The organism is Candidatus Rhodoblastus alkanivorans, from assembly GCF_022760755.1.
Taxonomy (GTDB): Bacteria; Pseudomonadota; Alphaproteobacteria; order Rhizobiales; family Beijerinckiaceae; genus Rhodoblastus; species Rhodoblastus alkanivorans.
Genome location: NZ_JAIVFP010000001.1, coordinates 2,524,043 through 2,581,713, shown reverse-complemented (window position 1 = coordinate 2,581,713; position 57,671 = coordinate 2,524,043). Strand labels below are relative to the sequence as shown.

The 57,671-nt window shown below is 64.2% G+C and carries 46 protein-coding genes (1 of these 46 cut by a window edge); 29 read left to right on the top strand and 17 right to left on the bottom strand.

Annotation, left to right across the window (positions count from 1 at the left end; translation table 11 throughout):
• Both ftsH and K2U94_RS11945 read left to right on the top strand, forming a co-directional pair.
• Positions 1-1,385, top strand: partial view of an ATP-dependent zinc metalloprotease FtsH gene (gene ftsH, locus K2U94_RS11950; RefSeq protein WP_243067425.1) — the 3' portion only. 457 nt of this gene lie to the left of the window's left edge; the window shows 1,385 of its 1,842 coding nt (coding positions 458-1,842); its start codon lies beyond the left edge, outside the window; it ends in the stop codon at positions 1,383-1,385.
• Positions 1,386-1,395: 10 nt separating this feature from the next.
• Complete coding sequence (locus K2U94_RS11945; RefSeq protein WP_243067424.1) at positions 1,396-2,082, top strand: site-2 protease family protein; 687 nt, start codon at positions 1,396-1,398, stop codon at positions 2,080-2,082.
• A gap of 37 nt (positions 2,083-2,119) precedes the next feature.
• Here K2U94_RS11945 and K2U94_RS11940 read toward each other — a convergent pair whose 3' ends face one another.
• The 3 genes from K2U94_RS11940 to K2U94_RS11930 all read right to left on the bottom strand — a co-directional run bounded on the left by K2U94_RS11940 (position 2,120) and on the right by K2U94_RS11930 (position 6,560).
• Positions 2,120-2,485 carry a SpoIIAA family protein gene (locus tag K2U94_RS11940; RefSeq protein WP_243067423.1) on the bottom strand — a complete coding sequence of 122 codons (366 nt, stop codon included), beginning with the start codon at positions 2,483-2,485 and terminating at the stop codon, positions 2,120-2,122.
• Positions 2,486-2,722: 237 nt separating this feature from the next.
• A complete protein-coding gene (locus tag K2U94_RS11935; protein ID WP_243067422.1) occupies positions 2,723-3,841 on the bottom strand; it encodes an alpha/beta fold hydrolase in 1,119 nt (372 codons plus the stop codon).
• Positions 3,842-3,923: 82 nt separating this feature from the next.
• Positions 3,924-6,560 carry a cation-translocating P-type ATPase gene (locus K2U94_RS11930; protein ID WP_243067421.1) on the bottom strand — a complete coding sequence of 879 codons (2,637 nt, stop codon included), beginning with the start codon at positions 6,558-6,560 and terminating at the stop codon, positions 3,924-3,926.
• Between the two features lie 152 nt (positions 6,561-6,712).
• On the opposite strand from K2U94_RS11930, the gene K2U94_RS11925 reads away from it, so the two are divergent.
• From K2U94_RS11925 to K2U94_RS11915, 3 genes are all read left to right on the top strand, one after another.
• Positions 6,713-7,159, top strand: a complete 447-nt coding sequence (locus K2U94_RS11925; protein WP_243067420.1) for a DUF2946 family protein — start codon at positions 6,713-6,715, stop codon at positions 7,157-7,159.
• A gap of 108 nt (positions 7,160-7,267) precedes the next feature.
• The gene (locus K2U94_RS11920; RefSeq protein ID WP_243067419.1) at positions 7,268-7,963 is read left to right on the top strand and encodes a Crp/Fnr family transcriptional regulator; all 696 of its coding nucleotides are present in this window, start codon (positions 7,268-7,270) and stop codon (positions 7,961-7,963) included.
• 51 nt (positions 7,964-8,014) lie between these two features.
• Complete coding sequence (locus K2U94_RS11915) at positions 8,015-8,494, top strand: copper chaperone PCu(A)C (protein ID WP_243067418.1); 480 nt, start codon at positions 8,015-8,017, stop codon at positions 8,492-8,494.
• A gap of 75 nt (positions 8,495-8,569) precedes the next feature.
• Here K2U94_RS11915 and K2U94_RS11910 read toward each other — a convergent pair whose 3' ends face one another.
• Positions 8,570-10,018 carry an exopolysaccharide biosynthesis polyprenyl glycosylphosphotransferase gene (locus tag K2U94_RS11910; protein WP_243067417.1) on the bottom strand — a complete coding sequence of 483 codons (1,449 nt, stop codon included), beginning with the start codon at positions 10,016-10,018 and terminating at the stop codon, positions 8,570-8,572.
• Between the two features lie 478 nt (positions 10,019-10,496).
• On the opposite strand from K2U94_RS11910, the gene K2U94_RS11905 reads away from it, so the two are divergent.
• Genes K2U94_RS11905 through K2U94_RS11890 form a run of 4 tightly spaced genes read left to right on the top strand, consistent with a single transcriptional unit; the run spans position 10,497 to position 12,964 of the window.
• Positions 10,497-11,234, top strand: coding sequence for a metallophosphoesterase family protein (locus K2U94_RS11905; RefSeq protein ID WP_243067416.1), 738 nt, complete (start codon positions 10,497-10,499; stop codon positions 11,232-11,234).
• Entirely contained in the window at positions 11,231-12,175 is a 945-nt protein-coding gene (gene fcl, locus K2U94_RS11900) for a GDP-L-fucose synthase (RefSeq protein WP_243067415.1), read from the top strand. Before K2U94_RS11905 ends, fcl begins: the two co-directional genes overlap by 4 nt.
• A 40-nt stretch (positions 12,176-12,215) precedes the next feature.
• Positions 12,216-12,548 (top strand): hypothetical protein, encoded by a 333-nt coding sequence (locus K2U94_RS11895; RefSeq protein ID WP_243067414.1) that lies wholly within the window; start codon positions 12,216-12,218, stop codon positions 12,546-12,548.
• On the top strand, positions 12,545-12,964 hold the full coding sequence (locus tag K2U94_RS11890) for a hypothetical protein (RefSeq protein ID WP_243067413.1): 420 nt from the start codon (positions 12,545-12,547) through the stop codon (positions 12,962-12,964). The genes K2U94_RS11895 and K2U94_RS11890 overlap by 4 nt, the downstream gene beginning before the upstream one ends.
• Here K2U94_RS11890 and rsmA read toward each other — a convergent pair.
• The 6 genes from rsmA to lptF form a co-directional block, all read right to left on the bottom strand.
• A complete protein-coding gene (rsmA, locus tag K2U94_RS11885) occupies positions 12,961-13,836 on the bottom strand; it encodes a 16S rRNA (adenine(1518)-N(6)/adenine(1519)-N(6))-dimethyltransferase RsmA (protein WP_243067412.1) in 876 nt (291 codons plus the stop codon). The two genes, K2U94_RS11890 and rsmA, sit on opposite strands and share 4 nt — an antisense overlap.
• Complete coding sequence (gene pdxA, locus K2U94_RS11880; RefSeq protein ID WP_243067411.1) at positions 13,833-14,843, bottom strand: 4-hydroxythreonine-4-phosphate dehydrogenase PdxA; 1,011 nt, start codon at positions 14,841-14,843, stop codon at positions 13,833-13,835. The genes rsmA and pdxA overlap by 4 nt, the downstream gene beginning before the upstream one ends.
• Positions 14,840-15,760: a peptidylprolyl isomerase gene (locus tag K2U94_RS11875; protein ID WP_243067410.1), complete on the bottom strand. Its 921-nt coding sequence runs from the start codon at positions 15,758-15,760 to the stop codon at positions 14,840-14,842. Before K2U94_RS11875 ends, pdxA begins: the two co-directional genes overlap by 4 nt.
• Positions 15,761-15,921: 161 nt before the next feature.
• A complete protein-coding gene (locus tag K2U94_RS11870; protein ID WP_243067409.1) occupies positions 15,922-18,519 on the bottom strand; it encodes an LPS-assembly protein LptD in 2,598 nt (865 codons plus the stop codon).
• Positions 18,519-19,601, bottom strand: a complete 1,083-nt coding sequence (gene lptG, locus K2U94_RS11865; protein ID WP_243067408.1) for an LPS export ABC transporter permease LptG — start codon at positions 19,599-19,601, stop codon at positions 18,519-18,521. The genes K2U94_RS11870 and lptG overlap by 1 nt, the downstream gene beginning before the upstream one ends.
• Positions 19,602-20,729, bottom strand: coding sequence for an LPS export ABC transporter permease LptF (lptF, locus tag K2U94_RS11860; protein ID WP_243067407.1), 1,128 nt, complete (start codon positions 20,727-20,729; stop codon positions 19,602-19,604). It lies immediately after the preceding gene.
• 397 nt (positions 20,730-21,126) lie between these two features.
• Here lptF and K2U94_RS11855 point away from each other — a divergent pair, with 397 nt between their 5' ends.
• The 7 genes from K2U94_RS11855 (at position 21,127) to tgt (ending at position 28,644) form a co-directional block, all read left to right on the top strand.
• Complete coding sequence (locus K2U94_RS11855; RefSeq protein WP_243067406.1) at positions 21,127-22,644, top strand: leucyl aminopeptidase; 1,518 nt, start codon at positions 21,127-21,129, stop codon at positions 22,642-22,644.
• A 2-nt stretch (positions 22,645-22,646) separates the two neighbouring features.
• Positions 22,647-23,099, top strand: a complete 453-nt coding sequence (locus K2U94_RS11850; protein WP_336606160.1) for a DNA polymerase III subunit chi — start codon at positions 22,647-22,649, stop codon at positions 23,097-23,099.
• Positions 23,100-23,370: 271 nt separating this feature from the next.
• Entirely contained in the window at positions 23,371-24,348 is a 978-nt protein-coding gene (locus tag K2U94_RS11845; protein ID WP_243067405.1) for a septal ring lytic transglycosylase RlpA family protein, read from the top strand.
• A 44-nt stretch (positions 24,349-24,392) separates the two neighbouring features.
• Positions 24,393-25,697: a D-alanyl-D-alanine carboxypeptidase family protein gene (locus tag K2U94_RS11840; RefSeq protein WP_243067404.1), complete on the top strand. Its 1,305-nt coding sequence runs from the start codon at positions 24,393-24,395 to the stop codon at positions 25,695-25,697.
• 61 nt (positions 25,698-25,758) lie between these two features.
• The gene (gene tmk / locus K2U94_RS11835; RefSeq protein ID WP_243067403.1) at positions 25,759-26,421 is read left to right on the top strand and encodes a dTMP kinase; all 663 of its coding nucleotides are present in this window, start codon (positions 25,759-25,761) and stop codon (positions 26,419-26,421) included.
• Positions 26,412-27,503, top strand: coding sequence for a DNA polymerase III subunit delta' (locus K2U94_RS11830; RefSeq protein WP_243067402.1), 1,092 nt, complete (start codon positions 26,412-26,414; stop codon positions 27,501-27,503). The genes tmk and K2U94_RS11830 overlap by 10 nt, the downstream gene beginning before the upstream one ends.
• Before the next feature lie 7 nt (positions 27,504-27,510).
• Positions 27,511-28,644 (top strand): tRNA guanosine(34) transglycosylase Tgt, encoded by a 1,134-nt coding sequence (tgt, locus tag K2U94_RS11825; RefSeq protein WP_243067401.1) that lies wholly within the window; start codon positions 27,511-27,513, stop codon positions 28,642-28,644.
• On the opposite strand, the gene K2U94_RS11820 is transcribed toward tgt, so the two are convergent.
• Positions 28,596-30,266, bottom strand: coding sequence for a glycosyltransferase (locus K2U94_RS11820; protein ID WP_243067400.1), 1,671 nt, complete (start codon positions 30,264-30,266; stop codon positions 28,596-28,598). The genes tgt and K2U94_RS11820 overlap by 49 nt on opposite strands.
• Before the next feature lie 424 nt (positions 30,267-30,690).
• Here K2U94_RS11820 and guaA point away from each other — a divergent pair, with 424 nt between their 5' ends.
• Positions 30,691-32,283 carry a glutamine-hydrolyzing GMP synthase gene (gene guaA, locus K2U94_RS11815; RefSeq protein ID WP_243067399.1) on the top strand — a complete coding sequence of 531 codons (1,593 nt, stop codon included), beginning with the start codon at positions 30,691-30,693 and terminating at the stop codon, positions 32,281-32,283.
• A 220-nt stretch (positions 32,284-32,503) separates the two neighbouring features.
• Positions 32,504-33,853: a tyrosine-type recombinase/integrase gene (locus tag K2U94_RS11810; RefSeq protein WP_243067398.1), complete on the top strand. Its 1,350-nt coding sequence runs from the start codon at positions 32,504-32,506 to the stop codon at positions 33,851-33,853.
• A gap of 1 nt (position 33,854) precedes the next feature.
• On the opposite strand, the gene K2U94_RS11805 is transcribed toward K2U94_RS11810, so the two are convergent.
• Together K2U94_RS11805 and traA are read right to left on the bottom strand one after the other, a co-directional pair.
• A complete protein-coding gene (locus K2U94_RS11805; RefSeq protein WP_243067397.1) occupies positions 33,855-34,103 on the bottom strand; it encodes a helix-turn-helix transcriptional regulator in 249 nt (82 codons plus the stop codon).
• Positions 34,104-34,232: 129 nt separating this feature from the next.
• Positions 34,233-37,160, bottom strand: a complete 2,928-nt coding sequence (traA, locus tag K2U94_RS11800) for a Ti-type conjugative transfer relaxase TraA (protein WP_243067396.1) — start codon at positions 37,158-37,160, stop codon at positions 34,233-34,235.
• A 170-nt stretch (positions 37,161-37,330) separates the two neighbouring features.
• Between traA and K2U94_RS11795 the strand changes: the two genes are divergently transcribed.
• Positions 37,331-37,657, top strand: a complete 327-nt coding sequence (locus K2U94_RS11795; RefSeq protein ID WP_243068859.1) for a conjugal transfer protein TraD — start codon at positions 37,331-37,333, stop codon at positions 37,655-37,657.
• Position 37,658: 1 nt separating this feature from the next.
• A complete protein-coding gene (locus K2U94_RS11790; protein WP_243067395.1) occupies positions 37,659-37,877 on the top strand; it encodes a conjugal transfer protein TraD in 219 nt (72 codons plus the stop codon).
• Here K2U94_RS11790 and K2U94_RS11785 read toward each other — a convergent pair.
• Both K2U94_RS11785 and K2U94_RS11780 read right to left on the bottom strand, forming a co-directional pair.
• Positions 37,874-38,734: a nucleotidyl transferase AbiEii/AbiGii toxin family protein gene (locus K2U94_RS11785; RefSeq protein ID WP_243067394.1), complete on the bottom strand. Its 861-nt coding sequence runs from the start codon at positions 38,732-38,734 to the stop codon at positions 37,874-37,876. The genes K2U94_RS11790 and K2U94_RS11785 overlap by 4 nt on opposite strands.
• Positions 38,731-39,558: a type IV toxin-antitoxin system AbiEi family antitoxin domain-containing protein gene (locus K2U94_RS11780; RefSeq protein ID WP_243067393.1), complete on the bottom strand. Its 828-nt coding sequence runs from the start codon at positions 39,556-39,558 to the stop codon at positions 38,731-38,733. The genes K2U94_RS11785 and K2U94_RS11780 overlap by 4 nt, the downstream gene beginning before the upstream one ends.
• 240 nt (positions 39,559-39,798) lie before the next feature.
• Between K2U94_RS11780 and K2U94_RS11775 the strand changes: the two genes are divergently transcribed.
• From K2U94_RS11775 to K2U94_RS11760, 4 genes are all read left to right on the top strand, one after another.
• The gene (locus tag K2U94_RS11775) at positions 39,799-40,035 is read left to right on the top strand and encodes a type II toxin-antitoxin system prevent-host-death family antitoxin (RefSeq protein WP_243067392.1); all 237 of its coding nucleotides are present in this window, start codon (positions 39,799-39,801) and stop codon (positions 40,033-40,035) included.
• 144 nt (positions 40,036-40,179) lie between these two features.
• Positions 40,180-43,632, top strand: a complete 3,453-nt coding sequence (locus K2U94_RS11770; protein WP_243067391.1) for an STY4851/ECs_5259 family protein — start codon at positions 40,180-40,182, stop codon at positions 43,630-43,632.
• 11 nt (positions 43,633-43,643) lie between these two features.
• Positions 43,644-49,697, top strand: a complete 6,054-nt coding sequence (locus K2U94_RS11765) for a DEAD/DEAH box helicase (protein WP_243067390.1) — start codon at positions 43,644-43,646, stop codon at positions 49,695-49,697.
• Between the two features lie 962 nt (positions 49,698-50,659).
• Positions 50,660-50,881: a zinc ribbon domain-containing protein gene (locus K2U94_RS11760; protein WP_243067389.1), complete on the top strand. Its 222-nt coding sequence runs from the start codon at positions 50,660-50,662 to the stop codon at positions 50,879-50,881.
• Between the two features lie 162 nt (positions 50,882-51,043).
• On the opposite strand, the gene K2U94_RS11755 is transcribed toward K2U94_RS11760, so the two are convergent.
• Complete coding sequence (locus K2U94_RS11755; RefSeq protein WP_243067388.1) at positions 51,044-52,414, bottom strand: alpha,alpha-trehalose-phosphate synthase (UDP-forming); 1,371 nt, start codon at positions 52,412-52,414, stop codon at positions 51,044-51,046.
• Between the two features lie 443 nt (positions 52,415-52,857).
• On the opposite strand from K2U94_RS11755, the gene K2U94_RS11750 reads away from it, so the two are divergent.
• The 4 genes from K2U94_RS11750 to K2U94_RS11735 all read left to right on the top strand — a co-directional run bounded on the left by K2U94_RS11750 (position 52,858) and on the right by K2U94_RS11735 (position 56,571).
• On the top strand, positions 52,858-53,121 hold the full coding sequence (locus K2U94_RS11750; RefSeq protein ID WP_243067387.1) for a hypothetical protein: 264 nt from the start codon (positions 52,858-52,860) through the stop codon (positions 53,119-53,121).
• Complete coding sequence (locus K2U94_RS11745) at positions 53,118-53,450, top strand: hypothetical protein (RefSeq protein ID WP_243067386.1); 333 nt, start codon at positions 53,118-53,120, stop codon at positions 53,448-53,450. Before K2U94_RS11750 ends, K2U94_RS11745 begins: the two co-directional genes overlap by 4 nt.
• A 482-nt stretch (positions 53,451-53,932) precedes the next feature.
• Positions 53,933-55,276 (top strand): Na+/H+ antiporter NhaA, encoded by a 1,344-nt coding sequence (gene nhaA, locus K2U94_RS11740; RefSeq protein ID WP_243067385.1) that lies wholly within the window; start codon positions 53,933-53,935, stop codon positions 55,274-55,276.
• Between the two features lie 170 nt (positions 55,277-55,446).
• On the top strand, positions 55,447-56,571 hold the full coding sequence (locus tag K2U94_RS11735) for an FAD-dependent oxidoreductase (protein ID WP_243067384.1): 1,125 nt from the start codon (positions 55,447-55,449) through the stop codon (positions 56,569-56,571).
• Positions 56,572-56,673: 102 nt separating this feature from the next.
• Here the strand turns inward: K2U94_RS11735 and K2U94_RS11730 are convergent, their stop codons facing one another.
• Positions 56,674-57,060: a DUF302 domain-containing protein gene (locus K2U94_RS11730; RefSeq protein WP_243067383.1), complete on the bottom strand. Its 387-nt coding sequence runs from the start codon at positions 57,058-57,060 to the stop codon at positions 56,674-56,676.
• Between the two features lie 362 nt (positions 57,061-57,422).
• On the opposite strand from K2U94_RS11730, the gene K2U94_RS11725 reads away from it, so the two are divergent.
• A complete protein-coding gene (locus K2U94_RS11725) occupies positions 57,423-57,614 on the top strand; it encodes a hypothetical protein (protein ID WP_243067382.1) in 192 nt (63 codons plus the stop codon).
• Positions 57,615-57,671 lie beyond the last annotated feature (57 nt).

Below are 57,671 nucleotides of genomic sequence, written 5' to 3'. Positions count from 1 at the left end.
CCAAGACGACCTTCAAGGATGTCGCGGGCGCCGACGAAGCCAAGGCCGAACTCGAAGAAATCGTGGATTTCCTCAAAAATCCCAAGGAATACGGCCGGCTCGGCGCACGTATGCCCAAAGGCGTGCTGCTGATCGGGCCGCCGGGAACCGGCAAGACGCTGCTCGGCCGGGCGGTCGCCGGCGAGGCGGGCGTGCCGTTCTTCTCGATCAACGGCTCCGAATTCGTCGAAATGTTCGTGGGCGTCGGCGCGGCGCGGGTGCGCGACCTGTTCGAACAGGCCAGCCAGAAGGCGCCGGCGATCATTTTCATCGACGAGCTTGACGCGCTCGGCCGCGCCCGCGGCGCCTATCCCTATATGGGGCATGACGAGAAGGAGCAGACGCTCAACCAGCTCCTGGTCGAACTCGACGGCTTCGACTCGCGCAGCGGCTTGGTGCTGCTCGCCGCGACCAACCGCCCGGAAATCCTTGATCCCGCGCTTTTGCGCGCGGGCCGTTTCGACCGCCAGGTGCTGGTCGACCGGCCGGACAAAGGCGGCCGGATCGAAATCGTCAACCTCTATCTCAAGGGCCACAAGCTCGGCCCCGACGTTTCCGCCGAAAAGATCGCAAGCCTGACGCCCGGCTTCACCGGCGCGGACCTCGCCAATCTGGTCAATGAGGCCGCCCTTGTCGCCACGCGCCGCGACGCCGAGGAAATCGCGATGAGCGATTTCACCGAGGGCGTCGAACGCATGGTCGCGGGCCTCGAAAAGAAGAAGCGTGTGCTGAGCCCGAAAGAGCGGGAGTTCGTCGCCTATCATGAAATGGGCCATGCGCTCGTGGCCATGTCGCTGCCCAGGGCCGACGTGGTGCATAAAGTGTCGATCATTCCGCGTGGAATCGGCGCGCTGGGCTATACGATCCAGCGCCCGACCGAGGACCGCTATGTGATCACGCAGGATGAACTGCTGGACAAAATGACGGTTCTTCTCGGCGGGCGCGCCGCCGAATGGACGGTGTTCCATCATCTGTCGACCGGCGCGGCCGACGATCTCGCCAAGGTGACCGACATCGCCCGCGACATGGTCACGCGCTTCGGCATGGAAAGTCGGCTCGGGCCGGTCTCCTACGAGAGCGCGCCGTCGCCCTTCCTGAATGCTCCGCCCGGTTTCGACGGCTTTCATCAGAGGCGCTACAGCGACGAAACCGCGCACGCCATCGACGAGGCCGTTCAAAAAATCGTCGCCGGCGCTTTCGACCGCACGGTCGCCATTCTCGCCGGCAGCCGCGCCACGCTCGAACGTGGCGCGAAACTGCTGCTCGAACGCGAAACCCTTGACGAAGCCGCGCTGAAGCCTTTACGCGACGAGATGCGCGCGGCAGGCGCGGTGGCGGCGCAATAGGATCGATCTCTTGTCTCACACGACGGCGGCGCTGCTCTATCAGATTTCGGTGTGGGTGGCGCCCCTGGTGCTCGCCATCACCTTGCACGAGGCGGCGCATGGCTATGTCGCGCGCCTGTTCGGCGACAATACCGCCGAGCGGCTGGGCAGGGTCACCCTCAATCCGTTCAAACATGTCGACCCGTTCGGCACCGTTCTGCTGCCGGCGCTGCTGATGCTGACGCGCGCGCCGTTCCTGTTCGGCTACGCCAAGCCCGTTCCGGTCGATTTCAGCGCGCTGCGCAGCCCCAAGCGCGATTCCATCTTCGTCGCCGCGGCCGGGCCGGCGATGAATTTCTTCCTGGCTCTGGTCAGCGCCCTGTTGTTCCGGCTTCTCTTCATTCTGCCGCAGGGCGTCGCGGACTGGGTCGCCGACAACCTCAAGAACGCTTTGCTCATTAATGCATTGCTCGCGGTGTTCAATCTACTGCCGATTCCGCCGCTCGACGGCGGGCGCATTCTGGTCGGGCTCCTGCCGGGCGCGCTGTCGCGCGCGCTGGCGTCGCTCGAACCCTTCGGCATGATGATCCTCATCACGGCTTTGCTGTTCCTGCCCTGGCTCGGCGCGCAGACCGGACTCGATCTCAACTTCGTCTGGCATGGCGTCGCCGAACTCACCGACCGGATCGTCCACGCCATCCTCTGGATCGCGGGCTGAGGCCAGGACGGCTCTTGCATTTATTCCGTCGGCGCGTTCACGCCGCCGCCCACGCAAAGGCGAGGCTGATGTTGGTCTCGTCGGCCGGAAAGAACCGGAGCAGGCCGCCATAGGAGAGCGCCAGCATTTCGCGCGCGAAGGGCGAAAAACTCCCGTCGGCGACGACGGCGATGCGCTCGAAGCGGCGTTTCGGCGCCGCGAAATGAGACAGTGCATGTACGATTTCGGCATCATAGCCGTCAAAATCGTGTTCTACTTCGAGAACGAGGCGATCATGGCCGACATGGTCCTCATGCTCGTCCAGCCACGCGCCGACGATCGTTTCGATATCGCGTTCGATCACGGTTCCGCCCACCAACAGCGCTAATAAATTGTCTGGCGATCCGCTCAGCATCCTGATCATGGCCCGCCTCCCTTCGAGGATGTGCCGACCGGGATCGGCAAGACGCGTGCCGGAAATTGACCCGTGGATTCCGCATGGTTAAGGCGGACGCCGCGCGAGACGGTTGAAACGAACCGGCGATGGTCGGGCAAAATCGGTCCATCGCGCAGGTCGGGCGAATTTCATCGGCCCGCATTCCGGATGCGGCGGCGTAGCTCTCAGCGCGCAAGCCGTCGCTCCAATCCGTTCGCCTCCCGCTCAGGCGGATTGCGCCGCGATCCAGCGGCCGATGTCCGGCCAATAGTCCTTCAGCGTCCCTGCGCCCATGAACAGGCCGATGTGCCCGCCCGGCGCGGTTTTCGAGACGATCTTTTCAGGCGCCGTCCCGAGTTTTTTGGCGGCGGCGAGCACCTGTTCCGGGGGCGTAATGTCGTCGGACGCTCCGGCGAGCAGATAGGTCGGGCAGGTAATGTCGCGCAGATCGAGCCTGCGGCCGAGCCCGACGAACTCGCCCTTGAAGAAGCGGTTTTCCTTGAACAATTGGGTGATCGCCTGGAGATACCAGCGCCCGGGAAGGTCGAGCGGATTTTCGTACCAGCTTTCGAAGGCCTCTTTCTTGGCGAGATAAGCGGGATCGTCCATGTGCTCGTAAAGGTCGATATGCTCCCGAAAATAATGTTCGGTGGGATGCATGTTCTTCCAGCCCTGCAACATGAACTTGCCACGCATCAGCCCGCCGCCGAGCGCCACCAGCTCCTCGTAAAAGGACGTCGGCGATTCGTGGGCCATGCGTATGATCGGCCCGTCGTCGGCGTCCGCGTCGATCGGGGCGCCGGCGAGCACCAGCGCGGCGACCTTGTCGGGAAAGCGCGCGGCGACCATCGCCGCCATCCAGCCGCCCTGACACAGGCCGACCAGATTGACCCTGCCGCCGAGGTCGTCGATGGCGACGACCATGTCCGCGAGGTAATTGTCGATTTCGAGATCCTTCATATCCTCGGTCGCCGACTTCCAGTCGGTCAGCACGACATGGCCGAGGCCGTTGGCGAGCAGAGTCTCGATGAGGCTTTGGCCCTTATGGTAGTCGGCGATCATCGAGGTGTGGCCGGCATAGGGCGCATCCACCAAAGTGGGGACGCCGCCGGCTTTGCCGTAATCGCGGAGTTTCATGCTGCGCAGATCGAGTCGCACCTTGTTCGGCGTCGCGAGCTTAGGCCGCAACTCGCTGTTGATTTTGACCTCTTCCTCGATGAAGCGGAGGTTTTTCGCAAAGAGCTCCAGGCCCTCTTCACCGAGTTGCACCGCCAGCGCCATCGGCCAGAAGGCCGGCACACCCATGGGACCGAGTTCGGATTTCTTGACGGAAGTCCTTTTCATGGCGGGCTCCTGCGGTGGGGGGTCGCAATCATCTTCTGATTGTCCCGTTTTCGCGGCGTTTTTGCGAAAAAGCGGCGGCGCTTCATCGCGAGATGACGCCGCGCCGCGCGAGCCATTTTTCGATCTCGAACATCATGAAGGTCGGAGTCGAAAGGGCCACGCAGGCGGCGAGTTCGCGCGCTGTCAGAGGCGAGGTGTGGAACAAGGCGTTCAGGGTCGGGGCATAGATCGCGGCAAGTTGCAGGAAGATCGTCAGCACGACCGCGCCGAGAAGCGGCGGATTGGAAAACAGGCCCTGCCGGAAAAGGGAATCGCGCTCGGAGCGAATCGCCAGCACATTTCCCATCTGCGACAGGGTGAGGACGGTGAAGACCATGGTCTGCCAATGGTCGACGCCAAGCCGCAGCGCGCCGGCCTGGGTGATGAGGGCCATGGCGCCCATCGCCACCCCGCCCCAGAGGATTCTCCATGCCGTGCCGCGGGCGAAAATGCTTTCGTCGGCCGGTCGCGGCGGGCGCCGCATGATGTCGCGCTCGGCCGGTTCCGCGGCCAGCGCCATGCCGGGCAGGCCGTCGGTGACGAGATTGATCCAGAGAATTTGAATCGGCAGCAGGGGGATGGGCAGACCGAAAAAGGGCGCGAGCAAAATCGTCCAGATTTCGCCGGCGTTGCAGGTCAGAATATAGCTGATGAATTTGCGGATATTGTCATAGATGCGCCGGCCTTCGGCGATGGCCGCGACGATGGTGGCGAAATTGTCGTCGAGCAGCACCAGAGCCGAGGCCTCGCGCGCGACATCCGTGCCCGATTTCCCCATGGCGACGCCGATATCGGCGCGCAGCAGCGCCGGGGCGTCATTGACGCCGTCTCCGGTCATGGCGACGAAAGCGCCGCGCGCCTGCACCGCCTCGACGATCCTGAGCTTCTGCTCCGGATCGACCCGGGCGAAGATTCTGGTCCGCTCCATCCGCGCCGCCAGTTCGGCGTCGGACAGAAGGCGTAATTCCGGCCCGGTCATCACCTCGTCGCCGGGCGCCAGCATCCCCAGCGCGGCGGCGATGGCGCGCGCGGTGACCGGGTGGTCGCCTGTGATCATCACCGTCGTGATCCCGGCGGCGCGGCATTGCGCCGCCGCCGCTTTCGCTTCGGGACGCGGCGGGTCCTGGAGGCCGACGAAGCCGAGAAAGGTCAAGCCACATTCGAGCGCCGCAGGGTCCGCGGTCGCGGGCAGGGCGTCCCAGGCGCGGGCGGCGACGGCGAGGACGCGCAGCCCGTCCGCGGCCATGTCTTCCGCAATCGCAAGCAGGCGCGCGCGCTCGGGCGCGAAATCGTCGTCGCCGCAGAGCGGGACGAGGGTTTCCGGCGCGCCCTTGGTGAAGGCGACAAAGCGGTCGCCGTCGCGATGAAAGGTCGTCATCCGCTTGCGATCGGAGTCGAACGGCAGCTCCTTGATCCGCGGCGCGTCTTTCTCAAGGCGCTCCTTGGCGCGTCCTTTTTCGGCCGCGATGCGCCACAGCGCGACCTCCATCGGATCGCCGACGCCCTCTCCCGCCTCGCCGGCCGCGGCATCGTTGCAGAGCGCCAGGGCGTCGATGAAGCGGCGAATGGTTTCGTCGCCCGCGTCCAGCGCGGCGGCGGCAAGACGCCTGCCGGCGACGAAAGCCTCGACGACCCGCATTTGATTGAGGGTCAGCGTGCCGGTCTTGTCGGCGCCGATGAAACTGACCGATCCGAGCGTTTCGATCGCCGGGAGGCGCCGCGCCAAAGCGTTGCGGCGCGCCATGGCCTGGGCGCCGAGCGCCAACATCACGGTCACGACCGCCGGCAGCGCCTCGGGAATGGCGGCGACCGCGAGGCTTACCGCCGTCATCAGCATCAGAAGGGGCGGCGCGCCGCGCAAGAGGCCCAGCGCGAAGACCAGCGCGCAGATCGCCAGCAGGGCCAAGGCGAGGCGGCGGCCGAAATGGGAAAGGCGGCGCTGAAGCGGCGTCGGCGCTGGCGGAATCGCCTGCATCAGGGCGGCGATCCGGCCCAGTTCGGTGGCCATGCCGGTCGCCACGACCACGCCGCGTCCGTGGCCGTAAGTCGCCGTCGAGCCCTTGAAGGCCATGTTGACGCGGTCGCCGAGGGCGAGGGCCGCATCGGCCAGCGCCCGCGGCTGTTTGAGGACCGGCGTCGATTCGCCGGTCAGCGCCGCTTCCGCCATTTTGAGCCCGGGCGCCTCGATGAGCCGCAGATCGGCGGGCGCGGCGGCGCCGGCCTCGAGCAGAGCTATGTCGCCCCGGACCGCCTCGGCGGCGGGAATCGTATGGAGCCGCCCGTCGCGCAGCACGACGGCCTTCAGCGCGGCGAGCCGCTTCAGTTCGACGATCGCGCGTTCGGCGCGGTAATCCTGCACCAGACCGATGATCGCATTGAGCACGACGATGGCGAGGATCACCAGCATATCGCTGACTTCGCCGGCGAGGCCGGCGACGCCGGCCGCTGCGATCAGGACGAGAATGGTGAAATCCTTGAACTGGTCGGCCAGCATGGCCAACAGGCCGCGCGCGGCCTTTTCGCGGATTTCATTGGGGCCGTCGCGCGCCAGCCGCCGCGCCGCCTCTTCCGCGGTCAGGCCGTTGTCGAGGTCGGCCCCGAGGCGCGCCGCGACGTCCGCGGCGCCAAGCGTATGCCACGGCGGCGCGTCGTCCTTCGATGATGCCGTCCTGTCGTCCACCCGGGTCGCCTCCTGGTCGTTGCGCCATCACGCCACGTAATTATGACGAAAACTTCATGATCCGGTCGGATCGAGAACCCTTGCCGCCCAACGGCGCGGTTTGTAATGTCAGGCGCAACCTTGTCCCTTCATTCGAACGGGCGCCATTGAAAATGAGCCGACGCGCCAGGACCTACGACCTTGCGATCGATCGCGCCCGCGGGCGCGTGCGGTGCGACGTCGCGGCCGTCGCCAGCGCCCTCGTCGTCCTCTTCAACATTCTCGCGGCAGGGCTTCTCGGCGCCGAGGCGCAGGCCGCCGGATCGCCGCTGCTCACGGACCTGTCCGGCGACGGCGTCGTCATCTGCACCGGCGCCGGCATGATCGTGGTCGATCGCAACGGCAAGCCGATCGACGATCCGAGCGGCGCGCCCCACAGGACGCTCTGTCCGTTCTGCCTGCCGCTGATGCAGGGCCACGCCAAGGCTCCTGACCCGGTCGCCGCCGCGCCGGCGCCGGTTTCCCGGCAGGTCGCGGCCTCCCGCCCGCGTTTCAATGCGCGCCCGGCGGCGCTCCAATATGCCAGCGCCGCGCAACCGCGCGCGCCTCCCATCGTCTGATCCATCCGTCGACGACAAGGTTTCCCTAAGCGTCGCGAGACCGCCGGCCCGCCGATGACGCGCGGGCCCGCGCTCGCGTCCGTCCGCTCCCCGATTTCGGATCATTCGATGAACAGCAGCTTCGCACATCCCACATCCCTGCCTTTCGCGCCGCCGCCCGTCGTTGTCGACGGCGGGCGCGCCAGAAAAGGCAAACCCTTCGCTCCGCTCACAGCCGACCCGTTCCGGATCGCGCCGGGCCAGCGCCTGTTCGCGGCAGGGGAGCCGGCCGCCGGGCCCTTCCGTCTGATCGAAGGGGCGATCATGGTGCTGCGCACCCTTCCCGGCGACAGGCGCCAGATTCTCGATATCGCCGGGCCGGGCCGGACGATTGGCTTCACCGCCGGCCGGCGCCACGACTGCGACGCGGTCGCTCTGTCGCCGGCGACGATCGTCCGGCTCGACGCCGGCGCCATGGATCAGAGCGTGGCCATGCTCGCTGAGATCGCGCGCCTGCGCGATCTCGCCACATTGCTCGGCCGCAAGACCGCGATCGAGCGGCTCGCGACTTTCCTGCTCCAGATGATGGGCGACGATTTCGAGGACGGCCAGCGGCTCGAAATGCCAATCTCCCGGCAGGATATCGCGGATCATCTCGGCGTCGTCATCGAGACCGTCTCCCGCAATTTCGTCGCCTTGAAACGGCTCGGCGCCTTAAAGCGCGCCGGCCGCGAGGATGTCGTCATCCTCGACGCCGCGCTGTTGCGGCGGATCGCCGACGGGCACGAAACGCACAGCGCTGTCGCGACGTCCGAAAGCGCATGAACCAGCATTGAACGACCTGCCGGACCAATGCAGGAGCGAATGGAGAGGAACATGAAGGTTTTGCAGAAATGCGCTGTCGCGGCCCTGTTGGCCACCGCCGCCGCCGCCCCCGCCTTCGCGCAGGGCGGGGCGGTAACGATCGCACAGCCGTGGTCGCGCGCCACGCCGGGCGGCGCGACCACCGGAGCCGTCTATATGACCATTGAAAACAAATCCGCCGCCGAGGATCGCCTGACCGGCGCGTCGTCCGACGTCGCCGCCAAGACTGAAATCCATGAGATGAAGATGGTCAACGGGGTCATGGAAATGCGGGGAATCTCCGGCGGGCTCGCCGTTCCCGCCCATGGCTCGGTCGCCTTCAAGCCGGGCGGCTATCATGTCATGCTGATCGGCCTGAAAAAGCCGTTGAAAGCCGGCGAGACCGTGCCGCTGACGCTGGATTTCGCCAAGGCCGGCAAGATCGAAATTTCGGCGCGGGTCCAGGCCATGACGTCGCCCCCGCCGAAAATGAATCATATGAAGATGCATTGATCGACGCAGAAGCGCGGCCACGTTCCGCGCTTCTCCCCCGGCCGCCGTTCGGCAATCGACTTTGGAAGCCGCGGTTCAATAGGCCGCGCGGTCGAAGAACAGGAGAAGGGCGGTGCGCAGTATGATTTTGCAATCGAGCCAGGTCGACCAGTTTTCAATATAGTTGATGTCGAAATCGACCCGTGTGACGACCTTTTCGCAATTGTCGAGTTCGCCGCGGCAGCCGTTGACCTGGGCGAGGCCCGTGAGTCCAGGCCTGACGCGGTGACGCGCGGCATATCGATCGGCGATCTGGCGCAGATCGAGGCCGTTGGTTCGGGTCTGCAAGGCGTGGGGGCGCGGGCCCACGACCGACATCTCGCCGCGCAACACGTTGAAGAACTGCGGCAATTCATCGAGGCTGGCGCGGCGAATGAAACGGCCGACCTTCGTCACCCGCGCATCGTCGCGCGATGTCTGCCGGCTGGCGTGGGCGTCGGCGGCATGAGCGTACATGGATCGGAATTTGAGCAGTTCGAACGGACGGCCATTGAATCCGGCGCGCTTCTGCCTGAACAGGACCGGCCCCGGACTGTCGAGCTTGATCGCCGCGGCGATCAGCAGCATGACCGGCGCGACGAAAAGCAGCGCGGCGGAGGCGACGACGATGTCCTGCATCCGCTTGGCCAGTCGGTCCCAGCCATTGATCGGGCGTTCGCCCGCCCGCAGGGCGACGCGATCGTGGATCACGCCCACGCCCAATTGATGGGCGCGAATGCTGGCGTCGTCCGGCACGACGAAAATCTCGGCTGAAAACTGGCGAAGCCGGCGAAGCCGCAGAAATGTCGCCGGCGCATGGGCCCAGGGCGTGACGACATAGATCTGGTCGATCTCCTCGCGGGCGATCCAGTCGGCCAGGCCTTCCAGGTCCTCCAGGTCGGCAAGCGCCATTATATGGGCGACCTGCGCCATGCCGCCGCTCGCGGCGTCGAGTTCGGCAATGGACAAAGGTTGCGCAAAAACCCCTACGGACAGCGCGCGAAAGACGAAATCGCCCTGTGCAAGGCGCCGGCGCGCGGCCGCGAGCAGGCCGAGCCGGACAGTCGGCGCGAGCGAGCAGGCGAGGGCGAACCACGAAAAAAACCAGATTCGCGAAAAATTTTGCGTCGTTTTGGTTGCGGCGCCAATGACAAGCAGGGCGATGAAGGTGAGCGCAAGCGCGGCCATGAGCCGATTGAGGGACGTCCTCCGGTTCAGGATTTGCCCCGTTCGATGGGCGCCGATCGCACGCGAAATGAGCAGATAGAGCAGGGCGCTCAACCCGACGATGACCGCCCGGTCGTCGAATCGGCCAAAGGTGAGCCGCCCGTATTGCGAGAGGAAAAGGGAAGCGGCCAAACCGCAGCCGAGCAAAGCCAGAACGTCGATCGCAACGACGAAAACGACGAAATTTTCGAGGGAAATGCGGTTGCCGGGCGCGGATGCCCACGTTTTTTCGACTCGATCGCCGTAAACGGCGGCGCCTCGGAACGCCACATCGGCCATGACGACGCCTTTCGGAGCAGATCAAAGAGTCGCTCCACAATTAGCTTAAGTTTAATCTATTGGCAAATGTATTGAAAAAAACATTCTTATTTCATCTATCAAATATTGCACGTGAAAAGTTGTATTGCGACATATACAATATTCCATATAATGAATGCGGTCGTAGATGTCGGTGATAATATCGCGCTCCGCCAATTAATACGAAAATGGCGTTGTCTTTAATAAATTATTAGCAAAACGGTCAGGCGGAGGCCGCGCAAAACCAATGCTTTGCCTGCGACGCCGACAGGCGCGTCCGTTCTATCCTGGGTTGCCTCCCGATTCTGGAGAATCGGAGCGAAGGGATTTGCGCGCGCTCGGCCTGAAGCGGCGCCCGTCCTGCTTGATGAGACCGGTCCCGTCGCCCATTTCGCTCTTCAGAGTGCTTGATCCGAGACGGGAGAGCCGCGAAAAACAATCTGCGGAGTGAGATTTCCTGATGATCCTCAAATTTCGGCGCAACCAACCGGCGGTGACTCCAAGGATTCCGCCAGGGCTGCGCGTCTATGCAATCGGCGACATTCACGGCCGCGCCGATCTGCTTGAAGCGGCGGCGGGTAAGATCGCGCGCGATTCGCGTGATGCGCCGCGGACGCTGACCATTTTCCTCGGCGACTATATCGACCGTGGACGTGATTCCGCCGCCGTGCTCGAACGGCTGAGCAAAAGGGATTTTCCGACGGATTTCGTCGCCCTGCGCGGCAATCACGAGCAAACCATGCTCGACGCGCTCGACGATCCGCGCATTTTCGAGTTCTGGCGCAGATATGGAGCGGTTGAAACGCTCGCGTCCTATGGCGTCGATGTGGCGGATGTGATGCGCGGCGCCGGCTTCGTGGAGGCCCGGGACGAACTGAGGCGGAAGGCGCCGCCGGAACATATCGCGTTCCTGAAAGCGCTGCCCCTGTCCCATGAGATCGGCGATTATTTTTTCTGCCACGCCGGCGTGAAGCCGGGCCGTCCCTTATCGGCCCAGGAGCCGCGCGACCTGATGTTCATTCGACGGGAATTCCTTGATTCCGCCGAATGGCGCAGCAAAGTGATCGTGCACGGCCACACGCCCGTCGAGGCGCCGGAGTTCCGGGCCAACCGCATCAATCTCGACACGGGCGCCTATGCGACCAATCGTTTGACCTGCCTGGCTCTGGAGGAGGACCGGCAATGGATCCTCGAATGAAGCCTCCCGCGGCGCCGCGCATCTGGGTCGCCGGACACAGGGGCATGGTCGGCTCGGCGATCCTGCGCCAGTTGCGGGCGCGCGGCGGCGGCGAAATCCTCACCGCCGACCGCGCCGAACTCGACCTGACGGAGCAGGCCGCCGTGCGCCGCTGGCTGGCCGACCGGCGCCCGGACATCGTCATTCTCGCGGCGGCCAAGGTCGGCGGCATTCTCGCCAACGATTCCTTCCCGGTCGATTTTCTCTATCAGAACCTCGCCATCGCAACCAATGTCATCGAGGCCGCGCATGGCGCCGGGGTGGACCGGCTTGTTTTCCTTGGCTCGTCCTGCATTTATCCGAAAATGGCGCCGCAGCCGATCGCGGAGGAATCCCTGCTGACCGGCCCGCTGGAGCCGACCAATGAATGGTACGCCATCGCCAAGATCGCGGGGATCAAACTTTGCCAGGCCTATCGCAGGCAGTTCGGGCGCCGCTACATTTCGGTCATGCCGAGCAATCTCTATGGCCCCAACGACAATTTCGACCTTGAGACCAGCCATGTCCTTCCGGCGCTGATCCGCAAGTTTCATGAGGCCAGGGCAAGCGGCGCCGGCGCCGTCACGATCTGGGGAACCGGCGCGCCGCGGCGCGAGTTCCTGCATGTAGACGATCTCGCGCGCGGCGTTCTATTCTGCATGGATCATTATGACGATCCCGAACCGATCAATTGCGGCGCGGGCGATGACGTCACCATCCGGGAACTCGCCGAAATCGTCGCGAAAGCGGTCGGTTTTCGGGGAGAACTCATGTTTGACCCGGCGAGGCCGGACGGGACGCAGCGAAAGCTGATGGATTCGAGCCGGATCGCCGCGCTGGGCTTCCGACCCTCGATTGCCCTGGAGGAGGGGATCGCCGGAGTCTATCGCTGGTTTCTGGACCATTGTTCGGCCGCCGCGTGACCCTCGCCCGGCGGCGGCGAAACTTTATTTGAGAGGCCATATGACAACCGAACAGCCGAAAGATCCCGAAGAAGCCCTGCAGCAGGGGGAAGCCGCCTCCTCTGCCGCCGTGACCCACGCCATGCAGGCCGTGCAGAAGGCCATGGAAGAGCTTGCGGCTCTTCTGGGCGCGGAATCCACCGCGACGATGGACGCCTTGAAGCAGGTGAAACAGGCGGCCTCCGAAAATCTCGCGGACGCCCGCGAAATGGGGCGCGCCGGCGTCTCCGAAATCAGCGAATCGGTGCGCCGCAATCCGCTCGCCTGGCTGGCGGGAGCGGTCGGCGTGGGGCTTATTGTCGGACTCTGGCGCAACCGGGCTCATCGGCCATGAGCAGCTTTTTCCCGCTGGAAACGGCGCTTCTGTCGCGCCGCTTCCGGCTTTTCGCGATCGCCGCGCTCATAGGCGCAATTTTCCTTATTTTTGCCGTCGCCTTTTTCGCCTTCGCCGCCTATCTCGCGCTGCTGGCCAATCTTCCGCCGTGGCAGGCGGCGCTTTGCGTCGGCGGCGGCGCTCTCGTGCTGGGCGCGATATTGCTTGTGGTCGCGGTCCAGGCGCTCGGACGCGCGACGACGCAGGTTCGCGTTGCTGTCAATGCGGTCAAAGGCAACGCCCTCGTGCGGGCGGCGCCTCTGGCGGTTGGGCTCGCGGCCAGAAATCCGCGATTGGTCGCCGCAATCGCCGCCGCCTTGACCGCGATCTTCGCGCTCATGCGCGCCGGCAAAAGCGAGCGGCCGAAGAAGTCCTAACCCGTCCGTCGCGAAAAGGCGCGGGCGAGCGCGCAGAAGCCCGCTATGTCGATTTCTTCGGCGCGCCGCGTCGGCTCAATTCCGGCTTCTTCAAGCAAGAGCGCCGGATCGCCTATTCCCGGCAGGCTTTTCAGCGCCTGCCGCAGCATTTTGCGCCTTTGCCCGAAGGCGGCGAGCGTCACCTTTTCGAGAGCCCGAACCCCGCAGGGGAGCGGATCGGCGCGCGGACGCAGCTCGACCACGCTTGAGGTGACTTTCGGTGGCGGGGTGAAGGCTGAAGGCGGCACGTCGAACAGGATGCGCGTTTCGCAGCGCCAGTTGGCGAGCACGCCGAGGCGGCCGTAATCGGCTCTTTCGCGCGGGGTCGCCACGATCCGCTCGGCGACCTCGCGCTGGAACATCAGCACCAGCCGGTCAAAAAACGATGGCCAGGGATCGAGCGCGAGCCATGTCGTAAGCAATTGCGTGCCGATATTATAGGGCAGGTTGGCGCAGATGCGGATCGGCGGCTCCGCGCCGCGCGCGGCCAGGAAGGCCGGATAATCGAGGGCGAGCGCGTCGCCGGGAAAAATGTCGAGACGGCCGGGAAAGGCCGCCGCGATTTCCTCCAGCGCCGCGAGGCAGCGCTCGTCGCGCTCCACCGCGATCACTTTTTTCGCGCCATTGCTCAGCAAGGCGCGGGTCAGCCCGCCGGGCCCCGGGCCGATCTCCAGAATGGTTGCCTCTTCGAGCGGCCCCGCGGCGCGCGCGATTTTTCCGGTGAGATTGAGGTCGAACAAAAAATTCTGGCCGAGCGATTTTTTCGCCATGAGCCCATGCCGGGCGACGACGTCGCGCAGCGGCGGAAGACCGGGCGGCGGATCGCCGGTCATGCGCGCGCTCGCGCCATTCTTGCCGCGAGCGCTGTCGCCTCCGCCAGGCTCGTGTCCCGCGCGGCCCCGGTCCCGGCGATGGCGAAGGCGGTTCCATGATCGGGCGAGGTGCGGATGAAGGGCAGGCCGAGGGTGACATTGACCCCGCTGTCGAAGGCCAGGGTCTTGATCGGAATCAGCGCCTGGTCGTGATAGGCGCAGATCGCGACGTCATAGGTTTCGCGCGCCGCGGCGTGGAACATGGTGTCGGCGGGCAGGGGGCCGCGAACGTCGTGACCCCGCGCCGCGAGCCGCGCGACGGCTGGGGCGATGATCTCGATGTCCTCGCGGCCGATCGCGCCGTCCTCGCCGGCATGGGGATTGAGGCCAGCGAAGACCAGCCGCGGCCGGGCGATGCCGAAATCGCGGCGGAACGCCTCGGCGACGATCTCGCCGATCTCGACCAGGTCCTCGGTCGTGAGTAGGGCGGGAACCTGCGCCAGCGGGACATGGATGGTCGCCGGAACCACCGCGAGCTCCCGCGACCACAGCAGCATGACTGGACGCACGGCGCGTCCATAAAGTTTGCGCGCGAGTTCGCCGAGATATTCGGTATGGCCGGGATGGGCGAATCCGGCGCGGTAGAGCACGGATTTGGCGATCGGATTAGTGACGACGGCGCAGGCCCGGCCGGCATGGACGAGTTCGACGGCGCGCGCAATCGATTCGATCGTCGCCGGCGCGTCGGCCGGATCGGGCTGCCCCGGCTCGCCGGCGACGCGCGCTTTCAGCGCCAGCACCGGCAAAGCGGAAGGAAAAACTTCCGCCGCCTGTTCGGGCTCGGCCTCGACAACCTCGACCGGGAGACCGAGCCGTTCCGCGCGGCGGCGCAGCAGGCCGGGATCGGCCAGGACGAGGAAGGGTTCGCCGTCGTCGCGGCTTCGGCTGTAAAGCGTGAGCGTAATGTCCGGTCCGACGCCTGACGGATCGCCTTGCGTCAGGCAAAGGGGCGGACGGGACGCGGTCATTTTCCTGTCTTGACGATCACGGCGCGGGCGCGAAGATCGGCGTAAAGCGCATCGGCCTGTTTCTCGACGATCCGCTGCAGGACCTTGTCCTGCGCCAGTTTGCGTTCGGCGTCCGATCCCGCCGCCTTGCGCTCGCAGACCGCCACGGCGGCGATGCCCGTCGAATCCCGGTTCGGGCCGCTCAGGTGGCCGAGCGGCGTCTTGTCGAGAAGCGCGGTCAACTGGTCGCCAAGCTGCGACGAGGTGCGGGTGATCGGGTCGCGCACCACGAAATCACCCATTTCGGTGGCGATTTTCACGCCGGTTTCGCAATTGGTGAAGCGCGCGCGCAAAGCCGCCATCTTCTTGACCGCGGCCTGAAGGCCCGCAGCCCCGGCGGAGGGCGGCACGATGAGGACCACCTGGCGCAGGGTGTAGGTCTTTTCCTTCGAGATCGACTTGTCGCGCGCGATTTCGGCGTCGACCGCCTCGCGGCTCACCTCGACGGCGCGGTTGCGGGCGCGGGCGTAAAGCACGAAGGCCTGGTGGATGGCGAAGAAATTCTCGACGTGTTTCGGATCGATATGGGCCGCTGCAACCCTTTGCTGGAGCTGTGCGTCCGACATATGGCCCTTTTCGGCGAAATAATGGATCGTCGGACCGAATTGGCTCGCCGAGATGTGGATTTGGTATTTGTTGATTTCGGTGGCCTTCACCCGCGATTCGATCAGGCTTTCGAGCGCCGCCGAGGAGGAGGAGGGCTGGCCGATGGCGCGCAGCAGCCTGGCGCGCTGGGCTATGTCATAAGTGGTGATGGCGTCGCCATTGACGGTGGCGACGACGGACTGGGCGCGAGCGCCCGCCGCGGGCCAACACGCCGCCAGAGCCATAAGGACGAGCGCGAAAAGTCGCGCCGATCCACCGAAATTCCCTTTCATTCCGAATGCCATGCCCATTTTCCGTTACAGCCGCTTGCTCGACGCCATCCGCCGCCGTCCATCCCATTTCGGAAAATTGCGGCGGCAATCGGGTCGGGACGTTAGCCGCATAAGGGTTTGTGGGGCAAGACGCCAGATGACCATATACGGCAGCCGCGCCGTCAATTGTAACGCACGCCGTCCTGAATCTGGCCGGGGGAGACCATGATCGGCGCCTTGATGTCGCCAAGCGTGCGCAGGTCGAGCGTCAGCAGCAGAGTCTGGTTGCGCACATAGGCGGGCGGATTGCCGAAATTGTCGGAAATGGCGTTGGTGTAATTGATCGAAAAATTGGTGCAATCGTCGGTATAGCCGGCGCCGATGCCCCAGGCGGCGATCGAGAACGTGGGCTGCGGGGTCGGCAGGTAATCCGGATAGTAATAGTGGCGGCTGAGGTCGAAATTGATGTTGCCGGAGACGAAATAATGCTCCAGCACGTTATATTTCGAGCTGAACTGAAGTCCTTCGCGCCGATAGATATAGCCGATCATCGGCTGCTGCTCGTAATCGGCGAACTGGCCACTGAATTCGATCGGCCCATAATGGGCGCGCGCGGTGACGTCGAGATGCGCGAGAGCCCATGTCGCCTCGTTGAACCGCGCCTTGGCGATGAAGCTGTAATTGCTGTTGGGCGTGTAGGTGACGCGCGTAATATAATCGGACATCGGCGTATTGAGGCCGGATTCGAGACCGACATTGGCGGCGTCCGGCGTGTTGTATGAGTTCACCCCGGCGACCTGGGCGGACTGGCCGAACATGGCGTTGACATAGCCGTGCTTGTCCATGTCGAGGGTGAACTGGGCGCCGTAATTGGCCCGCACGCCCGTCTCGAACCGGTCGTAGCCGGAATATTTGTCCCATTCGAACAGGTTCGAATCGTCGAACACCAGGCTTTGCGCGTCCAGATTGACGATCGTATTCGAGATCTGGCTGTTCGGCCGCGCGATGATCTGGGCGATCGGCTCAATCACCAGCGATCCGATGGGGGTGCGCGCCAGCAGAGGATAGCGCCATTCAAGACCCACGCCCGGCGTCATCGTGCCCTGGAACTGGTTGTTATCCCCGAAGTAATTGCTCTGATAGGCGTTGGCGATGGTGTCCGAGCCGAAGGTCGCTGAGCCCGAAGTTGAATAGTTCAGGTAATTACCGTTGGCGCGCAGGAAGGCGAAGGGGGTGAAGACTTCGCCGAGCGGATCGATGATCTTGCGCTTCCACGACAATTCGACCGTGCCGCTCGTATAGTTGCCGCCGATGCCACGGAGTATGCAGGCGCCCGGGGTGTAATCGGGCTTGCCGGTGACGGGATTGTTGCAGACCGGATGCAGGCCGTAAAGGTTGTCGATCTCGATCGCGCCGACCTGCTGATAGGAGGCGAGCGCCGCCGAGGAGCTGGTCAGATTGGCGTCGATTTCGAGCTGGCCGCCAATGCCGTGGGTCTTCTCAGGCGCGAGGTCGATCGTCTTGTTATAGTCCCACATCGGCCAGACGGCGGCGAGCTGCGGCTGGTAGTCGAAGTTGGACAGGCCCTGGAACGAATAGCCGCGCAGGTCGAAATAGCCGCGGTCGCCCTGACCGTTCAGATAGACCGACGATGAGGTCTCGCTGTAGAAATTTCCGTTCAGCACGGGATTGGGCAGCCCGTAATCGTTGACGTACCATTTATCGGAAACGCGCATCACGTCCCAGCCGAACTTCCACTTCTGGCTCAGCCAGATCGTGCCCTGGGTGGTGACCGCGCCGCGGTTGGTCTGGTCGCCCGAGCCCCAGGGCTGCGGGGCGAAGGCGCTGTCCGCCTGCTGATGGATGCCGTTGATGTCGATGTAATAATAGCCATTGTCGAGCCGATGGCGGAACTCGACGTCTCCCCACAGGCCCTGGCGCATGAGGTACATCGGCGTGACCGTCAGGTCCATGTTCGGCGCTATCGCCCAGAAATAGGGCGTGCCCAAGCCATAGCCGGTGGTGGACCTGTAGGCGATGCGGGGGGCCAGGAAGCCGGATTGACGCTTCACGCTCGGGTCCGCCGTCGAGAAGAACGGAAAATAAGCGATCGGATAGCCGTAGAGTTCGAAGGTCGCATCTTCGAAATAGAGCATCTGCTCGTTGTTTTTATGGATGATCTTTTTGGCGCGCAGGCGCCACAGCGGCGGGCGCTCTGGATGTTCGGCGCAGCTCGGGCAGGCGGTATAGGTTCCCCTGTAAAAGACGGTGGTGTCGGCGTCCACCTTGTCCGAGCGGGTCGCGCTCACATGGGTGCGCTCCTTGGTGTCCGCGCGCACCGTGTCCACGAAACCCTGTTTGAAATCGCCGGACAATTCCATCTTGTCGGCATGGGTCACCGAGCCGTCGGGATCGGTGAGCTTGACCGAGCCTTCCGCCAGCACCCGCCCGGTGTCCTTGAAATAAGTGACCCGGTCGGCTTCGAGGACCTTGCCCTCGTAATAGATCTGGGCGTCGCCCTCCGCCGTCACCGAATGGGCCTTGTCGTCGTAGACGACTTCATTGGCCTCGACCACCATCGGGCCCTTCTGGCCGCTGGCTGCGCCGGAGATGCGGTCGCCCAATGTCTGGGCCGCGGCATCGCGGACGGGGCCGGGGACGCCGACGAAAAGAACCAGTCCCGCCGAGAAAAGGCTGAATGCGCCCAGACGGAGGGCGCGCCCCGACCCTCGGCGGCGCGCCGCGCGGCGAGTCCGGCGATTGGGAAGACCCTTCGCCATCAGCCGTCCTCGCGATTGAGAAGAGTGAGCGCGCCCAACATATTCGCCACGATTGCCGGCGACCACGCGGCCACGGGCGTGCTCAGCACCCCCGCGTTGCCAAGGTCGGATACGAGTTTCGTGGCGACATAAAGCACGAAGCCCGCTCCGACGCCACCCAGAACCAGAACCCCGACGCCGCCCATACGGGACAGTTTCAGCGAAAATGAGGCTGCAATCAACACCATGGCCGCCAGGAGCGCCGGCAAGGCGAGGAGGGACTGGAAACGCAAACGATACCCCACTGCGTCGAGACCGGCTTCTTCGGTGTCTTCCACAAAGCGTGGCAGAGACCAGAATGGAACCGATTCAGGCGATACGAAACTCTGCACGACCTGGTTGGGCCGCAGATTAGTCGCGAGATGGTAAACATCTACTCTCCGTGGCGCGACCCCTGGCGCAGCGATCACCACCTTGGAGAGCCGCCACTCGCCATCGATCATGTCCGCCTCGTCGGCGTCGGCCCGTTCCAGGAACTTGCCGGTCTTGTCGAATACGAAGGCCGTGACATTGACCAGATGCAAACCGGAATTTGCGGAGGCGCCCGCCCGCAGAATCGATTGCCCGACCGGGCTCGTCTGGCGAATCCACATGCTGGTGTCATTGGCGAGCAGCTTGTTCTTGAAAAGCCCGGCTTCGATGAGTTCGGCCCGCTGTTTCATCGTCGCCGACAGCGGGTTGTAAATCCCGATCGCGACAAGGCCGACGCCGAGCGCCGCCAGCAGCGGCGGGGCAAGGAACTGCCACACCGACACGCCGGCCGCGCGCGCCACCACCAGCTCCAGCTTGCGGGTGAGATTGATGAAGGCCGCCATCGCCCCGAACAGGACGGCGAAGGGGAGAATCTGCTCGGCGACGATCGGCGTGTCCAGAAGCGCAAGCCAGGCGACCAGAGCCGTTCCCGCATTGGGGCTGTCGCTGGAGCGGCGCAGAAGCTCCACGAAATCGACCATATAAATCAGGGCGAAGATCGTGAAAAAGACGACGGCGACGCTCTTGACGAAACGTGAGCCGAGATAAAGGCCGAGCGTGGGTCCGATCATTCAGGCCGCCGCGTAAACGGCGCGCGCGCGCCCGAAGGGGTGCCGGAAAGCGGAACGGAAGGCATAGAGCGCCGCCACGGCGGCGCCGCCGAGGGGCAGGGCGTAGGCGAGCGGCACGGCGGAGGCCTCGCGGGCCATCAGGGCCGAGGCGCCGAAGCCGCCGACCCGCAGCAGCAGGGCCGCGAGCACCGCCGCGCCAATGGCCACGCCGCGATTCTGGCGCGTGGTCCGGGGGGCGCCGAGGGCGGCGAAGGCGATCATGCCCATGGCGAGCGCATAGAGCGGGGCGGTGAACCTTTCGTGCAGCTCGGCGCGGAAATGGCCCTCGTCCAGTTTCACATAGGGTTCGGACGTGTCGTAGTGCAGCAGGTCCCAGGTCGAGCGCTCGCGCGGGCGCAGCGGCGCGCTATCCGCGCGCGAACCGAAACGGTCGAGGTCGAGGGCGTAGGAATCGAACATCACGATGGCGGGGGCGGCGCTGCCTTTGTCCTGGCGCTGGATCGTTCCCGTCTGGAGCACGAGGTAATTCTGGTCGCCGACCTTGGTCGCGATTCCCCGTTCCGCAAGATAGACGTTGCTTTGGCCCGGCTCGCGCTGGTCGAGCATGAAAATGCCGAGCAGGGCGCCGCCCGGTCCGCGCTCGCGATAGTGGAAATAAAGGCCGTAATCGAGCCCGTTGAAGGCGCCGGGCCGCACGATTCGGGTCAGGAAGTCGGTATGGACCTCGGAAATCGCATAGCGCAGGGCGCGAAAGCTCCAGGGCATCGCCCACAGCGACATGACGCCGCAAAACAGAGACCCGGCCACGATCAGGGCGGCGAAGGGCCGGAACAGCTGGAAGGGCGAAAGGCCCGCCGAGGCGGCGACGACCAGTTCGCTGTCGCCATTGAGCTTGTTGAGGGCGAAAACGGTCGCGATGAATAGAGCGATCGGCGAAATGACCATCAGCAGCGAGGGGATGATCAGGCCGGTGATATGGAAAAAAACGATCAGGGACTGGCCCTTGGTGGTCATCAGGTCGAAATCGCGCATCGCCTGGGTCAGCCAAATCACGGCCGTGAGCACCCCGAGTGCGATCAGGAAGGCCGAGCCGGAGATCTTGAAAATATAGCGTTCGACCAGGGACATATTCTGCTTTCGCTCGCGGCGCGCGCCTCGACATAAATCAAAATTGCGGCGCCGCAAAGAGCACGGGCCCTCACGCCAGAACTTCGACCTCGGGCTGACGCCTTGGTTCAAGACGTCAAGTCGCGGGACGGGCGTGACGGCGTTGTCGACCTGAGTTCGGAACCCTGGGCCTCGCCCCTAGATAGCCTGCTCAGTTTGGCGTTTCCAAGGCTGCGTTTTGTCGCGGCGCCCCTTGGCGCGAAGCTTTGGAAGGAGCGTGACTTTCCGGGCACAGTGCGCATTGACCGGATTCGATGAGCCGTCGCATATTGACGCGAATCCCTATCCGCCCAACTTCCCTGAGGCGGCAAGTCTTTCTCCGTCCCGCGCGCCGCGGCGCGCTCAAAGTGAGGTTTCCATGTCCGCTTCCGTCACGCTTGGCGTCATGTCGATCGCGGAGGCTCTGGCCCCGGCGCCCCCAGCCGGAGGCTACACCCTGGTCATTTTTGTCGATGGCGCGCTCGCGCTTGGCGCGGCGGCGGCTTCGGCGCTCGGCGACGCCGCGGGGTTGATTCCGCGCGCCGCCGAGGCCGCCTCCTTCAAGGGCAAGATCGGCTCGGCGCTCGACATTCTGGCGCCGGCCGGCCTCGCCGCGCAACGGCTTCTGGTGCTCGGGACCGCGCCCGACAAGGAGGGTGAAAAGGTCGATTACCTGCGTCTCGGCGGCCTTACGGTGGCCAAGCTCGGCAAGGCGAAACTGGCCCGAATCCTGTTCGATTTCGCCTCGGCGCCCGAGGACGCGGCCGCGGCGGCTTCGGATTTCGCCCTCGGCCTGCGCCTGCGCGGCTATAAATTCGATCAGTTCAAGACGAAAAAGGCGCGGAAAGACGATTCCGAGAACGGCGGCCCGGTCGATCTGAAGATCGCCGGCGCGGACGGCGCGGCGATCGCCGGCATCCAGGGGCTCGCCGACGGCGTGGATCTCGCCCGCACCCTCGTCAATCTTCCGCCGAACCTGCTTTATCCCGAGAGCTTCGCGGACAAGGCCAAGGAGCTGGAAAAACTCGGCGTCGAGGTCGAAATTCTCGACGTTCCGGCGATGGAGGCTCTGGGCATGCGGGCGCTGCTCGGCGTGGGCCAGGGCTCGAAACGGCCGAGCCGGGTCGTCATCATGCGCTGGAACGGCGGGTCCAAGGACGCCAAGCCGGTCGCCTTCATCGGCAAGGGCGTGTGTTTTGATTCGGGCGGCGTTTCGCTCAAGCCCGGCGCCGGAATGGAGGATATGAAGGGCGACATGGCGGGCGCCGCCTGCGTGACCGGCCTGATGCACGCCCTCGCCTCGCGCAAGGCCGCGGTCAACGCCATCGGCGCGATCGGCCTGGTCGAGAACATGCCCGACGGCGCCGCCCAGCGCCCCGGCGACATCGTCGCCGCCATGTCGGGCACGACGATCGAGATCATCAACACCGACGCCGAGGGGCGCCTCGTCCTCGCCGACGTCCTCTGGCATGTTCAGGACGCTTACAAGCCGGCCTTCATGATCGATCTCGCGACGCTCACCGGCGCGATTCTGGTTGCGCTCGGCCAAGAATATGCCGGGCTGTTCAGCAACAACGACGAATTGGCCCAACGCCTGACCGAGGCCGGGACCAAGAGCGGGGAAAAGGTCTGGCGCATGCCGCTCGGCCCAGCCTACGATAAACTGATCGATTCGAAGTTCGCCGATATCAAGAACACCGGCGGGCGCCACGCCGGCTCGATCACCGCGGCGCAGTTCCTCCAGCGTTTCGTCAACGACACGCCCTGGGCCCATCTCGACATTGCCGGCACCGGCATGGCGGCGGCGACCGGAGACCTCAATCAGAGCTGGGGCTCGGGCTGGGGCGTCCGCCTGCTCGACCGGCTTGTCAAAGACTATTACGAAAAGCCTGAATAATCGTGGAATTCTGGTTCTACCAGCTGCAAAGGCGAACACTCGAACAGGCGCTTCCGGCCCTGATCGAGCGTTCGCTCCAGCGCGGCTGGCGGGCCGTGGTGCAGAGCCGGACGCCGGAGCGGCTGGCGGCGATCGACGACCTGTTGTGGACCTATGCCGAGGATTCCTTCTTGCCGCACGGCTCGCAGAACGACGGCGATCCCGAATTGCAGGCGGTCTGGCTGACCTGCGGCGACGACAATCCCAATGGCGCGCGGATTCGATTCCTGGTCGAGGGCGCCGCGGCCGAGCCCTTCGCCGGGTCCGACTACGAGCGCCTGATCCTTCTGTTCGACGGGCGCGACGAAATGTCGCTCGCCACAGCTCGCGAACAATGGCGGCTGTTGCGCCTAAGCAACGCAAATCTCTCCTATTGGCAGGAAACGGAAGAGGGCGGCTGGCGCAAGCAGGCCTGATTCGTGAAGGCCCGGCGGGGCTTTGCCGCATTTCTGACATATTGTCGGGACCATTCTAAGGCGGGTTCACAAAACCGTGATCCGACGGAACGCGCGCGCCTTCGCGGCGGCATGCCTAGGAAATGGTTAACTATTTGGTTAAATCTTTTGGCAATTTCCCCGACGCAATATGGCGGATGATGTGGTTTTTCGGCAGAACAGCTCCCGCGTCGACGCGCGTCGGCGACCCGCAAGGTTGCGCCGGCATGGCGGAAACAAGGAAAAAAGGCCAGTGACCAAGACGCCCGTCAGCCCACTCGCGCTCATCGCGGCGCGCCCGACCATCGGCGCCATCGCAAATCGCGTGAAAGCAGGGCCAATCTTCGCCATCGTCGGCGTCCTCGCCATGGCCGGCTGCGCCCAGTCCCCGCAGCATTTCGCCCGTCATCACGGCAAAGAATATTTCCCCGAAGGCCTTTACGGCCGCGCGAGCCCCCGGGTCGTCGCCGACGGCGATCCGGTGCCGAAAGGCGGCGGCCGCTATCTCGTCGGCAAGCCTTACACGATAGCCGGCCATAGGTATGTGCCGAGCGAGCGCAAATATAGCGCGGTCGGCCTCGCCTCCTGGTATGGCGACGCCTTCCACGGCCGGCGCACCGCCAATGGCGAGATTTATGATCGCAACGCGATCACCGCCGCGCATCCGACCATGCCGTTGCCGTGCTACGCCCGGGTGACCAATCTGCGCAATCACCGCTCGATGATCGTGCGCGTCAATGATCGCGGCCCTTTCCATACCGGGCGCCTGATGGACCTTTCGGCCCACGCGGCGGAAACTCTGGGCTTCAAATCGGTCGGCACGTCTCTGGTCAAGGTCGACTATGTCGGGCGCGCTTCGCTTGCGGGCTCGGACGACCGCAAATTGCTGGCGACCTTGCGTTTCGACGGCAGGCCGGCGGAACTCAACGATTTCGGCTTTTCCCCCACCGAGGTCGCGGAACGGCGCGGTTTCCCGCCGGCCGCCGCGCCTGACCGCGAAGTGGAGCGGATCGCCATGCGCGACACGCCCGTCTCCTACGACCCGCCGCCGCGCGTCCGCGAAGCCGTCAATCCCCCCTTGCCGCCTGAACCGCCGCAGCGTCTGGCGCTCGCCGGGGATTCGAGGCCGGCCGCGCCCTTGCCGAAGAATCCGCCCATGCCTCCGCAGCGGCCGTTCGATCTCGGGACGATTCCGGGCGCCGGCGTTCCGGTTTCGGTCGCGCGCCGCTGAGCGCGGGGCGGTCCCAAAGCTGGCGTCTTGGGAGGAAAGCGTTTATGTCTCGGTTTGACGCGATTTCGCGCTCCGACGAGGCGTGTGTGCTTTCTCGTTTCCTGCCCATTCTCCTCCGGCTTTGGCTGGCTCTAGCGTTCGTCGTCCCGCTCGGGGCGGCGCAGGCGCAGACCATCACCACGACCGCGCCCCACGCGCTGGTGATGGATTTCGACACCCAAACCGTGCTGTTCGAAAAAGGCGCCGACGATCCGGTTCCGCCGGCCTCGCTCGCCAAGCTGATGACCGCCGAACTGGTGTTCCGGGACCTGAAGAAAGGGCGGATCACCCTCGACACGCAGTTTTACATCTCGGAGCACGCATGGAAAACCGGCCGCCAGGGCGGCACGATGTTCGCGCGGGTCAACACCAATATCCGGGTCGAGGATCTTTTGCGGGGCCTCATCGTCCAGTCAGGCAATGACGCGGCGGTGGCGCTGGCGGAAGGCATTGGCGGGTCGGAGCAGAATTTCGCGGCGATGATGAATGTCCGCGCCGCCGAACTCGGCATGGCCCATACGCATTTCACCGATTCCTGGGGCGGCGCCGATCCGGCGCAGGTGACCACGGCCCGCGACATGGCGATCCTCGCCGAGCACATCCTCAAGACCTACCCGAACTACTATCATTATTTCGGAGAGAAGGAATTCACCTGGAGCAAGATCCGCCAGCTGAACCGCAATCCGATCCTGTCCATGGACGTCAACGGCGACGGCCTCAAGGTCGGCAACGAGAAGGACGGCGATTACAATATCGTCGGCTCGGCGGTTTATCGGGGCCGCAGGCTGATCGTGGTGCTGCTTGGCGCCAAGACCGCCAGGGAGCGCGCCGAGGAGGCGCGCCGCCTGTTCAACTGGGGCTTCCACGGCTTCGATGCCAAAACGCTCTTCAACGCCAACGAGACCGTGGGGACGGCCAAGGTCTATGGCGGCGCAAAGGACGAGGTCCCGCTGGTTTCGGACGCCCCCATCAAGGTGCTGGTCCAGCGCGGCTCGCCGGAAAGGCTCACCGGCAAGATCGTCTACACCGGGCCGCTGATCGCCCCGGTTTCCGCTGGCGAGACCGTGGCGCGGCTGAAGGTTTACCAGGGCGCGACCCTCGTGCTCGATCTGCCGCTGAAAACCGCCGAGGCGGACGAGCAGGGGCCGCTGCCGGAGCGCGCCAGGGATGCGGCGTTGGAACTCGGCGTCCAGCTTTTCCACAAGGGGCTGGCGATGGCGATGCATTCCCTCGAAAAGAAGGCGTCCGGCCAAGCCGCGGCGCCCAAAACTTCCGCCACGGCGCCGGCGGAATCCTCCGTGACGCCTTGAACAGGCGCCTTTTCGCGTTCAGACTCCGAATCGGCGGCGTTCGGCCGCAGGCGAGGCTTCATTGCGCAACGGTCGGTTCATAACCTTCGAAGGCGGCGAGGGCGCCGGCAAGTCGACCCAGATTCGCCGGCTGGCCACGCGTTTGCGCACGCATGCCCGCGAAGTCGTCGCCACGCGCGAGCCGGGCGGCACCCCGCTCGCTGAAAGGCTGCGCTCGATCATCCTCGCCGGCGGGGCCCGCGACTTCGGCGACTTCGGCGAGGCCTTGCTGTTTTCGGCGGCGCGCATCGATCATATCGACCGGATCATCCGGCCGGCGCTGGCGCGGGGCGCTTTCGTGCTTTGCGACCGCTTCGCCGATTCGACCCGGGCCTATCAGGGCGCGCGCGGCGGCGCCGAGGAGAACATGCTCGCGATTCTCGAGGCGGTGACGCTGGGCGGCGTGCGGCCGGACCTCACCTTCATCCTCGACCTCGCGCCGGAAATCGGGCTGGAGCGCGCGCGGGCGCGGCGGGGGCAGGGCGGCGCCGACCGTTTCGAGGGCGAGGATCTCGCCTTCCACGCGCTGCTGCGCGATAAATTTCTGGGGATCGCCCGCGCCGAGCCCGAGCGCTGCCGGGTCGTCGACGCGGCGAAGCCGGAAGACGAAGTCGCGGAGGCGATCTGGTCGGCCTGTCTCGAACAATGGCCGCTTCTGGCGACGGAAGGCAGGCAATGGGCGTGAGAGACCGGGACGACGCCCTGCCGGAAAGCGATCGTTTCGAGCCGGCGCCGCATCCTCGCGATACGTTCCAGCTGTTCGGCCAGGACAAGGCCGAGCGCGAATTGCTTGAGGCTTTTCGAGCCGGCCGCATGCCGCAGGCGTGGATCATCGGCGGCCCGCCGGGAATCGGCAAGGCGACCTTGGCCTGGCGCATGGCGCGTTTCGTCGCCGCCCATCCCGACCCCGGCCTCCCCGCCGTGCAGCGGGCCGAAGACCTCTCGGTTGATGCGAACGCGCCGGCGGCGCGCCGGCTCTCGGCCATGTCCTTCGGCGATCTCGCGCTGCTGCGGCGGGAATGGAACGACAAGACCAAGAAACATGCGACCCGGATCACCGTGGACGATGTCCGCGCCGTCCTTCACATGTTCGAGCAGTCGGCCGGCGAGGGCGGCTGGCGCATGGCGATCATCGACAGCGCCGACGATCTCAACGTCAGCAGCGCCAATGCTCTGCTCAAGCTGATCGAGGAGCCGCCGCCGCGCAGCTTGTTCTTCCTGATCGCGCATCATCCCGGCCGCATCCTGCCGACCATCCGCTCGCGCTGCCGCTTTCTGACCCTGCAAAAGCTCGACGAGCCGGCCCTGGCCTCGGCCGCCCGCGCGGCGCTCGACGCCGCGGGCGTGAGCGTTTCCGAGGCCGATATGGCGCGGGCCTGCGCCCGCGCCGAAGGCTCCGTGCGAGAGGCCCTGCGCCTCGTCGAGGCGGGCGAGGGCGCCGTGGACGGACTGACCGCCAAGGCCCTGGCCCAGCTCCCAGACCTCGACTGGCGCATTGCCCACCGCATCGGCGACGCGGTGGCGGCCCGCGAGGCCGACGGCGAATTCGACGCCTTCCTTCGCGCCATCTATGGCTGGCTGAGCGAAACCCTGCGGCGCAATCCCGGTCTTGGCCCGAGGGCCCTCGCGCCCTATGCCGACGCCTGGGAATTTTTGGAGCGCGAGACGCGCGACCTGGAAATCTACAATCTCGACAAAAGGGCTTTCGTCATCGTGGTTTTTCTGCGCCTCGCGGAAGCGGTGGGCGCCGCCCGGGCGGCGGCATGAGCGTCGCATGACCGGCCGTTTCAGCTACCGGCTCATCGCCCGCGACGGCGGCGCGCGGCTCGGCGAAATCTCGACGCCCCGGGGAGCCATCCGCACCCCGGCCTTCATGCCGGTCGGCACCGCCGCCACGGTCAAGGCGATGTATCCCGAGCAGGTGCGGTCTCTGGGCGCCGACATCGTGCTCGGCAACACATATCACCTCATGCTGCGCCCCGGCGCGGAAAGGGTCGCGGCGCTCGGCGGCCTGCATCGATTCATGAACTGGCCGCATCCGATCCTCACCGACAGCGGCGGCTTCCAGGTCATGTCGCTGGCGAAACTCCGCAAGCTCGACGAGAACGGCGTCACCTTCCAGTCCCATATCGACGGCGCCAGACACGTCCTGACGCCCGAACGGTCGATGGAGATTCAGCGCCTGCTCGGCTCGGACATCCAGATGCAATTCGACGAATGCGTCCGGCTGCCCTGTTCGAAAGACGAGGCCGAGCGCGCCATGAGGCTGTCGCTGCGCTGGGCCGAACGGTCGCGAAAAGCTTTCGGCGACCAGCCCGGCCGCGCTTGTTTCGGCATTGTGCAGGGCGGGGCCGAGCCGGCCTTGCGCATCGAGAGCGCGCGGGTTCTGGCGGACATGGACTTTCATGGACTGGCCGTCGGCGGCCTCGCGGTCGGCGAGCCGCAGGCTCTGATGCTGGCGATGATCGAGACGGTCATGCCTCATCTCCCCGAGGACAAGCCGCATTATCTGATGGGGGTCGGCTCGCCGGACGACCTCATCGAATCGATCGCGCGCGGGATCGACATGTTCGATTGCGTCATGCCGACGCGGGCCGGCCGCCACGGCCTCGCCTATACCCGCTGGGGCAAGATCAATCTGCGCAACGCCCGCAACGCCGAGGACTCGCGTCCGCTCGATCCGCATTCCTCCTGCCCGGCGGCGCGCGATTATTCCCGCGCCTATCTGCATCATCTCGTGCGCTGCCAGGAAATCCTGGGCATGATGCTGCTGACCTGGGTGAACCTCGCCTATTACCAGGAGCTGATGGCCGGCGCCCGCGCCGCGATCGCCGAAGGGCGTTTCGCGGATTACAGGCGTCAGGTCAAGGCGGACTGGGAACGCTCCGGCGAACCCTTCACGCCGTAAAGCTCCAGCCGGCGGCCGTAGCGCGCCCCGACCGTCTCGGCGCTGAAACGCGCAGCGATGGCGGGCGCGGCGCGGCAGCGGTCGGCAAGCGCCGCGCGGAGGGCGGCGACGGCGGCGCCCATGTCCGGCTCGGCCCAAAGCTGGTCCTCGCCGAATGGGTCCGCGCCGGGCGCCGGCGCGACCGTCTTGGCTTCGACGAGATATTGCTCGCCAATCTCGGCATAATCGACATTGCCCGACCAATGGGTTGCGACGACCGGCAGGCCGAGAACCAGCGTCTCGGCGATTGTCCGGCCGAAGGCTTCGGCGCGGTGCAGCGAAACCAGGCAGTCGCAGGAGGCGATCAGGGCCAGCATGTCGTCATGCCGCAGTTCCCGGTCGATCAGGACGATGCGCGAGTCTTCCGCCGCCGCCTTGTCCAGCGCCGCGCGCTGCTCGTCGCCGGCCTTGCCGGGGACGGTCTTGACCACCAGCCGCGCCCCGCCGCCGGGAGCCTGAAAGGCGGCGCGGAAGGCGCGGATCGCGGCGAAGGGATTGGCGCGGGGCAGGGCGGCGGGATCGTCCACGCTGACCAGGAAAAGGAAATCCTCGTCCGGCAGGCCGAATTTGGCGCGATCCGGCGCGACCGGCGCCGCGAGGACGGCGGGCGGCATGTCGATCACCGGGACCGGAGAGGACAATTCATAGGCGCGGCGCACGAAAGCGCTCACCGCCCAGATCTCGTCGACCAAAAAGCCGCAGAAGGCCAGTTCGCGCGGCCATTCCGGCAGGCTCCACGGCCAGACGCCGATATTGCGCCTTCCGAGGAAAAGACCGGCGCCGCGCGTGCAGAACAGGCGCAGGGTTTCGAGCGCCGGCATGAAGAAAATATTGATGTCGTGAACCGGCGCCCCGGTCTCTCCCGCCAGGGGCGCGGCCTGCGCGATTCCGGCGGCCGCCAGCGCCGCCGCGCCGCAGCGCAAGTCCTCGCCGGCGCCGGTCTGGGCAGAGCCGTAAATATTGACGCCGCCCTTGCGAAATTCGCCCATGAGTTGCGGCAGGCGCGGCGTCAGCGGAACGATCCGCGGAAGCGCGAATTGCTCCGCGAAATCCGGGCCGGCTTTTTGGGCGGCGTCGATGAACCAGGCAGGGAAGGCGTCCGGCCCGCCGAACAATTCGTCGGCTTTTTCGATCTGCCATTTCAGCAGGGCGAGGGCGACTTTTTCGCCTTCCGCATCGTCGGGCGCGCGCGGCTCTTCCGCCAGGCCGAACACCGCCGCGACCGCGTAAGGGATCGCAACCGCGCCGGCCGAGAAATGCGCGGCGAGGCGCGACGGCCGGAAATAGAAGTCGCGCGCCGGGCCGAACACGGCGGCCTCGCGCATCAGGTAGAAATCCTTGGCGGCGAGGGTGCAACACCAGCCGATATAGCGGGATCGTTCCTTTCGCGACTCGAGCGCGAATTCCTGTTGCAGTTCAGGGGAGAGCATCCATAGCGCGGCCATGACCCCAAGTAGCGGCGTCTCGTCGTCTTCGACCAACACGGAAAGCGGTTCGAACCAGGCAAGCCAGGGGGAGCGGGGAGGGCCGGCCGCCGCCGCGCGCCAGAGAGCCTCGCCGATCAAGGATTTCAATGAATTCACGCCGCGCCCCTGCGCCAAAAGCCGCCGGGCGGCGGCCCATGAAAAGAAGACGTCCTGGGGTCTACAAATAAATGAGCGGAAAGACAATCAAGTCTTTCCGCTCCGCCTTACCTTGTCCTGTCTCGCATCGAAAAAGCTCTCAAGCTCACTCCCCATCGTCAAAACTGACGCGGTATCGATGCGAAACGTCCTCCCACGACTTGGACAGCAAGCTAAGGCCCGTTAAGGGCCGTGCCTCATTTCGAGTGCGGGGTCACGTTAATCTAAGCATTTCGCGTTGTCATCAGCGGAAATTCCATTTTCTTAAAAAAATCGTTGGCTTGACTGAGGCCAGGAGAGTGGCCAAGCGACGATGGACGCGCGAGCGGCGCTTGCTTAGCAAGGTCGCTTGGCTTAATCCGGCCCCTTCGACGGGACTGCTGCCATGATCTCCTTGCAAGACGACCTCCGCCAACATCACGACAAGGTCCTCATTGTCGACTTCGGCTCGCAGGTGACGCAACTCATCGCCCGCCGCGTGCGCGAGGCGGGCGTCTATTGCGAGATCGCGCCCTTCCAGTCGGCGGAAAAAGCCTTCGATCAGGTCGCCCCCAAGGCGGTGATCCTGTCGGGCGGCCCGGCCTCCGTCACCGAAAAAGGTTCTCCGCGCGCGCCAAGAAACATACTGGATTCGGGCCTGCCGATTCTTGCCATCTGTTATGGCCAGCAGACTATCGCCGCGCAGATGGGCGGGGCGGTCGAGGGTGGCCATCACGCCGAATTCGGCCGCGCCAATGTCGAGATCGTCGAGCCCAGCGCCCTGTTCGACGGCGTCTGGGAGATCGGCGGCTCTTACAAGGTTTGGATGAGTCACGGCGACCGCGTCACCAAACTGCCCGAAGGCTTTTCGGTCAAGGCGCGCAGCGAGAACGCGCCCTTCGCCGTGGCCTCCGACGAGAAGCGCAGAATTTTCACCACCCAGTTCCATCCAGAGGTCGCCCATACGCCCGACGGCGCCAGGCTTCTCGCCAATTTCGTCCACAAGGTCGCGGGTCTGAAGTCGGACTGGACCATGGCCGCCTTTCGCGGCGAGGCGATCAAGGCGATCCGCGCGCAGGTCGGGCAGGGGCGGGTTTTGTGCGGCCTCTCGGGCGGGGTGGATTCGGCGGTCGCGGCCGTGCTGATCCATGAGGCCATCGGCGATAAACTCACCTGCGTTTTCGTCGATCACGGCCTGCTGCGCATGGGCGAGGCGGAAGAAGTCGTGACCCTGTTCCGCGACCATTACAACATCCCGCTGGTCCATGTTCAGGCCCAGGATCTGTTCATCGGCGCGCTCGAAGGCGAAGCCGACCCCGAGACCAAGCGCAAGACCATCGGGCGGCTGTTCATCGAGACTTTCGAGGACGAGGCGAAAAAGATTGCCGCCGACGGCAAGGGCGCGCCGGAATTTCTGGCGCAGGGCACGCTCTATCCCGACGTCATCGAAAGCGTGTCCTTCACCGGCGGGCCTTCGGTGACGATCAAGAGCCACCACAATGTCGGCGGCCTGCCCGAGCGCATGAATATGAAGCTGGTCGAGCCGCTGCGCGAATTGTTCAAGGACGAGGTGCGCGCTTTGGGCCGCGAACTCGGCCTGCCCGAAGCCTTCGTCGGCCGCCATCCCTTCCCCGGCCCCGGCCTCGCCATCCGCTGCCCCGGCGGCGTGACCCGCGAAAAGCTCGAAATCCTGCGCAAGGCCGACGCGATCTATCTCGACGAAATCCGAAAAAGCGGGCTTTACGACGAGATCTGGCAGGCTTTTGCGGTGCTGCTCCCGGTGCGCACGGTCGGCGTCATGGGCGACGGCCGCACCTACGACCACGTCTGCGCCCTGCGCGCGGTGACCTCGGTCGACGGCATGACCGCCGATTTCTTCCCCTTCGACATGAATTTCCTCGGCCGCGCCGCGACCCGCATCATCAACGAGGTTAAAGGCGTGAACCGGGTGGTCTATGACGTCACGTCAAAGCCGCCGGGGACGATCGAGTGGGAGTGAATTAGGGTGGTTTCAGACCATCTCGCTCCGTGCCGGTAATCGCACGATCGCTTTGACTGACAAGGATTTTTCCTCCTACCCCGTATCACTGCATGTCACCCCAGCCGATCCACTTTGTTGGTACCGATGTTGGTATGGCGCAGGATGGTCGAAAAACGGGCTTCCGGTACCAGCAGCGCCTGTTGATGGTATCCGTTCGCCCCCGACCGGATGCGGATTTATGAGCGAACTCACTGATAAAGAACTGAAAAATCTGAAGCCGAGGACCAAGCTCTACAAGGTGACGGACCGCGACGGGATGTACGCGGCCGTCACCCCGACTGGGGTCGTCTCGTTCCGGTATCAGTACCGGGTGAACGGGCGGCAGGAGGTCTTGACCATCGGCCGATATAGCGCCGAGGCGGCGCGCAAGCTGACACGGGCGCCCGACGCGCTGGAATACGGCATGGAGGTGTCGCTTGCGGAGGCGAGGACGCTGCTGGCGCGCGCCCGGCGTCAGGTCGAGCGGGGCGAGTCGCCGTCGAAAGCCAAGGTGGAGAAACGCACCGCGTCAGCCGAGGCGCTGACGTTCGGCGGGTGGGCGGAAGCCTATTTCAAGCACAAGGCCGATCCCAAGTCGGGGGCCGAGAAACTGGCTGACAGCACCCTGGCGATGCGCCGATCCGTCGATGATCGCGCCATCGCAGGAGAGTTGTCGAAGCTCAAGCTGGGGGAGGTGACGCCTCAGCGTCTCAAACGCCTGTGCGACGAGGTGAAGGAGAAGCGCGGGCCGGCCGTCGCCGTGCATGTCCGCGAGGTCGTGCTGCTGGTGTTCCGCCATGCCCAGGGAAGCGGACTGGATGTGAGCAACCCGGCCGAGTCGATCCGCACCAGTGCCATCGCCACCTTCGAGCCGCGCGAGCGCGCCCTGTCGCCATCCGAGGTCCGCGCGGTCCTGGCGGCCTTGGATCATGTGTCGGCGGAGCCCACGCTGCGCTTAGCGGTGAAGTTTGTCCTGCTGACCGGCGTCCGCAAGTCGGAGTTCATCGACGCCACATGGAAGGAAATCGACTTCGCCGCCGCGCGCTGGACGATCCCGGCCGAACGCATGAAGGCCGGCAAGGCGCATGTCGTCCCGCTGAGCGATCAGGCGCTCGACATTCTGACGGTGTTCCGCACCATGTTCGGCACCAGCCGATACCTGCACCCCGGCCGATACGACAGCGACACGCCGATCAGTAACGCCACCCTCAACCGCGTGATCGACACGGTTGTGGAGCGTATCCGCGTGGATGATCCTGACTTTCAGAGTTTCGGCGTTCACGACCTCCGCCGCACGTTCTCGACAGGCCTGAACCGCGCCAAGTTCGATGATCGCTGGATCGAGATGAGCTTGGCCCACGCGCCCCGCAACCGGATCGCGGCCGTCTACAACGTGAACCGCTACCTCGCCGAGCGGAAGATCATGCTTCAGTGCTGGGCTGATATGCTTGACGCCTGGGCGAAGGGCGAATCCGCCAAAGACCTGATCGCCGACGCGAAGCGACGTGCCGCCGAGGTCCACGACGACGAACTGGACGACGATCTCTGAACTACGTGCGGATCGCGTCTGTTCTGTCATCATCCTTCCGACCCTTTGTCGGTTCATTGGTGGCTCGCCAGCCGGCGGGATCGGCAATCCAGCGGTCGATGTCGGATTCCCGCCAGCCCGCACCATTGACGCTGATCCTCACCTGGGCGGGGAACGTGCCCTCGGCGATCTTGCGGTAGATCGTGGAACGGGACAGGCCGGCGCGGGCGAGAACGGTTTTCATGCGGACGATACGGTCTGCTACGAGCATGGTTGCGCTGCCTCCTGCTGGATGCTTCTGACATTGCAGAGACCAGACAGAGCGATGATTTATTGTTGTGCAATAGATATTTAGAGGTCGTAGTTGTGTGGCGTAGAGGCGGCGGAAAATAGGATAGTTCTACAGTCCGATGCCCCGGCCTCTGCCGAGGTTGATGCCGTGCGTGAAGGCGAGTTCCAGTCCGAGTCGGCGGCCTGACTCGAACGAAATGCCGAGGTCTCGCTTGCGGCCTTCGAGGAGGGATTCAAGTTGGGGATCGCGTTCAAGGCTCTTCGCCATGTCGCCCATCGCCGACCGTGTGGACTTGTAGCCGGACATGTCGCCCGCTTGGTACTGGTGCTGGCTGGCGCGGTCGAGGCTCCGCCAACGCTCCACGAAGCGATCCGCACGAATCTGCGGATCGGTGCGCAGCTCGGTTTCGAGCTGGAGGGCGCGCACGGTGCGATTGACTTGGCCCGTGGCCGCTTCCGAGGCAAGCTCCGGGTTCTTCTTGTAGGCGGCTTCGGCGTCATGCGGGCCGTAGGGCCGCACCTCCTCCAAGGCTTTGCGGGCGTCCTGCAATTCCGTCACCTGCTCCGGGCCGGCCCTGCCGCCCCGCTCCTGCGCCTCGAAGATCGCATCCACGGCGCGGGCATGGCGGACGAGCGCCCTGGTCCGGGCGCGGCGCAAAGCCTCCTCCGGGTCCGCCGCCTTCTTCCTTTCCGGCGCCGCCCGTTCCGGCTCCTGCCCATCGGCGGGCAGGCGCAGGCCGTCGAACATGCCGCGTACCTTCTCGGGAACCTGCTTGACGATCTCGACCACCCGCTCCACCCGCTCGCGGAAGGTGATGCCGCGCCGCTCGGCGTAGCTCTGTGCCGGCTCGTAATCCGACGCCATGTCCTTGGCGCGGTCGCGCGACAGGGTGCGGACAAGCCTGTTCTCGTCAGCGAAGTCATCGCGGCCATAGTGCAGGTCCATGCCATCGCGATGGCGCGACAGGGCGACATAGCTACCGTGGGCGTCCAAGCCCGGCGTCGCCAGGACATGGGTGCGGTCCACTGTCATGCCCTGCGCCTTGTGGATGGTCGCGGCATAGCCGTGGTCGATGCGGTCGTAATCCCTAAGGTCGAACGCGACGCTGCGCCCGTCGTCGGTGCGCACGGACATGGATCGTTCGCTGACCTGCTCGACGGTCCCGAGCGTGCCGTTCTTCACGCCAAGGCCGCGCTCGTTTTGCAGGAACATGACCCGATCCCCGCTGGCGAAGCTGCGCTCGCCGCGTTCGACCGTCAGGCGCACGTCATCGCCCAAATCGCCTGCTTGCCGCATCCGCCCACGCGCCACCTCGTTTAGCGCGCGCACCTCGTCATTGGTGTGGGTTAGGATGATGCGGCTCTTGTCGGGCGACGCCTGCCGCTTGCGGTCCCAGCGGTCGATCAGATCGTCGCGCGCTTGCTCGCGTGTTGCGGCGGTGTGCACCATGCCATGCGTGTCATAGGCATGGATTGCGTCGCCCGTCCGGCCGGTCGCCAGATCGCGCGTGGCGTCGCGCTGCCAGTCCTCCAGCTGGCGGCGCACCTCGCCGATTTCCGCGCCGCCGTGGCGTTCGTGAATGGAGCGGAACGCCGCGCCCGCCTCGATGGATTGCAACTGCTGCGGATCACCGACCAGCACGACCTTGGCGCCGGCCTCGGCGGCATGGGACAGCACGCGCTCCAACTGGCGCGTGCCGACCATGCCCGCCTCGTCGATGACAAGCACATCGCGGGAAGTGAGCACGTCGCGGCCCTGTCCCCAACCGTGTTCCATGCTGGCGATGGTGCGTGACGCGATGCCCGATCCACTTTCCAGATTCTCGGCCGCGATGCCGGACAGCGCCACGCCCCGGACCTCGTAGCCCGCTGCTTCCCAGGCTTCGCGCGCCACGCCCAGCATCGCGCTCTTTCCCGTCCCGGCATAGCCAACGACGATGCCGAGATCGCGCCCGTCCGTGACATGCGCCAGCGCCTCAGCCTGCTCGCTGGACAGGACAAGGCCGCGCGCTTCCGCACGCGCCAGCGCCGTTTCGCGATCCGCATCACGCACGCCATGGCGTTCCGTCTCGGCCATGAGTTCGGCGGCGCGGTGCAGGCGCTGCTCGGCCTCGATCATCTCGCGGGTGGTGAAGCGGTCCTCGCCGCGTCCGTCCGCGCCGAGTTCGACCAGGTCGGGCGCGCTCCGTATTGCGCCCATGATCTCGTTGAACTGCTCGATCCCGTCGCTGTGCCGGTGCGCGAACATCGCCATGTCGCGCCGCGTGAAGGTCGATTGCTGATGCGTGATGGCTTCCAGCGCGATGGAAGGATCGGCGATGATCCGTACACCGTTGTTGCGCGCAATCTCGCGGTGCATGTCCGCGCGGTCGGTGGCCTCTAACCCTTCGCCCTCGATGCGCTGCGCGGGCGCGCCGATCTGTCTTTGTGGCTCCAGCGCGATGCCCTGCGCTTCCAGGCTGCGATGGTCGATGCGCGCGTCGATGTCGAGTTCGGCCAGTCGCTCGTTGGCCAGCTCGGCCCAGCGTTCGCGCCAACGCTCGACCATCTGGGTAGCGTTCCACTCCCGCACCTTCGGACCGAAGCCGTTCTCGTCCACGGATCGCATGGTCAGCATGACATGGGCATGGGGTTTGGGACTTCCGTCCTCGGCCATGTCCCAATGCACATTGAGGTCGGCGATCATGCCCTGATCGACAAACTCCGCCCGCACGAAGTCGCGGGCGAGTTCGATGCCTTGGGCTTGCGTCATCTCGCGCGGCAGGGCGAACTCGACCTCGCGGGCGAGCTGTGCGTCCTTCCTGACCTCGAACGCCTCGACATCGTTCCAGAGCCGTTCGCGGTCGCTCCATTGTTCGGGCGCATCCTCCGGCAGCATCACCTCGGAATGGACGACGCCGCGCTTGTTGGAAAAGTCATGGCTGCGCTCAAGCCGGTCGTCACGCAGCCGCGAAGCTGAGCGATAGGCGGCGGACGCCACCGCGCTGCTCCCGGCCTTGCGGCCAATGACCTTGACGTGAAGATGATAGATCGCCATCGCGATCCGAACATCACCACGGCGAAGCGCACGTCGGAACGACGTATAAGCGCGCCCTCGAAACTAATTTCTCGGGACGATCCGCGCCGTTTCAGCCCGTCCCGGCAACCTTACAGCATTGCGGCAGGCGCTCAACTATCATCGCTCCATCGACAGCTTATGAGGACATGATGCGAAAGCCACGGGACTTCGACGCGGAATTGAAGTCGCTTGAAGACAAGGCGCGAGACCTGAAAGTCCGCAAGGTGCAGCAGCTCGGCGAGCTGGTCATCTCGACCGGCGCCGACGCCCTCAGCGCCGACGAACTGGCGGGCGCGCTGATTGTGCTGGCCGAAACCAAAGATGTCGGAAAGAGGGAGGCGTGGGCGAAACGCGGGGCCGCGTTCTTTCAGAGCCGGTCGCGACGAACTGTATCGGCGTCTGAGCGCGACGCTGGCGGCGTTGCGGCGCAACCAGGCGGCCCGCAACCGGCATCAAGCGGCGCAAGCACGTCATGACATGAGCGCCTGGCAGGTCGAACGTCGCAAGCGGACGCGGCATCTGATCGAACTCGGCGGCCTCGTCGTCAAGGCTGGGATCGTGGACCTGACCGGCGATGATCGCGCCACGATCTACGGCGCGCTGCTCTGGATGGCCGATAAGCTCAAAAGCGAGCAGGGTGAACACGCACGGGCGCTCTGGACCGCGAAGGGAAAGCGGGTGTTCGAGGATGGCTAGACTCCAAACCGTTCCCGCATTTCCCCGGCCTTCGCCCATTCGTCGCCGGGTATCAGGTCGATCAGTTCGTTCATCACCCTGACGAAGGTGGCCTTGAGCGTCTCGTCGTTCAGCGCCCTGGCGCGATCCGTCTGAAGCAGCGGGCGCATGTCGGTGAAGAAGGTCGGATTGACGAGTTTCTGGAACATGCGCTGCTGCGCCTCGGCCCTGGAAATCGTCACCTCTGCCTTTTCAAGATAGAGCAGGAAACATTCGACGATGCGGGCCGTGTTCAACCCCTCGAAAACGGTGAGCGCGCGATCGAGGTCGAACAGATCGCGGCCCTTGTTGCGTTGAAGCAAAGCCCGCAACTTGGTTGCCAGCATTTCCTCCCGCGAGAAAGTCGGGATTGCGGCCTCGCCGGCGAACCACGGATTTCCGACGCCGAACGGAATCTCGATGGGCGGATCGTAGGCTTCCCGTTCGCGCGTGTTGATTTCGATCTTGAGCCTTATCGGGCTGGGCGAATCTCTGTCTTCGGCTTCGACCGTGTATTTGAGCTTGGGCGCAACGGGGCTTTGATCGAAGCGCGGCTTGGCCAGCCACGGATCAAGAATGTCATGCAGGCGATCCAATAGCGGGCTGATGGGACCGGCGGTCGTCCGCACAAGGTCGATGTCCTCGGAATAACGCAGCGGCGCGGGGAAATGCAGCTTGTTGAGCGCTGTGCCGCCACGGAAGCGCAGTTCGCCGCGCAGGAACGGATCGGAGAAGATAGCGACAAGCGCGCGGCTGATGATGAGGTCTTGCTCGACCTGCCGCTGGCTTGCCCACGGCGCGACGCGGCTCCAGGCGGTAATGTAGTCCTGCGGGATCATTCGTCGATCTCCGGCGGTCGGCGAACGATCACGCGCCAGCGGTCATCGCGTTCGGACGGCGGCGGCGACAGATCGGGATCACCCGCCTGTTTGGGATCGAGTTCGACCCACGGCAGCGGCCCGCGCGCCGACAGCGCCACGAACATCGGCTCCGTAATCTGCTGATGCCCTAGCCTTCGGAGCAGATGCCCAAGGCGTTGCACCACTGCTTTCTCGAAGGCGCCCGACAGGGAAACGAGCTTTTCCGGTTGCAGCCGTTCGGCAAGCTCGGAAAGCACCGTCGCAACGTTGTCCAGGCCCGCACCGGATTGCGGGTAGCGAACCAGGTCGAGCGCCGTCAGTTCCGGCGAGGACAGCTTCATATAGCCCGATTGCGTCTTGCGATCCTCGATCCCCGCCGACACCACCGCCATGTCCTTGCGATAGGAAAAGACGATCCGCGTCCGTCCGGCCTCAATGTCGGGCAGGAGTTTGTCCGTGACGACCTGAAATTCCATGACGGCCTGATGGGAAGCGCCGTGGGCCGCCGCCGCGGCCAGCAGCCCCACATAATAGGGCCGTTTTTCGTGGCGCATCAGGGCGTCGATGTACCACTCGGGCGGCGGCGCTCCCGTCGTGGCGTGCTGTGGCGGTACAACCACGTAAAAGCCGCGCCGAGGCCGGATGAGCTGGCCACGCCGCTGCAATCGCTCGGCGGCGTCGAGGAATGCGCCCCGACTGATGCCGATCTCCTTCTGCGCTTCATCCGCAGAAAAGACCCCTCGGCCGCTGGCAAGCAGGCCGGAAGCGTAGGAGGACAGAGCTGATCGTTCGACTCGGATCATATCCAATTATCCGCTCTTAGCGCGGAAATTTCAATATGAGCCTGTTATCGGATTGTCCATAAAAATCCGCTTTCAGGGCGGATTTTTCAATATGATGCTGCGGCTCACCGAGTCGTCACCATGCAGCTTTGTGATAGCGAAAGGTGGCGCGAAGCCCCCACATAGCGCAGCGACGCCCTTTCGCGGGCCATATCCACGTTACCAACATCAGTATTGCCGATAAGAGCTATTTTGGCCTAAATGGATTATCGAATTGCGGCGGAGCAAACCTTGAAAGCCATGTCGGCGCGCGATGCCAAGAACGGCTTCGGCCTGATGATCGACACCGCGCGTGCGGAGCCGGTGCTGATCGAAAAGCACGGTCGCGGCGTTGTGGTGGTCGTCTCGGTGGAAGAATATGAACGACTTTCCGTGCAATCTGGACGCACGGATAAGGGGGAAACGGGGACCAAGGGGGCGTCGAAAGGTGGCCAATGAAGCGTTCGCGCGCGTCAAGATAGACCAGCTTCTGAAGAAAGCCGATTGGTCGCTCACGGACGGGGGCAGCGGGTGTTCAGAATGCCCACTCGATGACGACGGCTCGGCGGACCCCGCGCCGTTCGCTTGCCAAGGCCGTGTGCAATGACTGCGCACCCCTCGCTTTCCGCCAGCATTGAACAGCTTGAGGACAGTTTTGAGGCGGCGAGAGGTGACTATGCGCAGTTAAAGCTGATCGCCGATGCACTTCAGCATCACAGCGCACCAAACGCACAGCGTTTGCGCATTAAAGTGGTCGCAGAAATGTTTCGGATGAAGCGCGGGGCAGGAATAACCTCTCCATCGCCCAAGCCCGTGCCGCTCCTTGCACTGCTGCGGCAGTTCGGCCTCGATGTACCTGATGGGCGACCACTACATCGTTACCGACTGGGCGCAGACGGTTACGATCAGCTGACGGCATTTTTGCGTCAGCGCGCTGCACGGCTCTCGAACGGAAATATGAGCGACGCGGCTTTGCTGGTGCTTTGGGCCTCGGCTTGGTTCCGCCGTGAATACGGCGGAGGCATACGCAAATATCGCGAACTCGGTGCGGCTATCGGTGCAACGCTTGAGGAACGTGAATGGCCCCCGCTGATTGAGCATGGCCTGAAATGGTGGAAACGGCCGGTGGTCAAACGCGCCAGCGGACGGCATTGGCTGCTGACGATCGCCGTGGAAGGCGGCTTCCCCGTGCGTGTGTTGCAGGCGGGCGAAGGGTGGCTGTCACGGTATCTGAACGAAGTTGTCGGTCGGTTGCTCGGCATCACCAACGATCCGTCGCCCGACGACGCTTTCGCCATGGCGGATGCCGCGAAGGAGGAGTTGCGCGACACCTTCCGCCAGGAAGCCTTCATCGCATTGGCGGCGGATTTGGCACTGGTGATCGTGAAATTGCGGCGCATCGCCGAGGCGACCGCACCGAGCTTGGCGCCATCGGCTGTACTCGACCAGGTCCGCCCCGGCTGGCGCGACGAGTTGCCGATTGCGGCCGATACCGATGCGGCGCGCACGCTGGTGGATGGGATGCTTGCCGCCAAAAAGATTGCACGCGGCTTAAGCGGAGGCGCGGGCTGCGTGCGCGTGTTGCGGCGAGGTGTCAAAGAATGGAGCACGGGGCTCAGGCTGTCGCTTGGAGGGGAACTCAAGGCGGATGCCCTCGCTGGACTGGCCGTGCGGGGAACACGGCTGGGCGTCCATCCTTATGGCGTTCTGGCGCGGGTTCTGGGTGAGGAACTGGCCTTTCTCGATCCACCCGGCGAAGACGGCGATAGTTGGCGGCTGCGTCCGCTTACTCGCAGGACCGAGTTGGACGATGTGCCGTTGGAAGCGCGCATCGAGGTGTTGATCCAGTCGCCTAGTGGCGCGGCGCACACGATGCCGTGGCCCGGCGGCGGTCCCGAACGCAGCGATGTCCTTACATTCGAGATCGATGCTGAAGACGCTGGCGGACCAACGATTCTGGTTCTTGCCGCGCAAGGATCGGCCAGCCTGCGCGCCGAACGAGTCGTTGTTACCGCGCCGGAGAATTGGTCCGTTCGGTGGGAAGACGAAGCCGTTGAGGGGGCGCCTGCTAGCATCGGCGCGACGAGAGATGGGCGCGGCTTGTGGCTCGCCGATAAATCCGTGTTGGTGGAGAGCACGGACGGCGATCTGCTCTATTGCATCCAAACAGGTGTCGATGAGGAACTGCGTGATCGAATAGGACTCGACGGCCAGTCGCCGCGGGGCTTCGACAGCGCGGACGACGTCTCCCTGTTCGCCGGCCCGCCGACAATCACTTGCTATCGCGGGCGGACCTCGACGAAGCCGGCGGACAACGAACTGCTCTGGCGTCGGGCGCGAGGCGATCCGTGGCAAGAACTGGCGCGTTCCCGGCTCCCGTTCGCGGCAATCGACATCATGTGGCGTGACGCACGGACGGGATTTGTTCGTGATCGTGTGCGCGCAGCCATTGTGCCGCAATCCGCGCGTGTCGTCCGCGAGCGTGAGGGTGAAGGTTGGCGCTATAGCTTTCAGGAGTTCGGTGAACTGGCGATCTCGCCGGAGCCTGCCACGGGGCTGAATATAGAGCAGCGCTCCGGCAACGTTTTCGCGCTCTTGTTCCGCAGCAATCCGCTGCGCCGCGTCACCTTCGTGCTTCGGATACCAAACAGCACGCGCACGATCCGCATCATCCTGCCTTTCCCCTTGCGCGATGGAATCGCACATTGGAATGGCAAGATCGTGCCGCCAGGATCGGAGATAACGCCGGCGGAACTGGCCGAGCTTGTCGCCTTCGGTGAGGGCAAACTCACGCTGTGCTGCGAACTCAAGAATACCGAGAAGGGCTATCCAGCACACTATGCGCTTGGTGACCGCGAACTCGGTTTGCGACCGCTGGCGGATCGGGTTCGTAGCGATCTTGCTTCTGCCGGGATCGACGCTTGGGTCGCGCTCAGCATCGGTGATGGTGCTCCACCTTGGCGCATCAAGCTGTTTGATCGCGAAGTCCGTTGCGCGGACGGCGCGGCATCGGTCGTGAAACCTGGGTTGGAAGAGGAGCCGCTGATCTTGGCAGGGCGATCGGTTGCGATGCCCTATGAAGAGCGCCGTTTGGCTGCGATCGATCTTGAAGATGTGTTGAACCGGCGCTCAATACCGCTTCCCGAGAGCATGACCGGCGCTTGGTGGGTGTATTTGCGCAGCGACCGCGCTGTGCGATCGAGGCCATCGATTGTTCCTTGCGTGGGTGAGACAGTACCCGCCGGCGATGGCTTGGCCGCGACGGTCGTGATCGCCGCGCCATCTGCTCGACAGGCCGCGATCGTTGAGCGCCTGAACGCGATTGCCGCTGACACGGATGGTGCGGCGGAAGATGTTGGATGGCTAAACAAGCTGATCGGTTCGTTGGACGGCTTGCCAGCATCCACATTTGACGTTCTGGCGGCGCTCTCCGACGCGCCGGTCGTCCTTGCGCGTCTGCTGCTGTCCGCCGATGACGCTGCCCAAGGGGGTATTTGGCGGCTCGAAACGGAGTTGCCCTTTCTATGGGCGGCACTGCCGCTGACGGCATGGAGCGCGGCTGCCAATGCCCTTGGACGTAGCGTGATGAGCCCGCTCCTGGCAGCCGGCTGGGAATTGGCTCGGGCGGCCCCGATGGGGAAGCAGGTCATCGATGGCGCCGCCATTCGCACCGGCAATCTCGATCCCGTGATCGGCACCATGCTCGCAACTGCTGGCCTCATCCCAAGACCTTCGTCGATCCCCTCCATGCGCGATGCCGCCCAAGGCTATGTGCGCCGCACGTTCGATCGCGGTGACATGGCGATCGGCCTGCCAAAGCAGACGAGCCTGTTCCGCACGCCGGACCTCGATCCGCGTCTTCCCGGCTGGTTCAAGGCCACGTTCGATTTAATGCACCTGGAAGCGCTCGACGCTCCCATTGCCGCCGCCGTCGCAGCGAAAGCCGACATCAAGTTAACGCGCACACAACTCCGGCGCTGCAAGGAGTCGATGGTGGCCGATCCGGTCTATTTCGCGGAAGGCATCACGGCGGCGCTGCTGGGCACAGAACGATAGGGGGAATAGGCTTGCGCACGTTGACGCCTTTTCAGGCGGTGGAAGAAATCCGCCAACGGTCGGTCGAGGCGATCCTTGGCCTGAGTGGCCTCAACCACCCCGCGCTTGCCGCCGAGGTTCGGCGCAAATTCGGTGGCCGAGACATCGCTTCGGGAGCCTTGCTCCAGGAGCCGATCCTCGAAGCTGCATTCCCTTTCGTCGAGGCCGAACCGACACTGGCTTCGCTTGCCGGCACATTGCTGCATCCCAAGGTCGTCGATGCGCTCGATCAACCGGGCGATCCTCGAATTGGAAAGGATTGGCATCCTTACAAGCACCAGCTTGAGGCCTGGCGGCACCTGACAGCTCCCACTCCTCAATCGATCCTCGTCACCAGTGGCACCGGCTCGGGCAAGACCGAATGTTTCATGGTCCCTTTGCTCCACGATCTGGCGAAAGAGGCGGAGGCCCAGCGTGAACCGCTCAGCGGCGTGCGGGCGATCGCGCTCTATCCGCTCAATGCGCTGATCGCCAGCCAGCAGGACCGTCTAGGCAAATGGACCAGGCCGTTTGGGGGCAAGATACGCTACGCTCTCTATAACGGTGAAATGCCCGAAGACGACAAGGATGCGCATGAGCGCACCGTCCCGGAGCAAATTCTTTGCCGTCGCACCCTGCGGAGCAATCCGCCGCCCATCCTCGTCACCAATGTGACGATGCTCGAATATCTGACGGTGCGCCGGAAGGATCGGCCGATTCTGGACACCTCGCGGGGCAAGCTGCGCTGGATCATCCTCGACGAGGCGCACAGCTATACCGGCTCCAACGCGGCGGAGATTGCGTTGCTCCTCCGGCGAGTGCTGTTGGCCTTCGATGTTACGCCGGATCAAGTCCGGTTCGTCGCAACGTCGGCGACAATCGGTGAAGGCGCCGATGTCACGGAGGAACTGCGGCGCTTTCTGCGCGATGTGTCGGGTGCGCCGGAGGAACGTGTGCATGTCGTGGTCGGCCATCGTCGTACACCGAACCTGCCGCCACCCGATCTGGGGAAGAGTCTCGGCGGCATCGACGTGTCCGAACTCGACGCCGACGCGGCCTTCGATCGGCTTGCGTGCAATCCGGTGGTGCAGAACCAGGTGGCCGAACTCACGCGCGGTGCGCGTGCATGGTCCACAGTCGCCAGAGAACTGAGCGAAACGGGTGGGGAACCTGAAGCACTCGCCCTGGCGCTGGCCCGTGCCGAAAAGGGCGGCGAGCGGCTGCTGCCTTTGCGCGTCCATGCGTTCCATCGGGCGGTTCCGGGACTGTGGACCTGCCTCAATCCCGACTGCGCCGATCGGGTCGATTGTTGGCCCTTTGGTGGCCTATTGCCGGAAGCACTCGGCAAATGCCCGGCTTGCGGCGGCAGGGTGCTGCCCGTGGTGTCCTGCCGAAGTTGCGGTGAACCTTTCCTTGATGCCGTTGAAGAGAGCCGAACCCTGCGTTCGCGTGATGAAGACGAGCGCGAAGACGATTATGCGCGGGATTCAGAAGAGGAAAGCGCTGCATCGTCGGATGATGAGGCTGCGCGATCGACCGCGCCGGGGATCGAACGCCTTATTGCCGTGCGGTCCCTGCCGCATGCTCGCCCGCTACATGTCGATCCGCACAGCGGCGCCATCGCCGCTCAGCCGCACGATGGCTTTGTTGCTCTGTCGTGCCATGACCGCGAGGAGCCTGAATTCTGTCCCGCCTGCCAGACGGCGGCCACGGAAAAGCAACCGCGCATTTTGTGGCCTTTTCGATTCGGCGCGCCCGCGATCCTGAGCAATGCCAGCCCGGTGTTGCTCGAAAGCACTGAACCCTCGACGCCTGATCCGGAAGCTGAGCATTCCTCCCCCGCCGAAGGGCGGCAATTGCTGTCCTTCACCGACAGCCGGCAGGGAACTGCACGTTTCTCCGCGAAGCTGCAAAACGCTGCCGAGCGAAATCATGTGCGCGCGCTGATCTATTTCGCGGCGCAGGACTCCTTGCGTGTCGATCCCGCGAATGCGGCCAAACTGGCTGAACTGGACGCTGCCATCGCAAGTTTACGACTGGTCGGCGCAAGCGCCGAGACAGCCTTGCGGCTGTTGGAGACGCAACGCGCTGATCTGGCCAAGGCCCGTGCCGGCCTACCGTGGGAGGTTGTTCGAAATCGTCTGATCGAGCGCGATGAAATCAGCTATTGGATGCGTCGAGTTTGGGCCAAACGCGATCCCGAACGCTTTGGCGACCCGGTGAAGGGAGCGGAGCGTTTTGCCGAATTGATGCTGCTGCGGGAACTTGCCCGCCGTACCCGACGCGCCAATTCGCTTGAGACCATGGGGCTGGCGAGCCTGCGCTTTCAGGCTATTGAGAATCTGCCCGAGGCAAAAGCGCCGGAAGCGCTGCGCGCCAAGGGAAAGACCATCCAGGACTGGCGCGATTTCCTATATTTGAGCCTCACCATTGCCGTGCGGGACTACTTCGCGATCCGGATCGACGGACGTGACGCACATTGGTTGCAGCCGGGCATACCACCGAAGCGGTTGATCGGTCCCAATGACACGATCACTGCAAGAACGGAACTTCGGTGGCCGCAAGTGCGACCGGACTATGTTGCGCAGCGCGGCACGCTTCCTCGCCTGCTGGAGGTTGCACTCGGGCTGAACCCAGAAGAGCATGGTGATCGCGACATCATCAACGAGCTTCTCGAAAAGGCATGGTTCGATCTGAGGTCGCTGTTCATGACCGCAGGCGGCGGTGATGATCTGCGGCTGGACCTCGGCAACGCCCTGATCGCCCCCGTGGAAAAGGCATGGCGTTGCCCGGTCACGCGGCGTGTGCTCGACACGGCCTTCTGCGGCTACACGCCTTACGGTCTGCGAACCGGATCGACGCGCGGAACAGGCGCCCGCGCGGAGCCTATCGAGTTGCCGCGCCATCCCACCCCTTTCCTGACCGAGCCGGATGACGAGACGGGGGTGAGAGAGTGGCTGGCGGATGATGCGCGCGTGGGTCATTTGCGGTCAGCGGGATTGTGGACCAACCTTCACGATCGGATTGCGCTGGGATCGCCCTATGCGCGATCGGCGGAACATTCGGCCCAACAGCCTTCGCGGCGGCTGCGCAATTACGAGGCCGAGTTCCGCCGTGGTGAGATCAACATTCTGAACTGCTCGACGACCATGGAGATGGGCGTCGATATCGGCAGCGTCTCGACGGTGATGATGACCAATGTGCCGCCGTCAATTGCCAATTACCGGCAGCGCGTTGGTCGCGCTGGGCGCCGGCGGCAGGCTACAGCGCTAGCTTTCACCTATTGCAAGGACACGCCGATCGAATGGGAAGCTTTCCGCACGCCGATCAGCTTCCTCAGCCGTGCCGTCGCCGCGCCGCGCGTTTCGTTGGACTCGGGTCCGCTGGTTCAACGGCACGTCAGCGCCTTGCTGCTGGCGGCGTTCGTCCGGGAACAGAATGGCGACACGACCACGACCAAGGCGGGCGCATTTTACGGGTTCCCGGCGGACCTGCGGACGGAGCGTCTGCCCGATCCGCCATCGGCGGGATTCCGCGCCTGGCTCGCGAAGCCGAGCACACACGAGACGATGGCCAAAGCAACCAGAGAGCTAGTGCGCGGCTCGGTGCTCGAAAATGACACGGGTTTGTTCGAAGGCGTTGCAGCCGCTGTCGAAACGGCCGAAGCCGCGTTCCGTGCAGAGTGGGATGGCCTGCAATCGCAGGCGGCGGGGCTGGATCGCGATGCAGCGAAGAAAGCGATCGGGTTTCAGCTCCAACGGCTATGCGGCGAATTCCTGCTGTCCGACTTGTCCAATCGCGGCGTGCTTCCGGGGCACGGCTTCCCCACCGCCGTCGTCCAGTTCATCCATAAGGACGAGCCGGACAGCGATGAACGCAATACCGAGGAAGGCAGTCCGTTCCGGCGTCGTTTCTTCGCCAGCCGGAACCTGGATCAGGCGATGCGGGACTATGCACCCGGCGCAGATGTGGTGATCGACGGACTGGTGTATCGATCGGCGGGGGTCACGCTCAACTGGAAGCGGCCTGCGGGGGAATCGGACTCCCGTGACATCCAAAGTCTGGGCTTTGTCTGGCATTGCCAAGCATGTGGCGCTGCCGGCACGCTTCATGGTCGGGCCGAAGAATGCCCGGAATGCGGGGCAACCGGCGAAACGCTTCGGCAACACGAATATTTGCGGCCAGCCGGCTTCGCAGCAGAACGGGAGCCTGCACATGCCGAAGCGGACATCGTCTCCTATGTGCCGCCTGAGCCTCCTATTGTCGCCGCGAGAGGGGCAAGCTGGCATCCGTTGCGGGTGCCGGAACTCGGGCGATCCCGCACGAGCGCGAACGGCTTGGTATTTTACGCCAGCGCGGGCAGCGAGCAGGGCAACGGCTATACAATATGCCTTCATTGCGGCCGCGCGCAGGCGGAAGGTGTGCCTGGAAGTCCGTCCTTCGCCGAGCATAGGCCACTCCGTTACACAAAAGCCGACGATGACGGGAAATGCCCCGGCGCGTCGAAGCCATTTGCGATCAAGCAGAACCTCCTGCTCGGCCACGAGGTCCGCACCGACGTATTTGAGTTGCAACTCAGCGGGCTCGATCATTCGGGCGCCGCATGGGCATTCGGATCGGCGTTGCGCACGGCGCTGACACGCGAACTCGGCGTCGAACTGAACGAGGTCGGGCTCTGGGTTGAGCCTCGGCAGACCGCGATCGGCGGCCGAAGCCACACCCTGTTCCTGTTCGATCATGCGGCAGGCGGTGCCGGTTTTTCCGCAAGAGCAAAGGACACGTTCGCGAAGCTGTTGAACCCCGTCCGCGACTTGCTCGATTGCAAGGTGGATGGTTGCGTCAAGGGCTGTTCCGCTTGCGTCCTGACACCCGATCTGCACGACCAGCAGCGGATTATCGACCGGCAGGCCGCGCTTTCCTTTGTCGATGGTCACTTGCATTTGCTGGCCGCACCGGATTCCGCCGATCTGTTCATCCCTGGAGCCAGCTTTAGCGACGATCTCGCGGACGAATTGGCGGCGGGGAGCGGAGCCGCAATAGTCTGGAGCGAGTCTTTCGATCTGGCCGAGTTGCACGATGGCAACTTCCTCCGCTTGGCGGCATTTCTTCAGCGTTCCGGGCGCCCGCTCACCCTCGTTCTGACGCAGGCGGCCTTGTCGGGAATGGACGATGCGACGCGGCTGGGGTTGCGGGATCTAGCGATCCGCTATGATATTACCTTGTGCCAAGGGGCTGCACCACGCTTCGAGAATGGCGCTGTCGCTGTCGCCACCGTTGCGAATGGTCGGGCTGGAGAGATTTGGGCGACCCGTGACGGCAAGGCCGGTATTCTGGGTTCCGGGTGGGGTGTCGCTGCCGAGTTGCCGATCCTGCGCGCGCATTGGGACGCCAAAGTCGATAGTGATGCGTTGCCTGTCGACATCCTGGAGCCACGCGCAGACGCCGCGTTCGTGAGCTTCACGAAGGCATGCGACGGCTCGCTTTCGAGTTTCGGTGCACATTTGCTCGAACTGGTGAAACCCCTTCTCCAGCGCGTGGGTGGTTGGCGGCCGGGCCGCCTTGTTAGGGTTGAATATTTCGATCGCTATCTGAAATGCCCGCTCAGTGTCCGTTTGGCCTGCGAATGCATTGCGGCGCTTGCCAGGACCATCGGGAGCGCGGAGCAAACGCAAATGTTGCTGGTGAGTGAGCCGTGGCGCTCTGATCCCCGCTATGACGACAAACGACCTTGGCAGGTGAGCCACGATTGGCGATCCGACGGCGACCGCGCCGAAGTGACGGAGGCCGTCTCTGCCAAGCTCGGCTTGAAAGGATCGTTGAGGCTAAAAAGAGATCGGCACGCGCGGGAGATGGTTCTGACCTTCGATGACTCAACGTCGGTGACGCTGGTTTTCGATCAAGGATTTGGCTGTTGGTCAGGTCCGAAGGGCATTCCCCTTCGCTTCGACTTCGACGCGGACCCACAGGACCAGGCCGCGAAGCTGATCGCGCTCAACGCGGTGGTCCAGGGGCCTAGCGATCCTTCCTACATAGTTGTGCACCGATAGTTCCGCTCTTCGCGTGTCATAGTGCTATGGCGTAAACGTAGTTCTCATCATCACCAACGGCGGCGCGCCAGCCTACACTGGGTCCGTCCAACCGGCTGTTGGACAATTGCTGGGTTTGGCCACGCCTCAACGAGGCGGGTGGGGGGAGCCATATTCTCTCGAAGTTCCGCCTCTTTTCGCCCGCCTTCTCCCGACGTTCGTTTATGATGCGCGCGCGTTTATGGCGGGAAGGATCGCCATATAGAATCCGCGAATCCAGCGCCCTTACCCTGGTGGTATCGCAGTTGGTATGGGCGTGGAGCGTGAGCGGAAAGTTCAATAACTACAATGCGAACCCAAACCCATTGACCATCGAGTGGGAGTGAGGGGTATGGGATACCCTGGAGGGCTTTAGAGGGGAACAGTGAGCTGCTGCCGGTTTTTCGGACACCGAGTAAAGGTGTTTGAGGAAACCGGAGGTGGGGCATGGCGGCTCGCCAAACTTAAAGTTGGCCGAACGCCATCAGCATCCCCATATAGAAAAGGTGTGGCTCGCCAAGCGTTGAAGCAACCAGGTTGGTCGTCGACGAGGCTAGAACGTTCGATCAGCTGGCCGTTGGGCTCTTGAGCCGTTGTGACCAGGCCTCCACTCGTCGCAAGCGCTTGAGGAGCACAAATGACAGCCGCCGCACAGTTCGATTTTCTGCGCGGGTTTGGCGCATTCGCTTTCTCGGGGCCGTTCCCGTCGGCGTATTCTGAACCCGGGCTTGTCGGACGGGCGGGTCCGGGTCTGCCCGTTCGCTCCAAGGACGTCGCAATGGCCAACAGGAAGACGCCAGCGCTATCGATGGTCAGGGCTTCCCCGGCGTGTAATGAGCGGACGACAACGCAGGTGTAATCAACGCTGAAAGCGGTTCACCGGAATAAAGCCGAGCCACCGCTTTCCGATCCGGACCCAATCGCTGAGTTCAAGGAGTTCTTTGATGACGGATTCCAACGCTCATGTGATCGGATTTCAATGCCCGAATTGCGGGCATGAGCTCGAACAGACAATCGGGCAACTCAAGTTGAGCGAGCGCATGGTCTGTCCGGGATGTGGCGTCGTAATCAACATTGACGCGAATAGATTAGCCAATGCTGTCGACGAAATTCAGAAAGCCGCCGCGAAAGCGCCCCCGGAGATCACGATCAAATTCTTCCGCTAGCCTTTCATGCGCCCGGCGGCGGCGTTTGGAGGTTTGTGCGACGGGGGTTGGTCCGGCCGGTGCGCCGATTGCCTCGCATGGCCCCATCCTCTCACGCGTTGAGGCTTCCGGCAGACCCGGGGCGGTTCACGACGCCGTCCCCATGACGCCATTCCCATATCGTCAAATCGGGCTGCCGAGAACGCCAAGAAAACTTTCGCGCCAGGCGGTGATGTTGTTTCGATGCAGAACCTCCATCATGTCCCGCCAGCGTTCCCGCCGCTCCTCAATTGGCATCTGCAGCGCTTTCTGCAAGGCTTCCGCGACCGCGCCGGGGTCAAATGGATTGGCGATCAGCGCGGCGTCAAGCTCGTAGGCGGCCCCGGCAAACGGCGAGAGAATGAGCACGCCCGGGTCTTCAGGATTCTGTGCCGCCACATATTCCTTGGCGACTAGATTCATTCCATCGCGCAACGGGGTGACGAGCGCGACCGAGCTGATCCGAAAGAAACCGGCCAGCGAATGCTGGGAAAAGCTCCTGTTCAGATATTGGATCGGCGCCCAGTCGAGTCGCGCATAGCGACCCGCCACGTCGCCAGCGAGTGCGCCGAGTCTCTGGCGCAGCGCGCAATATTCAGGAACCTCGCTGCGTGTTGCGGTAGCAATCTGGAGAAGTCGGACGTGATTGCGTTGCTCGGGATAGTCCTCCAGAAAACAGGCAAAGGCTTTGAAACGATGCTCCAGGCCCTTGCTGTAGTCGAGCCGGTCTACTCCAATGATCAACTTGCGGCCCTGCAGGCTCTCGTGCAGTCGGCGCGTCGTCCTGGACTTCACAGCTCGAGCCGCCATGTCGGCGATAGCGTCCGGATCGACACCGATCGGAAAAACGCCGGAGCGAAGGTCGTGATCGAACGCGTGAATGCGGCCGTCGGCTGACACCTCGCCGCCGGCGCGGCGAACGATGGCGTCGTGGAAGGCGGTCAGATCCTCAATTGTCTGGAAGCCGACGAGATCGTAGGCGCACAGCGACTTCAGAATTTCGAGGTAATGAGGAAGAGCCGCCAGAACACCCAACGATGGAAATGGCGTATGCAGAAAAAATCCGATCCGTTGCGCGGCCCCAACGCGGCGAAGTTCCTCGGCCATTGGGATCAGGTGGTAGTCATGCACCCAGACGAGGTCGTTCGGCTTGAGCAGGGGCGCAAGCGTGTCGGCGAGCAGGGCGTTGACCCGTAGATAGGCGGCGAAGTCCTGACGGGTGAAGTTCACCAGATCGAGGCGATAATGGAACAGGGGCCACAGCGCGGCGTTCGATAGGCCGCTGTAATAGCCGTCATAATCGGCACGGGTGAGATCGACCGTGGCGTAAGTGACGCCATCCGCTTCGACAAGGCGCGGCGGCGAGCGCGCGCTTTTCAGCTTGCCGCTCCATCCAAACCATAAGCCGCCGGAATGGTGGAGGGCGTCGACAACGCCCGTCACAAGTCCGCCGCTGCGCTGAGCGCCCTCACCGGGAAGAGCGACACGGTTCGAGACAATGACCAGGCGCCTCAAGCGCGTTCCTTTTCGTCAGTCACGGTCGCCTCGCGTGGAAGCGCAAAAGCTCTCCGAGAGCCCAATGTTGCGCAACTACTGTAGCAGCCGAGGACGGTGGCGTCTCTCAAGACGTCCGAAACGCCGCAGAGCTCCCGAATGGGGTTGGTCCGCCGGAAACAAAACGAGCGCTCCCCTTGCTTTGAACGCAATCGAGGTCCATATAGTCATTACTCGTTGATTTGGCCGACATGGCTTCGCGGTGTCACAGACCCGCCATCTTCTTTCAAATTTTCGATAGTGAATGCATGCGCCATCCGGCGCGGCATAGCGCTCCATTCGAGCCCCGGAAATAAGCGCCGACGCCGACCACGGATGTACTGGCGGCTAGGAGAGCATTCCGGCTCGGATGGACACCATCAGGCGGCGCGCCTTCGCTTGCCCCGCAGAAATCCACAGCCATCATGGCCCATCGCACCACGCAGACCATCGTTCGCTTTTCAAGCGCCTTCCTGCTGCCTGGCTTCGACAAGCCGCAACCGGCCGGGGACTACCGCGTCGACCATGACGAGGAGTCCATCGACGGCGTCTCCCGGCTTGCATGGCGCCGCATGGGTTCATTCATCCATCTGCCTGGGATCGGCGTCCGAAGTTCGACCCATCAAATGGTCCCGATCAATCCAGTGGACCTCGACGCCGCCCTCGAAAAGGACAACAAAACAGCATGAACGCTCCAAATATTTCTCGACGCGCCACCCGTCCGATCCGCCCTGAAGCCGCAACGCATCTCTACGCCGTGGGGCAGGCGGTCCGGCTGACGGGCGGCTTCACCGAGCGGTCCAAAATCGCCGGCGTCTATCACATTACCGGCACGCTCCCGCCGAGAGGAGATTTTCCCCAGTATCGTATCCGTAACGACGACGAGCTTTATGAACGGGTGACGACGCAGGACAACCTCCAGCCGGTAAGCGCCTCGTCCGACGGCGAAGGCGCAACTCTCATCGAAAGGACGTTCCGCCATGGCCAAGGGGCAGAAGCCCGGCCATCGCGAGATTAGAAAGCCGAAGCGGGAAAAGCCCGCATCGAAGCCTGCAGACCCCTTCGCCAATCAGACCAGACTCGCCGCGAACCAAACGCCAAGCGCGCCAAAGGCGAAGCGCGAAGGTCGTGACGTACCGTGACTCCGGGAATCGGCGATGAAGAATCGTGATCGCGTTCCGCCGTGTCTGTGAAGCTTGAGGCCACCGCAAAAGGACCGCGGCGGCCCCCCTGCTCCCCGCGCTTATCGCCAGTCTTGATACTTGCCGGATACTTGCCAACTCGGCGCGCCTTCAAGGCGCTTCATGCCATTCCGGGGAACAGACCCGGACGCGAACGAGCCTGTCCGGCCACGCAATGCTCCCATTTCGCTATTTGAGTTGGCGCGGACTTTCCAGCCGCAGCGATTGGCGCGAAAAATGGCGCGAGTTCCGTTCGACGCCGACCTGCGATCGCGGGTCGTCTGGCTGAGTTTTTCGGCGGCAATTCAGGAAGAATGAGATGATCGATGGCCTCGCCCATCTGCCGAAGGAGCCTGCGGATCGGCTTACGGCGCCGTTCCTGCGGTTCGTTCGTGTCGAGGCGATCGCCGGCGCTGTCCTGCTTCTTTTTGCGCTGATCGCATTGGCTCTTGCCAATTCGAGCTGGTCCGCCCGCTATCTTTCGTTCTGGGAGATAAGGGTTGGCTTTTCCGCGGGCGATGTCGAATTCGCGCGTTCGCTGAAACATTGGATCAACGACGGGCTGATGACGTTCTTCTTCTTCGTCGTCGCGCTCGAACTCAAGCGTGAAATGATTCTGGGGGAACTGAATAGTCCGCGACGAGCGGCTTTTCCGATGGCGGGGGCGCTTGGCGGAATGATCGTTCCGGCCGGACTCTATCTGCTTCTGGTAGGAGGCCGGCCGGTTGCGAGCGGTTGGGGGACGGTCATGTCGACTGACACCGCTCTTCTGATCGGCTGTCTCGCGGTTCTCGGCCGTCGCATTCCTGAAAGTCTGCGGCTGTTCCTCTTGGCGCTAGCGATCTTCGACGATGTCGGAGCCATCCTGGTTGTGGCGATCTGGTATGGGCACACGCTGAACTGGATTCCGCTGGCGTTGGCTGGCGTGGGCGTGGTTGCGGTAGCCGGCGTCGCGCGCCTCGGGATTCGGAGCATGCTCGTCTATTTTGCAATCGGCGGCGGCATCTGGCTGGCGCTGGACGCCTCCGGCGTCCATGCGACGCTTACGGGCGTGATCCTTGGACTGATGACGCCGGCGCGGAGCTGGGTCAGCGACAATCGTCTGCATGCGATTCTCGATCGGGTGGTGGCCTATCCGCCAGGCGAACACTGGAGCGGCGACACCATCGGCAGACGCGATCTGCGCCGGGCAAGCGTGGCGACACGGGAAGCTCTGTCGCCGATCGAGCGTCTCGAGATCGCTCTTCATCCCTGGGTCGCCTTCGCGATCATGCCGATTTTCGCATTGGCGAATGCAGGCATCCGGATCGTTCCCAGCACATTCGATGCTGTACTGGCGTCTGCGATTTTTGTCGCGTTTGTCGTTGGCAAGCCGGTGGGCGTGGTGATCTTCAGCAGTTTAGCCGTAAAACTCCGCCTCGCCGTGCGCCCGGACGAACTGCGCTGGAGCATGCTGGCGGCCGGAAGCGCTCTGACCGGCATCGGGTTCACCATGGCTTTGTTCATAGCGACGCTTGCTTTCGATCCGGCTCTCCTGGATTCGGTCAAGCTCGGCATTCTGGCCGCCTCGATCGTTTCCGCCGCCGGAGGTCTGGCTGGCCTTCTGTGGCTGACCGCACGGAGCAGGTCGGCGGAGCTCCGGAAAGGGCATGTCCAATTGTAGGCAAATCACCGCGATGACGAGAGCGACGATGACCCCGCCGGCGGAAACGATCGAGGCGGCCGGAATGCGAGAATGATCCAGCCCTGGATCGTCATGGCTTTTGCCCGGTCCAAGGAACGTCTTCGCCGCGCAGGCGTTTCAGACGCAAAGCATTGCATCGTCCGGAGAAGATGTTGCAAGCGTCGGCGTCGCAGCCCCTCATTGTCGGCGCGGGTCCGACCGGCCTCGCGGCGGCCCTGTTTCTGGCCGAGCACGGCGTGGCGGCGCGGCTGATCGACAGGGCGGAAGAGGCGAGCCGCACGTCCCGCGCCCTGGCCGTCAACCCGCGTTCGCTTGAGTTGCTGCGGTCGAGCGGCGTCGCCGCCGCCATCCAGGCCGAAGGCCGCGCCATCGAAGGCGTGTGTTTCTATGAGGACTGGAAGCCGCTCGCCACGCTCCAGTTCGACAATCTGCCCTCACGCTATGCGATGACCGTCCTGCCTCAGGCGCGCATCGAGGCGCTGCTCGCGGAAGCTTTGGCCTGGCGCGGCGTCAAGGTCGAACGGGGCGTCGCCTTTGAAGCGATGGAGCAGGACGCGACCGGCGTGCGCGCGAGGCTGCGGGCCGCGAACGGAGAGGCGCGGACGGTCGCCGCCTCCCTGCTGCTCGGCGCCGACGGCGCGCACAGCCAGGTGCGCGAGGCGCTGGGAATCCCCTTCAAGGGACACGCCTTTCCGGAGGCTTGGCCGCTGTTCGATCTCGAACTCGACGACCCGCTCGACCTGGATCATGCGCATGTTGACTTCCTGGCGCGCGGGCTTGTTTTCCTGCTTGGCCTCCGCCCGGGACTGTGGCGCGTCTTTGGCGACGTTCCGGACCTCCTTTCGCGGCTGCCTCGGGGCGCGCGCCCGGGCCGGATTCTGTGGGAGTCCAGCTTCCACATCGCCGACAAATGCGCGGACCGGGTCGAGCAGGGCAGGGCGGCGCTCGCTGGCGACGCGGCCCATATTCACTCTCCCGTCGGGGCGCGCGGCATGAACCTCGGGATAGAGGACGCCTATGTCTTTGCGGCTTGCGCGGCGAACGCTCTCGGCGGCGCTCCCGGGTGGCTCGCCGATTACGGCCGGCTGCGTCATCCCGTCCACGCCAAAGTGGTCGCCCGCATGGATCGGCTGACGGCGCTCGCGCGCGGCCAGCCGGCCTGGGTGAGGCTCGCCCGCCATTATCTCTTCCCGGCGCTCGCCGGTTTCGGCCCGTTTGCCCATAAGATGCAGAATTTCGTCGCCGGCCTCGACGAACCGACAAAGGTGCGGTGACCAGGGAAACGCCTGCATCGCCCGCGTCGCGCCTGCGGAAGTCGAAGGCGACGCCGTGAGGGAAAATTGCGCGCGGGCGCTTCCGCCCGGTTGAAAGCGTCGTCAGAGCCGGCCGATCACCCGCCGCAGCCGCTCGCGCACGTCCTCCGCGAGCGCCTTGAGTTCGGCATTGTCGATCGCCTGCATCGAGGCGACCGGATCGATGGCCGCAACCTCGCTGCGCCCGGGCTCCACTTCCTGGACGACGACATTGCACGGCAGCATCGTGCCGACCTTGTCCTCGCGCTTGAGCGCCTCGAAGGCGAGCCGCGGATTGCAGGCGCCGAGGATGACATAGGGACGGAAATCGGCTCCGATCTTTTCCTTGAGCGTGTTTGCGACGTCGATCCGGGTCAGAACGCCGAAGCCTTCCTCCTTGAGCGCGGCCTCGACCTGCTCGATCGCGGCCGCGATCGGCTTGTCGACAGTGGTCGCTGTATAATAGTCCATCGGCGCATTCCCATCTAAGCCCATGTCGCCGCAACGCATGAATGGGGTCATGGTTCCTGGCGGCAAGGCCGAATTTAACCCCCGAGCCCGTCGGCGGATCCGTGGCGGGCGCGCTTGGGCGCAGATGCGATCATAAGGCAAAGGCCGCGGCCTGTCTTGCCGATCTCGGCGCTGCTCTCCCGCCCTGGCCCCCGATCGACGCGCCGTGGCCGATCTTGCGCCCCTGGCGTGGTAATCCGGACGAAAGTGGCCGACAATTTCGTCTGAAGCGCTGGCGCGCCGCTTGCTCTCCGCGCGGGGCGGCGTTCGCGAGAAACTTTGCGGACAGGCCGCGTCGCAAACACGCCAATCCGGAGGGCGAAATGGCGGAAAACAAGGTCACGATCGAGCAAAAGGACAATGGCAAATGGGCGTGCTTCCTGCACTTGCCGGAAGCCGGCGACCCGGTCGATCTGGGGAAGGAATTCAAGACCGAGGAGAAAGCCGAAATGTGGTCGGATACGTCGGAGGCCGTCACCGCCATCGACATGATGACTCGCAAGTTCAAGAAATAACGCGGCAGTGAGGCGCCGCTGCAACAGCAGGCTGCGCGCCGGAGTCGATCAGCGCCG

Excerpts from the sequence above, each read along its gene's own strand:
- rsmA (WP_243067412.1), bottom strand. The coding sequence starts at position 13,836 with ATGACCGGCGATCCGCCGCCCGGTCTTCCGCCGCTGCGCGACGTCGTC.
- K2U94_RS11935 (WP_243067422.1), bottom strand. The coding sequence starts at position 3,841 with ATGAAAAGGACTTCCGTCAAGAAATCCGAACTCGGTCCCATGGGTGTG.
- pdxA (WP_243067411.1), bottom strand. The coding sequence starts at position 14,843 with ATGACCGCGTCCCGTCCGCCCCTTTGCCTGACGCAAGGCGATCCGTCA.
- K2U94_RS11875 (WP_243067410.1), bottom strand. The coding sequence starts at position 15,760 with ATGAAAGGGAATTTCGGTGGATCGGCGCGACTTTTCGCGCTCGTCCTT.
- K2U94_RS11775 (WP_243067392.1), top strand. The coding sequence starts at position 39,799 with ATGGATTATCGAATTGCGGCGGAGCAAACCTTGAAAGCCATGTCGGCG.
- K2U94_RS11905 (WP_243067416.1), top strand. The coding sequence starts at position 10,497 with ATGATCCTCAAATTTCGGCGCAACCAACCGGCGGTGACTCCAAGGATT.
- nhaA (WP_243067385.1), top strand. The coding sequence starts at position 53,933 with ATGATCGATGGCCTCGCCCATCTGCCGAAGGAGCCTGCGGATCGGCTT.
- K2U94_RS11745 (WP_243067386.1), top strand. The coding sequence starts at position 53,118 with ATGAACGCTCCAAATATTTCTCGACGCGCCACCCGTCCGATCCGCCCT.
- lptG (WP_243067408.1), bottom strand. The coding sequence starts at position 19,601 with ATGATCGGACCCACGCTCGGCCTTTATCTCGGCTCACGTTTCGTCAAG.
- K2U94_RS11805 (WP_243067397.1), bottom strand. The coding sequence starts at position 34,103 with ATGCTCGTAGCAGACCGTATCGTCCGCATGAAAACCGTTCTCGCCCGC.
- K2U94_RS11855 (WP_243067406.1), top strand. The coding sequence starts at position 21,127 with ATGTCCGCTTCCGTCACGCTTGGCGTCATGTCGATCGCGGAGGCTCTG.
- K2U94_RS11890 (WP_243067413.1), top strand. The coding sequence starts at position 12,545 with ATGAGCAGCTTTTTCCCGCTGGAAACGGCGCTTCTGTCGCGCCGCTTC.
- K2U94_RS11915 (WP_243067418.1), top strand. The coding sequence starts at position 8,015 with ATGAAGGTTTTGCAGAAATGCGCTGTCGCGGCCCTGTTGGCCACCGCC.
- K2U94_RS11840 (WP_243067404.1), top strand. The coding sequence starts at position 24,393 with ATGTCTCGGTTTGACGCGATTTCGCGCTCCGACGAGGCGTGTGTGCTT.
- K2U94_RS11810 (WP_243067398.1), top strand. The coding sequence starts at position 32,504 with ATGAGCGAACTCACTGATAAAGAACTGAAAAATCTGAAGCCGAGGACC.
- K2U94_RS11730 (WP_243067383.1), bottom strand. The coding sequence starts at position 57,060 with ATGGACTATTATACAGCGACCACTGTCGACAAGCCGATCGCGGCCGCG.
- K2U94_RS11940 (WP_243067423.1), bottom strand. The coding sequence starts at position 2,485 with ATGATCAGGATGCTGAGCGGATCGCCAGACAATTTATTAGCGCTGTTG.
- K2U94_RS11795 (WP_243068859.1), top strand. The coding sequence starts at position 37,331 with ATGCGAAAGCCACGGGACTTCGACGCGGAATTGAAGTCGCTTGAAGAC.
- K2U94_RS11895 (WP_243067414.1), top strand. The coding sequence starts at position 12,216 with ATGACAACCGAACAGCCGAAAGATCCCGAAGAAGCCCTGCAGCAGGGG.
- K2U94_RS11780 (WP_243067393.1), bottom strand. The coding sequence starts at position 39,558 with ATGATCCGAGTCGAACGATCAGCTCTGTCCTCCTACGCTTCCGGCCTG.
- guaA (WP_243067399.1), top strand. The coding sequence starts at position 30,691 with ATGATCTCCTTGCAAGACGACCTCCGCCAACATCACGACAAGGTCCTC.
- tgt (WP_243067401.1), top strand. The coding sequence starts at position 27,511 with ATGACCGGCCGTTTCAGCTACCGGCTCATCGCCCGCGACGGCGGCGCG.
- K2U94_RS11785 (WP_243067394.1), bottom strand. The coding sequence starts at position 38,734 with ATGATCCCGCAGGACTACATTACCGCCTGGAGCCGCGTCGCGCCGTGG.
- K2U94_RS11735 (WP_243067384.1), top strand. The coding sequence starts at position 55,447 with ATGTTGCAAGCGTCGGCGTCGCAGCCCCTCATTGTCGGCGCGGGTCCG.
- K2U94_RS11870 (WP_243067409.1), bottom strand. The coding sequence starts at position 18,519 with ATGGCGAAGGGTCTTCCCAATCGCCGGACTCGCCGCGCGGCGCGCCGC.
- fcl (WP_243067415.1), top strand. The coding sequence starts at position 11,231 with ATGAAGCCTCCCGCGGCGCCGCGCATCTGGGTCGCCGGACACAGGGGC.
- K2U94_RS11790 (WP_243067395.1), top strand. The coding sequence starts at position 37,659 with ATGAGCGCCTGGCAGGTCGAACGTCGCAAGCGGACGCGGCATCTGATC.
- K2U94_RS11920 (WP_243067419.1), top strand. The coding sequence starts at position 7,268 with ATGAACAGCAGCTTCGCACATCCCACATCCCTGCCTTTCGCGCCGCCG.
- lptF (WP_243067407.1), bottom strand. The coding sequence starts at position 20,729 with ATGTCCCTGGTCGAACGCTATATTTTCAAGATCTCCGGCTCGGCCTTC.
- K2U94_RS11770 (WP_243067391.1), top strand. The coding sequence starts at position 40,180 with ATGACTGCGCACCCCTCGCTTTCCGCCAGCATTGAACAGCTTGAGGAC.
- K2U94_RS11925 (WP_243067420.1), top strand. The coding sequence starts at position 6,713 with ATGAGCCGACGCGCCAGGACCTACGACCTTGCGATCGATCGCGCCCGC.
- K2U94_RS11725 (WP_243067382.1), top strand. The coding sequence starts at position 57,423 with ATGGCGGAAAACAAGGTCACGATCGAGCAAAAGGACAATGGCAAATGG.
- K2U94_RS11830 (WP_243067402.1), top strand. The coding sequence starts at position 26,412 with ATGGGCGTGAGAGACCGGGACGACGCCCTGCCGGAAAGCGATCGTTTC.
- traA (WP_243067396.1), bottom strand. The coding sequence starts at position 37,160 with ATGGCGATCTATCATCTTCACGTCAAGGTCATTGGCCGCAAGGCCGGG.
- K2U94_RS11760 (WP_243067389.1), top strand. The coding sequence starts at position 50,660 with ATGACGGATTCCAACGCTCATGTGATCGGATTTCAATGCCCGAATTGC.
- K2U94_RS11910 (WP_243067417.1), bottom strand. The coding sequence starts at position 10,018 with ATGGCCGATGTGGCGTTCCGAGGCGCCGCCGTTTACGGCGATCGAGTC.
- K2U94_RS11750 (WP_243067387.1), top strand. The coding sequence starts at position 52,858 with ATGGCCCATCGCACCACGCAGACCATCGTTCGCTTTTCAAGCGCCTTC.